The sequence below is a fragment of the Microbacterium stercoris genome (assembly GCF_017592545.1).
GTDB lineage: Bacteria > Actinomycetota > Actinomycetes > Actinomycetales > Microbacteriaceae > Microbacterium > Microbacterium stercoris.
In genome coordinates this window covers 1-55,114 of sequence record NZ_JAGFOA010000006.1, presented here as the reverse complement: position 1 = coordinate 55,114, position 55,114 = coordinate 1, and the positions used below count along the sequence as shown (strand labels likewise).

Here is a 55,114-nt window from a genome sequence, read left to right as displayed (position 1 = left end):
CCTCGTTCCCGCCGCTCCCGCGGAGCATCCGGCGTACATCGACCTCGCCGGGTGACACTCCCGGATCCGGCTCGACGGTCGTGATCTAACCACGCGCGCGATCCGGCCGATAGATCCTCTTGAGCAGGGATCGCTCACCCCCTCAGGCCACGGATCGGCCGAACCGCTCTCTCTCGAAAGCGTCGTCTCGTGTTCGATTCCGTCACCATCAGTGCCCTCACGAGCGCCCTTGACGGCTTGTCGCAGCGTCAGCGCGCCATCGCCGACAACATCGCGAACGTGAACACCCCGGGCTACCGGGCCACACGCGTGCAGTTCGAGGAAGCGCTCGCGCAGTCCGTCGCGGAGGGATCCGGTCGCGTCTCCCCCACGAGCCAGAAGTCGCTCGAGCCGACGCGGCTCGACGGTAGCAACGTGAACCTCGACACCGAAACCCTCTCGAACATCGACACCGTGCTGCGGTATCAGTTCGCCACGCAGTCGATCGGCGGCTCGTTCACCTCGGTGCGCACGGCGATGCGGACGAGCTCGTGACCTTCGACGCGATCGGCATCGCCGGCACGGGGCTCACCGTGCACCGCAAGTGGCTCGATGCACTCAGCGACAACATCGCCAACATCAACACGGCGGCCCCCACCTCGGGCGCCGCGTTCCAGGAGCGCTACGTGGTCGTCGAGAACGACCCCTCCTCCCCCGGTGTCTATGTCGCGGGCATCGAGCTCGGCGACGGCGAAGGCCGGATGGTGTACCAGCCCGACCATCCGCTCGCCGATGACGACGGCTACATCCGGATGCCCGACATCGACCTCGGCGACCAGATGAGCCAGCTCATCCTCGCCCAGCGCGGCTACGAGGCGAGCGCCGCCGTCGTGGACCGCGCGAAGACCACCTACGAAGCCGCCCTCCAGATCGGACGCAGCTGATGCCCGTCTCCCCCATCGACTCCCTGTCCGGCGCCGCCGGCGTGACCGCGCCCGCCGCACCCACCCGCCCGGTCGCGGAGACCGACGGCGCCGCGTTCGGCGACGCGATCACCGGCGCCGTCGACGAGCTGCGCCGCCTGCAGTCGACCTCGAACGAGCTCGCCGTGAAGGCTGTCACCGGCGACCTCACCGACATCCACGCCGCGATGATCGCCTCCACGCGGGCCTCCGTCACCATGGAGCTCGTCGCCGCCGTTCGCAACAAGGGCGTCGAGGCGTTCACCGAGATCATGAGGATGCAGGCCTGATGCCTCAGGCAGTGCAGAACGTCTTCCAGCGGCTCGGCCAGGCGATCTCGAGCTTCACGATCGCGCAGCGCACGATCGCGCTCATCGGCGTCGCGGTGCTCGCCCTGGGCGCGGTCGCGCTCGGCAGCTGGATGACACGCCCCCAGCTGGCGCCGCTGTTCACCGGTCTCACGGCATCCGACGCGAACGCCATCGTCGAGCAGCTGCGTTCATCGGGCGTGCAGTACGAGCTCGCCGACGGCGGCGCGACGGTCATGGTGCCGCAGGGCGACGTCTACGACCAGCGCCTCACCGCCGCGGCCGCGGGCCTGCCGAGCGGCGTCTCCGACGGCTACACGCTGCTCGACGACATGGGTGTCACCACGAGCGAGTTCCAGCAGTCGGTCACCTACAAACGCGCGATCGAGGGCGAGCTCGCCCGCACGATCTCCTCGGTCGAGGGCGTCAGCGCGGCATCCGTGCAGCTGGCGATCCCGGAGGAGAGCGTCTTCGTCTCGGAGACCGTCGACCCGACGGCCTCGGTCTTCGTCGAGACGGGCGGCGGATCGGCCCTCGCCGCCAAGCAGGTCGAGGCGATCGTGCACCTGACCTCCGCGGCGATCAGCGGCATGAAGCCCGAGAACGTGGCGGTCATCGACCAGACCGGCCGCACGCTGTCGGCGGTGGGCGTCGGAACGAGCGGCAGCACGGACCAGCAGGCGAACGACTACGAGGCGCACGTCGCGAGCGGCATCCAGGAGATGCTCGACCGCGTCGTCGGAGCCGGCAACGCGACCGTCACGGTCGCCGCCGAGATGTCGAACCAGACGAGCGAACGCACCTCCGAGACCTACACCCGGCCGGAGGGGGACGAGGAGACGCTCACCTCCGACGAGCAGACGCGCTCGGAGAGCTACACGGGCGGCGCCGGCGGCACGGGAGTGCTCGGCCCCGACAACATCGCGGTGCCCGACGGCGCCAACGGCGGCAACTACACGTCGACGGAGACCACCCGCAACAACCTCGTCGACAAGTCGACCGAGGTCGTCACGACCCCCGCGGGCGCCGTCGAACGTCAGACCGTGTCGGTGGCGGTCGACACGGCCGCGATGAAGGGCATGAGCGCGCAGGCGATCGAGGATCTGGTCGCCACGGCCGCGGGCCTCGACACCGGTCGAGGCGACCGGGTCACCGTGCAGGCGATGCCCTTCAGCACGGTCGACGCCGATGCCGCGAAGCAGGCGCTGCTCGAGGCCAAGGAGGCCGAGGAGGCAGAGCGCGCCCAGGAGCTGCTGCGCACGGGGCTGATCTCGGCCGCGATCGCGCTGCCGCTGATCATCGGCGCGGTGCTGCTGGGCGTGCGTCGTCGCCGTGCTGCCGCCGATCCGATGCCCGCTCCCCTGGAGCTCACCGCCGAGACCATGCTTCTCGATGCGCTCGCCGACGACCCGATCACGCTGCAGCCCTCGGCCCCGGCGATCGAGCCCCTGCCGACCGCGCGGCTCGAGCTCGACCCCGACGACGAGCCCGAGGAGCCGGAGCAGGTGTCGCTCGAGCGCCAGCGCCATGACCTCGAGGCACTGGCGCGCCGCGACCCGCAGAAGACCGCCGAAGTGCTGCGCACGCTGATGCTCGATCGGGTGGAGGGCTGATGAGGACCGTCGACCCCCTGTCCCCTCCGCTCACCGGACCGCAGACGGCCGCGGTGGTGCTGATGAACCTCGACCGCGCACGCGCCGTCGAGGTGATGAAGCACCTCTCCGAGCAGGAGGCCGAGGAGCTCGCCGCCGAGATCATCCGGATGCGCCGCCTCGACGCCGGCACGACCACCCGCGCCCTGCGCGACTTCCACCGCATCGCGCAAGGGCGCGTGTCGCCGGGCCGCGGCGGCCGCGACGTCGCCGCGGGGCTGCTCGAGGCCTCGTTCGGCGCCGAGCGCGCCGCGGGCGTTCTCACCCGCGTGACCTCCTCGATGGCGGGCACCTCGCTCGACTTCCTCAACGTCGCGGATCCGGCGCAGCTCGCCGCCCTTCTCGACGGCGAGCTGCCGCAGACGATCGCCCTCGTGCTCGCGCACCTGCGCACGGGGCACGCCGCCGAGGTGCTGGCGACCATCCCGGATCCGCTGCGCACCGACGTCGCGCAGTCGATCGCGACCATGGGCACCGCCACCCAGGAGGCCATCGCGGTGGTCGCCGAGACCCTGCGCTCGCGCACGGGGGTCTTCGCCACGCGCGAAGCGACCGAGGCGGTGGGCGGCGTGCAGCAGGTCGTCGAGATCATCAACCGCTCCGACGCGGCCGTCGAGAAGGCGCTGCTGTCGAGCCTCGAGGATCGCGATATCGCACTGGCCGAGGACATCCGCTCGCGTATGGTCACCTTCGCCGACATCGTGAAGCTCGAGGACCGCGACGCGCAGCGCGTGCTGCGCGGGGTCGAGATCCGGGTGCTCGCGCTCGCCCTCAAGGGCGCGAACCAGGGCATCGCCGATGTCATCCGCAAGAACGTCTCCGAGCGCAACCGCGAGCTGCTCGAGGACGAGATCCGCGTCCTGGGCCCCGTGCGCATGTCGCAGGTCGAGGAGGCGCGCGCCGAGATCGTGCGCACCATCCGCTCGCTCGCCGGATCGGGCGACATCACGGTCCACCGCACGGATGAGGACGAGATTGTCTTCTGAGACCGCATCCGGATCCACCTCCCCGTCCCGCGGCGCCTCACGGTTCCGCGAGGTGGTGTTCCCGCGCATCTCCGGCCGCTCGGCCGAGCTGGAGCGGGAGTTCGAGGCGGCGCGCGTGCGCGGCTACGCCGCGGGCCATGCGGAGGGCATGCGCATGGCGGCCGAGGCCGCCGCGCTGATCCGCGAGGAGGCGCAGCTCGAGCGCGAGACCCAGCGCCTCTCGGTCGAGCGCCGCCTCAGCAGCACGCTGGTCGCCCTCGAGGAGGCGGCGCTCGCGCTCGCCGAGCGCGAGCGCGCCGTGATCGCCCCGGCACAGCGCACGCTCGAGGCGCTCGCGATCGAACTGGCCGAAGCCGTGCTCGGCGCCGCGCTGGCCGACCCCGAGATCGCCGCGCGCGCGGCGCTCCAGCGCGCGCTGAGCCAGGTCGACCCGGCCGAGGTGCGCGAGGTGCGCCTGCACCCCGATGACCTCGCACTGCTGCAGGAGAACGGCGTTTCGCCCGAGGGCGTGACAGTGGTGCCGGATGCCGCGCTCGCGCCCGGCGATGCGCTCGTCCTCGTCCCGGACGGGTCGATCGATGCGCGCGTGGCGAGCGCCTTCGAACGCGCTCGTGCGGCTCTCGGGGAGCTGACGTGAGCTGGGGCGCGGTGCTCGAGGCCGCACGCCCGGAGCGCGTTGGCTCGGTCTCCGAGGTGCTGGGCCTGGGCGCCGAGGTGCGAGGCCTGCGCGGCGCGGTCGGCGACCTCGTCCACCTGGGCGACGACCCGCGCGTGGCCGCCGAGGTCGTGGCGACGAGCCCCTCCGGCATGCGTGTGATGCCGCTGGGCACCGTGTCCGGCCTCACCGCCGGAGCGCCCGCCCGTTCCGCGGGTGGGCCGCTGCGGGTGCCCGTGGGGCCGGCGCTGCTCGGCCGCGTGCTCGACGGGCTCGGCCGGCCCATCGACGGGCGTGGACCCCTGGATGCCCCTCGCGCAGGGCTCGACAACGAGCCGCCGTCGGCCATGAACCGCGCGCGCATCGAGGTGCCGCTGTCGGTGGGCGTGCGCGCGGTCGATGCACTCAACACGGTCGGCCGCGGCCAGCGCATGGGGCTGTTCGCCGGATCGGGCGTGGGCAAGTCGTCGCTGCTTTCGATGATCGCGCGCGGCACCGATGCCGAGGTCAGCGTCATCGCCCTCATCGGCGAGCGCGGTCGCGAGGTGCGTGAGTTCCTCGAGGACGACCTCGGCCCCGAAGGCCTCGCCCGCTCGGTCGTCGTCGTCTCGACCTCCGACCAGCCCGCGATGGCGCGCCTGCGTGCGGCGTTCACGGCCACGCGGATCGCGGAGTCGTTCCGCGACGAGGGCGCGCACGCCATCCTGATGATGGACTCCCTCACGCGCGTGGCCATGGCCCAGCGCGAGATCGGCCTGTCGGCCGGCGAACCTCCGGCCACCCGCGGCTACCCGCCGTCCACGTTCTCGGTGCTCGCGCGCCTGCTCGAGCGTGCCGGCACCGGCACGCGCGGATCCGTCACGGGCCTGTACACGGTGCTGGTCGACGGCGACGACCACAACGAGCCGATCGCGGACTCGGCCCGCTCGATCCTCGACGGCCACATCGTGCTCGACCGCGCGCTCGCGCTGACGGGCCATCACCCGGCCATCGACGTGCTCGGATCCGTCTCCCGCGTCGCCGGCAAGATCACCACCGCCGAGCAGCGTCGCCTCGCCACCACCCTGCGCACGGTGCTCGCGGCACGCCGGGAGGTGCGCGACCTCATCGACATCGGCGCCTACCAGCCGGGCGCGAATCCGCGCGTCGATGCGGCCGTCACCCACGAGCGAGCCATCTCGGCGTTCCTCACCCAGGGCCTCGACGAGGCCTGCCCCGGCGCCGAGGCGTGGCGCCGACTCGATCAGCTCATCGCGTCGTTCGGAGATCTCTCATGAGCACCTTCACCCTCGCAGGCCTGCTGCGGCTGCGCACCGTGCAGCAACGGCAGGCCCAGGAGCGCCTCTCTCGCGCCCAGATCGCGGCGAACCAGGCCGAGGCCCGCGAGCGCCGCGCCCGCGCCGCCCTGTCGGACCAGGCGGACTCCGCCGCCGACGTGCGCACGCTCGCCGCCATCGCGGCCTCGCGCGCCGCGGCCCGCGCGAGCCTCGCCGATCTCGCGGTGCTGACGGGCACCTCGACCGAGGAGCTCGAGCTCGCCCGCCGCGAGCACGCCGAGGCCAAGCGCGCCGCGCGCGGTCTCGAGAAGCTCGAGGAGTCGTTCCGCGACAGGGAGCGGCACGAGCAGGTGCGCCGCGAGCAGTCCGCGATCGATGAGATCGCCACGAACCGCTGGATGGCGCCGGGTCAGAGGGAGGGGGCCGCGTGAGTCTCGCGACCGCAGCCGACCGGATCGGCGCCATCCAGACGATGATCCAGGAGCTCCGGCAGGTGCCCGCCGCCGCGGAGCCTGCCGCGGCATCCGCCCCCGCCTCGTCCCCCGTCTCGGCGACATCGGCGACGGTCTTCGGATCGGTCCTGGCCGACGTCGCCGGCGGATCCGTCACCGGATCCGACATCGTCGAGCAGGCCAAGACCTACTTGGGCGTGCCGTACGTTTTCGGCGGCGAGGACGCGAGCGGCATGGACTGCTCGGGGCTCGTGCAGCGGGTGATGGCCGACCTCGGCATCGACGTGCCGCGCGTTGTGCAGGATCAGGCCGACGTGGGCACCGAGGTGGCCTCGCTCGCCGAGGCGCAGCCGGGTGATCTGCTCGTCACGAAGGGCGAGGGCCACATCGTGATCTACGCCGGGGACGGCAAGATCATCCACGCCCCGCGCCCGGGCAAGGACGTGCAGCTCGTCGACAACTACCTCGGCCCCGAGGACATCTCGACGATCCGCCGGCTCGCCTCGAGCGCGCCCGCGGTGGCGGCGGCACCGGCCGCGGCGGCGACGCCCGCGGCGCAGGCGACGCCCGCCATCGACCAGACACAGCTGCTGTCGCTGATGCAGAGCATGTTCCTGCAGCAGGCGGGCGGAGGGCTCTTCGGATGACCCTGATCACCTTCTCCGGCGGGCTCGCGCCCGCCCCGGCTCCGGGCTCGGGCTCGGGGGCCTCGAGCGATTCGGGCGCCTCGAGTGAGTTCGACGACCTGCTCGCCGCCCTCGACGCCGACGCGACGCAAGGCGCCGACCCGGCGCAGGGGGCTGGCGCGGCGCAGGGGGCTGGCGCGGCGGTGGTCCCCGCGGCTGCGGCTCCGCTACCCGTCCCGCCGGGGCAGGGCGCGCCCGCCGCGCCCGCGACGACCGCGCCTTCACCCGCGCCCGCACCCGCGGCTGGCGAGACCCTCCCCCCTCGCTCGTCGAGCGAGCAGGCCGAGCCCACACACCCCGCGTCGACGACCGACGCTGCGCCCGCTCCCCCGGCCATCACGCTGCCCGCCATCGCGCCGCCCGCGGCCGTGATCGCCGCCGTCGTGGGTGACAAGCCCACCGGTACCCCCGGCGCGGACGCCGCGAGCGCAGGCGAAGCCGTCGCCGAGTCGGCCACCGCCGCGAGCGCAGGGCGCCTCGTCTCGGATCGCTCAGCCGACGTGCGAGGAGGTGCCGCCGCTCCGGCCGTCGCCCGCGGCGGCGAAGGCGTGCCGCCGGGCCGGGCCGACTCCACCCCGGCGCTGGCCCCGGCCGCGGCTCCGGCTCCGGCCCCGGCTCAGCCCGTGACTCTCCCTGCGCCCGAGAGCCTCCCCTCCCCCGTCCCGAACCCGTCGCCGTCGCCGCAGCGCGACGACCGTGAGGGCGCGCCGGTCGTGAGAGCCGACGCCGCCGCACCGGCTGCCGCGCCCGGTCCGGCGCTCGTGGGAGCGCCGACGACCGCCCCGGTTCTGGCTCCGACTCCCGCTCCGGCTGCCGCCCCCGCCCCGCCGCTTCCGGCCCAGCTCACGCCGCCGCTCGTGGCGCTCGCGAAGGCGCCCGAGGGAACGCACGAGCTCACGCTCACCGTCACGCCCGAGGACCTCGGGCCCGTCACCGTGCGCGCGCACATCTCCGCCGACGGCATCCGCATCGAGCTCGCCGCGCCCTCCGACGCGGGGCGCGACGCGCTCCGGCAGGTGCTCAGCGACCTGCGTCGCGACCTCGCGGCCGCGGCGCCGAACGCCACGCTCAGCCTGGCCACCGGCGACGCCCCGCAGCAGCAGGCCGCGCCGCGCGACCAGCAGACACCCTCGCCCGTGCCGCGCCGCGAGCCGCAGCCGACCCCGCAGCCGGAGCACGAGCATCCGGTGACGCCCCGCTCCCCGTTCACCCCCGCGTCGTTCGACGTGCTCGCCTGATCCGAGGTCATCCATGCCCACTGATCCCGTCGCCGCCACCGGTCTCTACACCGGCAGTGTCGGCAAGCCCACCGAGCGCAAGCAGACGCTCGACTCGGAGGTCTTCCTGCAGCTGCTCGTCACACAGCTGAAGAACCAGGATCCGAGCTCGCCCATGGACACCAACGAGATGATCGCGCAGTCGACCCAGCTCGCCACCATGGAGCAGCTCACCGCCCTGACGGCCACCGCGAACGAGACGTTCGCCCTCACGATGCGCCAGACGGCCGCCGACCTCGTGGGGCGTCAGGCCACCTACCTCGACGCCGACGACAAGACGCACACGGGTCTGGTCACCTCGGTGTCGTTCGCGACAGCCACCCCCCAGGTCATGTTCGGCGACGTCGCCGTTCCCCTCGACAAGGTCTCGGGCGTCGTCGCTCGCGCCTCCTGATCCCCCGAACCTCCTCCAGAAAGAAGCCAGCCATGCTCCGCTCTCTCTACTCCGGCATCTCGGGTCTGCGCTCGCACCAGACGATGCTCGATGTCACCGGAAACAACATCGCCAACGTCAACACGACCGCGTTCAAGGCGTCGTCGGTCGAGTTCCAGGACACGCTCTCGCAGCTCGTGCGCAACTCCACGCTGCCGCAGCAGACGCAGGGCGGCTCCAACCCCGCCCAGGTCGGCCTCGGCGTGCAGGTCGCCGCCATCTCCACGAACTTCGCCCAGGGCGCGGCGCAGTCGACCGGCGTGCCCACGCACCTGATGATCGCGGGCGACGGATTCTTCGTCGTCAAGACCGGCGCCGAGACCGCCTACACCCGCAACGGCGCGTTCTCCTTCGACGCGCAGGGCCGGATGGTCTCGTCCGACGGCGCGTTCGTGCAGGGCTGGACCGCCCAGAACGGCGTCATCGCCGCGGGCGCGGCCACGGGCAACATCACGCTGCCGGTGGGCGCCGTCTCGCCCGCCGCGGCCACGACGGCGGCCAAGGTCACGGGCAACCTGCCCTCGAACGCGGCCACGGGCGAGAAGCTCGTGCGCGATGTCACCGTCTACGACGCCGAGGGCACATCCGACACGCTCTCGCTCACCTTCACCCGCACCGCGGGCGGCTGGGACGTCTCGACGGCAGGCGGCGCCACGACCAGCCTGACCTTCGCCAACGGCGCCCTCACCTCCGGCGGCACACTCACGGCCGGTCCGATCACCGTGGACCTCACCGCGGTCACGGGCTTCGGCGAGCTCTCGACCGTCGCGCTCGGCGGCCAGAACGGGCGCCCGGCCGGCACGCTGCAGTCGTACGCGCTGTCCGAGGACGGCAGCCTCGTCGGCACGTTCAGCAACGGCACCACCGAGGTCCTGGCCCGCGTCTCGCTGGCCACCTTCGTCAACCCGTCGGGTCTCGAGAAGACCGGATCGTCGCAGTACCGTCCGACGGTCAACTCGGGTCAGCCGGCCATCGGCCAGGCGGGCGTCGACGGCATGGGCGAGCTCATCTCGGGAGCGCTCGAGATGTCGAACGTCGACCTCTCGCAGGAGTTCACCAACCTGATCGTCGCCCAGCGCGGCTTCCAGGCCAACGCCCGCATCATCACCACCAGCGATGAGGTGCTGCAGGAGCTCACCAACCTCAAGCGCTGATCCACGACGACAAGGGCGCGGCACCGGATCACCGGCGCCGCGCCCTTTCGTGTGCGGGCTCAGAGGCTGAGCAGCACCTTCGTCGCCCGGCGCCTAACCCGCGGAGCGCTCCAGCCGACAGTCCCAGGGGACGGACCAGGACGGACCGTCTGCACGGCATTCCAGGATGGAGCCCCCATGATCGTCGTCACGCGTCTGAATCGCGCGCGGTTCGCCGTGAATCCCGACCTCATCGAGCGGATTCACGAGTCACCCGACACCACGCTCGTGATGGTCGACGGGGCCACCCTGATCGTGCTCGAGAGCATGGATGAGATCGTCGATCGCATCGTGTCGTTCCGCGCGCGTGTGCTGCAGACGGCGTCCTCGTCGGGGATGAGGCTCTGATGGACATCGCCTTCCTCCTCGGCCTCCTCCTGGCGCTCGGATCGCTGTACGCGGCGATCACGATCGAGCACGCCAGCCTCTCGGCCCTGTTCCTCCCCGGACCGATGGTGCTCGTCTTCGGCGGCACCATCGCCGTGGGGATCGCGAGCGCCACCCTGCGCGACTCGATCGCCGCGGTCAAGGCGCTCCCCCGTGCGATCACGGGCGACAAGCGCACCGCGGCGTCGATGATCGACCAGGTCGTGCTCTTCGCGGAGAAGGCGCGAGCCGAGGGCCTGCTCTCGCTCGAGCAGCTCGTGCCCGACACCGACGACGCGTTCGTCAAGCAGGCCCTGCAGAGCATCGCCGACGGGCAGGACGCGGATGACCTGCGCATCATGCTCGAGGACGAGATCTCGTCGACGGCAGCCCGCAACCGCACGTCCGCGAAGTTCTTCGCCACGCTCGGCGGGTACGCCCCCACGGTCGGCATCATCGGCACCGTGGTCTCCCTCACCCACGTGCTCGAGCAGCTCGATGACCCCTCGTCGCTCGGCCCCATGATCGCGGCCGCGTTCGTTGCGACCCTGTGGGGCCTGCTGTCGGCCAACTTCCTCTGGCTGCCCATCGGCAACCGCCTGCAGCGCCTCGGCGAGCTCGAGCTCGAGCGCATGACGCTCGTGATGGAGGGCATGCTGGCCGTGCAGGCGGGCGCGCCGCCGCAGCTGGTGGAAGAGCGCCTGCAGGCCCTGGTGTCGGATCGCCCGCGTGCGAAGGCGCCGAAGCCGGCGCCGGAGCTGATCGAGGCGCCGTGAGCGTGCATCGCGGCAGGCGTCGCGCGGCGTCTGCGCACGGCGACGGGGGCCACGACGGTCCTGACGAGCGCTGGATGGCCTCGTACCTCGACATGATCACGGTGCTCATGTGCCTGTTCATCGTGCTGTTCGCGATGTCGACCGTCGACCAGAAGAAGTTCGAGCAGCTGCGCGACTCGCTCGCGACCGGCTTCGGCCAGGAGCAGAGCGAGGAGGCCGACACCGCCGGGCTCGTTCTGCCGCCCGAGCTGCGGGCCGAGGACGCCGGCCACGCGGCCAACATGGACGCGGACCTGCTGGCCGCTCAGGCCGAGGTGTCCGATCTCGAGCAGCTTCGCGCGCGGCTCGAGGGGGCCCTCGACGCACGGGGTCTCGCCGGCACCGCCGAGTTCACGATCGACGACCGCGGGCTGACGGTGGGACTGATCGGCGCGGAGACCTTCTTCGCGACGAACAGCACCGAGCTCAGCGGCAAGGCCATCGCCGTGCTCGATGCCCTCTCGCCCGACCTGCGGGGCGTTCCCAACGAGATGTCGATCGAGGGACACGCCGACCAGCGGCAGTCGTCCGCGCCGTTCCCGACCAACTGGGAGCTGTCCTCGGGCCGCGCGACCCAGGTGCTGCGCCACCTCGTCGAGGTCGGCGGCCTCCCGGGTCCTCACATCCAGGCGGTGGGCTTCGGGTCCGAGCGCCCGATCGCGGAGGGCACTGACGACGCGGCTCTGGCCCGCAACCGCCGCGTCGACATCGTGGTGCTCTCGGACGCCGACGAGGAGGTGCGGGCGCTGATTCCGGATCTGGTGGGCACGGCACCCCACACCTGAGACACGCCGATCGCTTACGCGCCCTCGCCTCCGCCCGATAGTCGGGTTCGTGAGGATCGAGGAGCGCGCGCCCGGCCATGCCCCGGCAGAGGCCGAACGGCGCATCGAGGTGTACGACTTCGGTCGTCCCGCCACGCTCGCGCGCGAGCACGCGCGGGCGCTCGAGCTCGGCTTCGAGACGTTCGCGCGCCAGTGGGCGACGCAGCTGACCGACAAGGTGCGTGTGCGCGCGCACGTCGGTCTCGAGCAGGTCTCGCTCACCACGTACGGCGACTACGCCGGATCGCTGCCGTCGACCACAACGATCGTGGCGTGCGGCGTGCCCGACAGCGAGCCCAACACCATCGTGCAGTTGCCGCTGTCGGCCGCGCTGTCGTGGATCATCCAGATGGTCGGCGGACGCGCCGTCGACGTCGTCGACGAGCGCGCCCTCACCCCGATCGAGCAGGCGCTCATCCGCCACCTCGTCACGGACGCCCTCGAGGGCCTCTCCACCGCGCTCGGCGGCCTGCTCCCGCGAGGCCTGGCGGTGGCCGGCATCCAGTACAGCCCCCAGTTCGCCCAGCTCGCATCGGCCGGCGACCCGGTGATCATCGCGCGCTTCTCCCTGCGTCTGGGCGAGCGCACGGTGCCGGCGAGCATCATGCTGCCCGCGGGGCCGGTCATCGACCGCCTCTCGAGCGCGACCCCGGCCGCCCCCGTCGAGAACGCGCCCGCGCTGATCCGGCGCCAGGTCGAGGAGACGGCGGTCGAGCTGGCTGTGCGCCTGACCCCGCATCGGGTGCACCCCGCCGACATCCTGGGCCTCTCCGTCGGCGATGTGCTGCGCCTGCCCCACGCCGCAGACCGCCCCCTCGACCTCGTGGCGGGCGATGTGCCCGTCGCGACCGCCGCCGTCGGCACGAGCGGCGCACGCCTCGCGTGCGTCGTCACCGCCATCACGGCGTCCCACGACCACGCAGCCCATTCTGAGGAGCTCCGGTGACCCCCACCGCCCACGAGTCCGCCGTCGCCGCCGCGTTCGCGTCGCGCATGCCGACCACCGCCGAGATCAGCGCTCGCGCCTCGCACGCGTCGGGTGACACCGGCGACGCGGTCATCGCGTCCTATGTCGGCGATGCGAGTGCCGAGATCGCCGCGCTGATCCTGGATCCGTCGGCGCTCGCCGACGGTGTTCCGGATGCCTCTCTCGCCGATCGCCTGCACGCGTCGGTCGATGCCGCGGCGTCGACGCTCGGCCCGGGCGTGCTCGGCGAGGTGCGCATCGGAGACGCCTCAGCCCTGTTCTCGCACCCCGAGGCCCAGATCTTCGACCTGCAGGACGAGACCAACCGCACCGTCGGCCGCCTCGCGGTGCGCGTGACGCGTCCCACAACCACCGGGTCGCTCTCCTCCTCCCGCCGCCTGCAGCGCATCGCGGGCATCGAGATGGACCTGACCGTCGAGATCGGCCGCACCCGCATGGCCGTGCGCGACGTGCTCGATCTGTCGCCCGGCGCCGTGGTCGAGCTCGACCGCTCGGCCGGCGCTCCCGCGGACATCAAGCTCAACGGGCGACTGATCGCGCACGGCGAGATCGTCGTCGTCGATCAGGACTACGCGGTGCGCATCACGCGCATCCTCGAGAACGCCGAGGTCTGATCGGTGGACGACCTGCTGCTCGGCCTGCGCGTCGCGGTCTCGCTCGCGGCGGTGCTCGGCGTGCTCTGGTTCCTGCAGCGTCGCCTCACCAAGGGCACCGGCGCCTCAGGCCGCACCCGCCGAGGCCTCGGCCGCCGGGGCGACGGCATCCAGGTCGTCTCGCGTCAGGGCATCGGCCCGAAGGCGCAGCTCGTCGTCGTCGACGTCGAAGGCACCCGCTACGTGCTGGGCGTCACCGAGCAGGGTGTCTCGGTCATCGACCGCGCACGCGCACAGGCCCCCGACGAGGTCGCCGGATCGGATCTGGTCGCGTCGTTCGAGAAGCTGCTCGCGGAGGCCGCGACGCAGCCCGCACCCCTCCCGCAGTCCCCGGTCGCCGAGGTGCCCGAGGCCGGCGACGCCGATGCCGGCGAGGCCGAGTCGCCCCTTCCGCTGCGTCGCCGCGACCGCCGCACGACGCAGCCGCTGCCGGCCGCTGATCCGCTCGCCGGATCGATCCTCTCCCCCGCCACCTGGCGTCAGACCGCCCAGGCTCTCGGCCTGCGCCGCTGATCCTGCTCGCCACCGCCATGTCCCTCCTCCGCGCGCGTCCGCTCGCCGCCCGGCGCCTGCAGGTGTCTCGCGCGCAGCTGGGCGAGTGGGTGGTGCGCGCGGCCGTTGTCGCGGCGCTCGCAGCCCTGGTGACCGTGGTCACGATGATCCTGTCGCCCGCGATGGCGCACGCCGCTCCCGTGCCGCCGACGGATCCCGTGCCGCCCACCCAGGCGCCGGCCGAGGGCGTGTCGATCGACATCAACGGCATCGACGGCACCCCGTCGTCATCGATCCTGACGCTGCTGGGCATCACGCTGCTGTCGGTCGCGCCGGCGATCCTGCTGATGATGTCGTCGTTCACGAAGATCTTCGTGGTGCTCGCGATGGCACGCAACGCCCTGTCGCTGCCCTCGATCCCGCCGAACCAGGTGCTCGCGGGGCTGTCGCTGTTCCTGTCGCTGTTCATCATGTGGCCGGTGCTGACCGACATCAACACGGTTGCGGTGCAGCCGTACGTCGACGGCGCGCTCACCTTCCAGCAGGCGTTCGATCTCGGCCAGGGTCCGCTGCGCGAGTGGATGCTGCAGTACACCCGCGAGGAGGATCTCGCGCTCCTCACGCGCGCCGCCGATCAGCCGAACCCGGATGATCCGGCCACTGTGCCGATGTACACGCTGATCCCCGCGTTTATGATCTCGGAGCTGCGCGCCGCCTTCATCATCGGGTTCGTCATCTTCGTGCCGTTCCTGATCATCGACCTCGTGGTCGCGTCGGCGCTGATGGCGATGGGCATGATGATGCTGCCGCCCGTGATGATCTCGCTGCCGTTCAAGATCCTGCTGTTCATCCTGGTCGACGGGTGGGGACTGATCATCACCTCTCTCCTCGAGTCGTACGCGGGCGGTGGCGGATGAGCCCCGAAGCGGTCATCGACATCGGCATGCAGGGCCTCATCGTGGCGGCCAAGCTCGCCGCTCCCCTGCTGATCACGGCGCTCGTCGTCGGCTTCGCGATCTCGCTGCTGCAGTCGATCACGCAGGTGCAGGAGGTCACCCTCTCCTTCGTGCCGAAGGCCATCGCGGTCGCCATCGCGCTGCTCGTGTGCGGCAACTGGATGATCGCCGAGATCGTGAGCTTCACGACGGAGATGTTCGCGCGCATCCCGCAGCTGCTGGCGGGATGACGCCGTGCTCATCCCCGTGGACTTCACGTGGCTCGAGGCCACGATGATGGCTGCCGTCCGCATCACCGCCTTCCTGATGATCGCCCCGCCGTTCTCGCATGGCGCCATTCCCGCGCGCGTGAAGGCCATGCTCGGCATCGGCCTCGCGCTCGCCATCGGCACCGCCGTCTCCCCCGGATACGAGCCGCTCGACACGGCGCCCTTCCTCGGCGCGCTCGTGGCGCAGCTCGTGACCGGAGCGCTGCTCGGCTTCCTGGTGATGGCGGCCTTCGCAGCGGTGCAGGCGGCGGGCAACCTGCTCGACGTGTTCGGCGGCTTCCAGCTGGCGCAGGCCTTCGACCCGCAGTCGATGGTGAACGGCGCACAGTTCACGCGCCTGTTCCAGCTCACCGCGGTCGTGCTGCTGTTCGCCTCCGACGGCTACCAGCTGATCATCGCGGGCCTCGCGCGCAGCTTCACCGCCGTGCCGGTGGACGGGATGCTCGACATCACAGGGCCCGCCGAGCTGATGACGGACGTCGTCGGTCAGCTCCTGCTCGCGGCCGTGCAGATCGCAGGCCCCCTCGCCCTCGTGCTGTTCCTGGCCGATGTGGGGCTCGGCCTCGTGACCCGCGTCGCTCCGGCGCTGAACGCGTTCGCACTCGGGTTCCCCCTGAAGATCCTGCTCACTCTCGGTCTCGCGGGCGCGGTGTTCGCGACCCTCCCCGGCATCGTCGCATCGCTCACGGGCGACGCGCTCGAGTGGATGGGGCAGGTGCGATGAGCGACAGCGGCGAACGCACAGAGAAGGCCACCGAGAAGCGCCTCAAGGAGGCACGGGCCAAGGGCCGCCTCTCGCGCAGCCAGGACCTCACCGCCTGGGTCGGCATCGCCGCCGCGGGCGCGATGGCGACCGGGGCCATCTCGACCGGCACGTCCGCCGCGACCGAGCAATTCCTCGCCGTATCGACCATCGCGAAGGATCCGGATCCCCTCCGCGCGGTCGCGATGCTCGGGTCCGGTCTCGAATCGATGGGATCGACCCTCGCGCCGCTGCTGGCGACGGTGATGGTCGCCACGCTCGTCGGCGCGGCGGCCCAGGGCGGCATCCACCTGCGGCCGCCCGTGCTGAAGGGCGAGCAGTTCAACCTCGTCACGGGGTTCCAGCGGGTGCTGGGCCCTCACGCGCTGTGGGAGGGCGCGAAGGCGCTGCTGAAGACCGTGGCGATCGGCGGCGCACTCTGGGTCGTGATCGCCGGGCTGGTGCCCGCGCTCGCCGCGAGCGGCGGACAGCCGGTCACGCACCTCATCTCGGAGGCGGCCGCGGCGACCGCCGCGGTGCTGCAGGTCGCGGTCGCCGTCGGCGTCGCCCTCGCGATCGTCGACGTGATCGTCGTGATGCGCCGCAACCAGAAGCACACGAAGATGACCAAGCGCGAGGTCAAAGACGAGTCGAAGTCGAGCGAGGGCGATCCGCTGATCCGCTCGCAGCGCCGCGCACGCCAGCTCGCGATGAGCCGCAACCGCATGATCGCCGCCGTCTCCACCTCGGACGTCGTGATGGTCAACCCGACCCACGTCGCCGTGGCGCTCGTCTACGAGCCCGGCCGGTCGGCGCCGCGCGTGGTGGCCAAGGGCGCCGGCATCATCGCCGACCGCATCCGCGAGAAGGCCGCCGAGGCCGGCGTGCCGATGGTCAAGGACATCCCCCTCGCCCGCGCCCTGCACGCCGCGTGCGAGCTCGGTCAGGAGATCCCCGCCGAGCTCTACACCGCGGTCGCGCGGGTGCTGGTGTTCGTCAACGCCCTCAAGCGCCGCGGATCCGCCCGCGGCGTGCACGTCATTCCCGACGTCGGAAGGACAGCATGAAGACCCTGCTGAAGAACCTGGCCGTGCCGATCGGCGTGGTCGGCATCGTGATGCTGCTCGTGGTGCCGGTGCCGCCGTGGCTGCTGGATGTGCTGATCATCCTGAACATCATGTTCGCGCTGGTGATCCTGCTGACGACCATGTTCGCGCGCAAGCCTCTCGACTTCTCGGTGTTCCCGTCGCTGCTGCTGGTGGCGACGCTGTTCCGCCTCGGCCTGAACGTCGCGTCCACCCGCCTCATCCTGGGCGAGGCGCACGCAGGTCAGGTGATCGAGGCCTTCGGCGCGATCGCGGTCGGCGGCTCGGTGATCATCGGCGCGGTGGTGTTCCTCATCCTCGTGGTCATCCAGTTCGTCGTGGTCACCAAGGGCGCCGAGCGCGTCGCCGAGGTCGGGGCGCGCTTCACCCTCGACGCCATGCCGGGCAAGCAGATGGCCATCGACGCCGATCTCAATGCGGGCCTCATCACCGACGCCGAAGCCCGCGCCCGCCGTGCCGAGGTCGCCGCCGAGGCCGACTTCTACGGAGCGATGGACGGCGCCTCGAAGTTCGTCAAGGGCGACGCGATCGCCGGCATCGTCATCATCGTCATCAACATCGTCGGCGGCATCGCGATCGGCATGATCTCGCACGGCATGGCGATCGACGAGGCGCTCAACACCTACGCGATCCTGACGATGGGCGACGGTCTGGTCACGCAGATCCCGGCGCTGCTGATGGCCGTGTCGACCGGCATGATCGTGACGCGCTCGAACGCCGAGAGCGAGATGGGTCAGGATGCGGCGGCGCAGCTCACGCAGTCGCGCACGGCCCTCACGATCACCGGATGCGCCGCCATCGGGCTCTCACTCATCCCCGGTATGCCGATGGTGCCGTTCCTCGTGATCGGCGCGGCGCTGCTGCTCGTCGCGCAGCGCATCAAGGCGGGCAAGGCCGCCGCCGACGCGGCGGCCGAGCTGGCCCCCGCGGCCCCGGCCTCGGAGCGTCCCGAGGACCTCATCGAGCGGATGCGCGTGCACGCCCTCGAGATCATGCTCGCGCCGAACCTCGTCGATCTGGTCACCGGCGGCCCCGACGACCTGCTCGCTCGCGTCAAGGCGCTGCGCCGCAAGATCGCCCTCGACCTGGGCTTCGTCGTGCCGCCTGTGCGCACACGCGACAACATCGAGCTGCCCCCGTCGACCTACGCGATCCGCATCTCGGGCGTGGAGGTCGGCCGCGGCATCGCGCCCGCCGGCTCGGTGCTCGCGCTCGGCGGCGGCCTCGACTCCCTGCCGGGGGCCAGCACGCTCGATCCGGTCTTCGGACTCGAGGGCAAGTGGATCCCTCAGAGCATGCGCCACTCCGCGGAGCTCTCGGGCGCGACAGTGATCGACCGCGCCAGCGTCATCGTCACGCATCTGTCGAACATCGTGCAGGTGGGGGCTGCGCGCCTCCTGAGCCGCGAGGACGTGCGTCAGCTCACCGACGGCCTCAAGCAGGTGAGTCCGGCCGCGGTCGACGAGCTCACGCCGGCGCTGCTGTCGCTCGCCGAGATCCAGCGCGTGCTCACCGGGCTGCTCGCCGAGCGCATCCCGATCAACGACCTCGCCCGCATCTTCGAGGCGCTCTCGCTGCGCGCGAAGACGTCGACCGACCCCGAGGGGCTCATCGAGGCGGCGCGGGCCGCTCTCGGCCCGGCGATTCCCGCGCGCTTCGCGCAGGAGGGCACGCTGCACGTCGTGATGATCAACCCTCTCCTCGAGCAGAGCATGCTCGAGGCGCTGCGCCACGGAGACGACGGCACGCACATCGTGCTCGACCCCGCCCGTCTCGACGCGGTGATCCGCTCACTGCAGCAGACCGTCGCCGACCTCGATCCGTCCTTCGGCGAACCCGTGCTCGTCTGCGCCCCGCAGCTGCGCCCGGCCGTGCGTCGCCTCATCTCAGCGCAGTCCGACGGCATTCCGGTGCTCAGCTACAACGAGGCCACGGCGGGCGGCTTCGCGATCGAGACGGTCGGCGTCGTCCGCGACGACTCCGCCGTGGGCCTCGGCCTCCCGGCCTGACCCACGCCGCGCCCGCCCGCGCTTCTGGTCAGAACACGCCGCCGGTAAGGCTTCGTAGGCGGCGATTTGTGACGGCAAGGCGCGGGGCGCGCCCGTGTCCCGCGCCTAACCTTTCCCGACGGTCAGCCCGATAGTCTGATCCGATGCTGGTGTTGACAAGGCGGATCGGCGAGAGCGTGCTCATCGGCGACGACGTCGAGGTGACGATCCTCGATATCAAGGGCGACGCCATCCGCATCGGCATCCAGGCGCCGCGCGAGACGCGCATCCAGCGCTCCGAGATCGTCGAGGCCGTGGCCGCCTCGAACGCCGAGGCCGCACACGCCGGAGACGACGCGGAGGCCGCCCTCCGCGCCGCCTTCACCGCGCGCGCCGCCGCCGACTGACGCGACGCCGCCCCGGTCAGTCCGCGTCGATCAGCTCGAGCAGCTTCTTCGCGGCCTTCGCGATCTCGTCGTGGTCATACTGCGCCGCGCGCGACTCGAGCGAGATCACGGCACAGCGGTGCACCTTCGCGTAGTCGCCGAAGGGGAACTCGTAATGCGCCTTCGTCTCCTCGTTCTCCGAGGTGTCGATACCGAGGTGCCAGCGCGCGTACTCGCTCCAGCCGTGCTCTTCGCGCCAGGCCGTCTCCTTCTTCGCCGGCAGCGCGTGCTCGCTCCAGTCGTCGCGCTCGTCCCGCACGACCTTGCCGTCGCGGATCAGCTTCCGCGCGTGCCGCAGCGCCGCCTCGTTCAGCTTCACCGTCATGCTCAGCGCCCGAATCCCGCGCGGTCGACGCGGCGATGGTAGCGCATGCCGGCGAGGCCACCGAGGATCGCACCCAGCAGGCTGATGACGAGCGCCGCTACGGCGGTGATGATCCCCGCGGTGGTCAGCTCCCCCTCGTTGAACGGCAGTCGGGGGAAGGTGTTGACGTTGGCGAGGATGTTCCACTGCGCACCGGCGATCGCCGTGATGATCGCGACGACGATCGCCACGATCACGGCCCACAGCCACACGGCCACGCCCTGCTTGGCGCCGCTGAAACGGGCCATGCGACCGGCGACGTAGCCGCCGCAGTAGTACGAGATCAGCAGGATCACCGCGACCGCGATCGCGCCGGCGATGCCGATCGTCTCGGCGTTCTCCTGCATGGCCTCCTCGGGGTCCATCTGTGCGCCGAGACCCAGCGCGGCCCCGGCACCCGCCACCAGCGCGGTCAGCAGCACGGTCATGCCCATGGCGGTGAGCCAGCCGAAGAAGGCCGAGCCGAACTTCATCCCGCCGAACTCCTCCTTCTCGCGTGCCACGACCTCCTCCCGTGCCACGGCGGCCGAGGCCACCGGCGCCGGCTCGACCACGGTCGTGTCATCGGTCACGCCCCGCGCATCCGCGCGCCGGTCATCGGCTCGCGCGTCATCCGCGCGCCGCTGGTCGACATACGTGTCATCCGCTCGTCCGGAGGTGGTGCGGTCGTCCACCGGCGGAGGCGTGTACACCGCGGTCGGCTCGTCGCTGCCGCGGCCGGCGTCGAGATCGGGCGACCGATGTCCGGTCGTCACCGACTCGTCGTGCACGTGATCGGCGGCCTGCTCGTCGGCGCGGCGACGCGCGTCATCTCGATCTCGATCGATGGGAGTGCTCATGGCAGTGCTCCTTCCGGGTTCACCTGCCTCCAGAGAACTCGCAATGCCGCAACCATCCCAGGGCATTGCGCCCAGCGGCCTCACGCGCTAGGAGCCCGACAGGATCACCAGTTCCCGCGTCGAACGGGTCATCGCCACGTACCGGTCGACCGTCCCCTCGATGCCGTCGCCCCAGCGATCCGGATCCACCAGCACGACCAGGTCGAACTCGAGACCCTTCGCCTCGATCGGATCGAGCGAGCGCACGCGCCCCGACCCGTCGAACGTCGGGTCGCCGATCACCGCGGCAACTCCCTCCTCGTGCGTGGCCAGCCACTCGGTGAGCACCGCATCCCGCTCCCCCGTGGCGCCGCGTCGCACGGGAATGCCGCTCGACCGAATGGATCGCGGCACGTTCGCATCGGGGAACACCGCGCGGATCACGGGCGCCGCCTCCGCCATGACCTCCTCCGGCGTGCGGTAGTTGACGGTGAGCGCGGCCAGTTCGACGTGCCGCAGGCCGGCGACCGCGAGGCGCTCGTGCCACGTCTGCGTGAATCCGTGCCGCGCCTGCGCGCGATCGCCGACGACCGTGAACGAGCGTGCGGGGTTGCGTCGCAGCAGCATGCGCCACTCAGCGTCGGTGAGCTCCTGCGCCTCGTCGACGACGATGTGCGCGAACGGCCCCGCCAGCGGATCACCCGGATCGACGGCCACGGCCGGCACGGCGAGCGTCGACCGCAGATCCTGCCCGCGCAGCATCGACATGACCCGCATGTCGGACTGGTCGTTCTGGATCAGGTCGTCGACCACGTCGTTCATCCGCGCCCGCTCGGCCGCAGCCTCCGCCTCGGCCCGCCTCCTGCGGATCGCGAGCTCCGGATCGCCGACGCGCAGGCGGGCGACGTCCAGAAGCGACAGGTCGGCGCGGGTCCACGGCGCGTCTGCGGCGCGTTGCAGCGCGGCAACCTCGTCGGGCGCGAGCCAGGATGCGACCCTGCCGAGCAGAGCCGCGTCGGTCCACAGCGCGTGCACCAGCGCCACAGGGTCCAGCAGGGGCCACGCGGCGTCGAACGCCGCGCGCAGCCGCTCGTTCTCGGCGAGCGCGGCGCGCATCGCGTCGTCCCCCTCCCCCGCCAGGCCGAACGCGTCGAAGTCCTCCTCCGCGTCGAACCCCGCGGAGCGCTCCTCGGCCCGACGCTCGTCATCCCACGCGGTGGTGCCGGCATCGCCCCACCCCTCGTCACCCCAGCGGTCATCGCCCGCATCAAGGTCGTCGTCCGCGGGCAACACGACAGCGGCGGCGCGTTCGATCAGGGTCTCCAGCAGCGCGTCCCATGCCTGCCCGCGGGCCTCGTTGTGGTTCGCGCCCGGATCGATCGCGGCGAACGCCTCCGACCAGTCCGCGGGCGTGACGCGCAGATCGCCCCACCGGGTCTCGAGCGTCACGGTGCGCGTGGGCAGATTCTCGCGCAGCCGCACCGCGATCTCGATCGCCCTCTCCATCCGCGCGTCCGCCTTCAGCCGGGCCACGCGCTGATCCGGATCGTCGACGGCCGCGGATCCCTCCGGTACCAGATCCCCGAGCGTCGCGATGCGCACCCCCTCCTCGCCGAGGCCCGGGAGGATGTCCGCGACGTAGTCGGCGTAGGCCTGCGAGGGCCCGACGAACAGCACGCCGCCCCGCCCGGCCTGCATGCGGGGATCGGCGTACAGCAGGTAGGCGGCGCGGTGCAGCGCGACCACGGTCTTGCCGGTGCCGGGACCGCCGTCGACGACGAGCGCACCATCCGATCCTGCGCGGATGATCGCGTCCTGATCCGCCTGGATCGTGCCGAGCACGTCGCGCATGCGGGGCGAGCGGCTGGCGCCGAGGCTCGCGATGAACGCCGACTGGTCATCGAGCGCGGCGCGCGCGGCGAGCGCGTCGGCGGTGAACGCCTCGTCCCAGTAGTCGGTGATGCGGCCGCCGCTCCAGCGGTAGCGGCGGCGGGTCGACAGCCCCATGGGGTGCGCATGCGTGGCTCCGAAGAAGGGCTCGGCGGCGGGGGCGCGCCAGTCGACGAGCAGCGGATCGCCGGCGTCGTCGGTCAGCGCGAGCCGGCCGATGTAGAGAGTGCCGTCCTCGCCGACGATGCGTCCGAGGCAGAGGTCGAGCCCGAAGCGGCGCAGCATACGCAGACGGGCGGTGAGGCGATGGATCTCGAGGTCTCGATCCAGCGCGGCCTGGCCGTGACCGGCGGGGGCACGGCGCTGCTCGGCGAGACGCGCCTCCAGGTCGTCGATCTGACGGGCGAGGCTGGCGCCGATGCGCGCGAACTGCGCGACGTCGTCGGCGATGAGGGCGGGGTCTGATTTGGCGGGATGGGCGTTCAGATCAAAGGGCAGCACGGACGCCTCCAGACGGTAGGGAACGGGCCATTCTGCCCCGGGACGGGGGCCTTGCGGCAAGGCCCCTCCCCTCCCGTATCCTGGAAGTGCAGGAGGTTCCCGTCCGGTCGAGCGCCTGCCCCCGGAGTGTTCAGCGCTCGCCCTCCCCGCGAGCGTCGCCCCTAGGATGACCCGCATGCCCGTCTTCGATCATCTCGGTCTCTCCGTCGCCGACCTCCCCCGCGGCATCGCCCAGTTCGATCCGATCCTGCAGGCGCTCGGCTTCGAGCGCACCGACGCCGACGACAGCGTCGCGTGGTGGCAGGAGGGCGATGTCGAGCTGATCCTCTATCCCGCCCGCGAGCCCGATTCCGGCCCGCACCAGCACGGACGGGTCGGATGGCAGCACCTCGCCTTCGCCGTCGACTCCCGGGAAGAAGTGGATCGCCTGCACGCGATCGCGATGGAGGCCGGCTGGTCGGCCGTGCGCGATCCGAAGATCTACGAGCGCTTCAGCCCGCGCTACTACGCGTCCTTCGTCGAAGAGGACAACGGCATCCGCCTCGAGTTCATGTACAACCCGCCGCGAGACGCCTGACGCCTGACGTCGTCAGGCGAGCTCGCGCTCGTCGCGCCCCGCGGGCGGCGTGGTGACGATGAGGCGCGAGCCGCCCGCCGTCGGACGCGGCTGCATCCGGCGGCCGACGCGCAGATCGCCGAGCGTGCGCGCGAGAGGCGATCCGACGAACAGCCCGAGCGTGGCGCCCGCGGCGAGCGCGACGCCCACCATTCCCGCCGTCGTGAGCGTCGAGGCCGCGAAGAGCATCTCGTCGGTCTCCCCGGCCGCCTCCACGAGCCCCAGGAGCCCTCGGAACACCACGGAACCGGGAACGAGCGGCACGATGGCGGCGGTGGTCACCGCGACCGACGGCACGTGCAGGCGGCTCGCCACCATCGCGCCGATGATGCTGGCCACAAGCGCTCCCGCGAAACTCGCGGGAGCTTGCGCGAGGCCCGCGGCACTGGCGACCGCGAAACCCGCCCATGCGATGACGCCCAGCAGCGCGCTGACCACAACGACGCCGAGCCCCGCGCCGTTGAACACCGCCACCGCGATCGCCACGATCACCGCGCCGGCGAACTGGCCGGGGAGCGTTCCGAGGGGCAGCGCCTCGCTCGGCGGCTCCATGCCGATGCCGAGCGCACGCGCGAGCTCCAGGCCGACGACGATGCCGAGCACCACGCCGAGTGTCTGCACCGTGAGCTCCAGGATGCGCCCGCCCGCGGTGAGTGAGAAGCCGTCGATGGCATCCTGGGCGGCGCCGACCACCGCGAGCCCGGCGAGCATCAGCACGATGCCCGACGAGACGACGATCGAGGCGCGCACGTCGACGAAGGGCGGCACGCCCGCGGCGGCGAGCATCGCGGTGATCACCGTCAGCACCGTGAGCACGAGCGCGCCAGCGATCTGGCTGAAGAACAGCGGCACCTGCAGCCGCGCCAGCCCCGCCTGCGTGAGGGCGACGGCGAGCGCGGCGACGAACGTGACGGCGAGGATCGCCGGCGAGGCGCCGAACATCAGGCCCACACCGACGGCGAGCATCGTCTGGGCGAGCATGACCACTGTCGGCCGGTAGCGGAAGGGACGGCGCCGGATCTCGCGGAAGCGCGCGCGGGCCTCCCCCAGGTCGAGCCCGGCTTCGATGTCGCGCACCAGGGTCTGCAACGCCTGAAGCTTGGTGTGGTCGGGCACGGCCGATCGCACCACGCGCATCAGCGTGATGGGCCAGTCCTCGCCGTGGCGGTGATCCGAGACCGTCACCGAGTTGAACGTGACGTCCACGTGCACGCTCGCGAGGCCATAGGCCCGCGTGATGCGCAGGGCCGCCAGCACGACCTCCTTCGCCGAGGCCCCGACCGACAGCATGACCTCGGCGACGCGCATCGCGAGGTCGATGACGCGCACGACGGTGGAGTCGTCGATGACGGGAATCGCCTCGGTCAGCGTGCGATCCGAGGCGTCGGAATGGATCGCCCGGCGCACGGTCTCGATCATCCAGCGACCGCGTCTGAGAGCCATGTCTCCATCCTCTCCGACGCCGACCCGACCGCGGCTGAATGCCCGTGTCGCGCCGGACGGCGTGCCGGATCAGCCCTGCTCGTCGGGCTGCAATCGCGACCAGATGCGCTGCAGATCGCGCAGATCCTGCTCGTCGAGACGGTCGAGGAAGATCCGCTTCAGGTCGGCGTAGTGCCGCGCCCACGCGCGGCGCAGCAGCTTGCGTCCCTCGGCCGTGAGCACCGCCACGAACCCGCGCCCGTCCCCCGCGGCACGCCGCCGCTCGATGAGTCCGCGCGCCTCGAGGCGATCGGCGAGGCGGGTGAAGCCGCCCGTGGACATCAGCTGACGCTGCGCCAGCTCGGCCATGCGCATGCCGTCCGCGCCCGCCTGGGCGAGCAGCGCGAGCACGCTGTACTCGGCCATGCTGACGTTCAGCGGCGCGAGGCCGGCTTCGATCTCGCGCCAGAGACGGTCGTGCGTCAGCAGCAGGCCTGTCCAGGCGGCCTCTTCGTTCTCGGTCAGTCGCGGCGACGCCATGCCCGCGACGATACCTGACTGCGCAGACATGTTGTCGCGCCCACTGGGCGACCGGGTCAGCCGAATCGCAAGTCGAAGGCGGCCCAGCCGTGGCGCTCGCCGTTCACCTGCGCCTGCACGCCGTGCTCGCCCGGATGATGCACCCGGGTGGTCATGGGCCGCAGCGCGTGCCGCTTGGCGAACGCCGCACGCTCGCCCGGCTCCAGGGTGCGGGTCGCGAGCTTGAACACCTTGGGGGCGACGCTGCCGTTCGCCTTCACGTAGTGCACCACGTAGTCGACCACCGCCGCGGCCGGCACGGATCCCTCGTTCGTCACCGTGAAGCGCAGGTCGATCGACCCGGGGAAGGCCACTGACGCCTCGGCCAGTTCGATCTCCCCGACAGCGAACGAGGCGGGTGCGAATCCGAGCAGCGCGAGCGCGCCCGGATGCCCCTTCTTGACGAGTGTGCGCAGCCCGCGCTTCACGACGGCGCGCGTGTGCGCATCGGGCTCCGCGAGCCAGCGTTTCGCCGTCTCGATCACCACGTCCGGTGCGTGCCTGCTGAGGTCGTTGAGATGGTTGCCGACCGAGCGCCGCACGTAATCGCTGGGATCACGGTAGAGCGCATCCAGGATCGGCAGCGTCGCCCGCGGATCGGCGACGAGCGCTTTCACCCGGATCGCCCACGGCAGGTACGCGCGCGTGCCCTCGCTCGCGAGGCGCCGCACGTGCTCGTCCGGGCTCGCGGTCCACGTCTGCACGATCGCCAGCGCGCGGCCGAGATCATGCTCGAGCAGCCGCCGGATCGGGAACTCGGCCGACAGCCGCCCCGTGAGCGCGGCCATCAGGGCCATCGCCTCATCGAAGGCCGCATCGGTGCCCGCGGCGAGCGCGCGCGTGGTCACGGCCTCGCCGACGGGCCACACGACCCAGCCCTCGCATCCCGGATCGCGCAGCACAGCCCGCACCCCGGCAGCCAGGTCGCCGGGCACGGCCACCTCCAGTGCCGCGGCCACGAGGTCTGTGCGCTGCCGCAGGCTCAGCGGCTCGAGCTGCTCGGCGCTGATCCGCGTCAGCCCCGCGACATCCGCCTCCGGCGCGACGCGCGCGATCCGCTCCGCCAGGTCGCCGATCACCGACGTGTTGATCAGCTCGTTCATCGCGCCCATGACCCCCACGCTAGGCGGGGCCACCGACACCGGAGGCCGACGGGACTACGCGACGCCCTCGACCGGGCGATTCAGCTCACGCAGTTCGCGACCATCGCCCTCGGGGAGCGCCAGCGAGATGAGGTGGGATGCCGCCGTGATGAACGAGGCGAAGAGCACAACGAGGTCCCCCTGCGCCAAGAGCACAACGGGCACCGCGACGATCAGGGGCGCGATCGGACCGGCGACGATGATCGCCCTGTCGCGAGCGGTCGAACCCGTCGACCGCCACACCAGCCCGGCGGCGAGCGGGGTGATTCGCAGCGTCATCGGCGCCCCCGCACCCGCGAGGATCCGGAAGGCGACGGCATGACCGACCTCGTGGACCACGAAGGATGCCGCGACGATGAGAGCGCAGACGCCGGCCCACGCGATCAGCACGAACCCGCTGAGGAACGCCGCCATCGGCACCAGCGTCACCGAAGCGGTGATGAACGGATGGGCTCTCACCATCAGCACGCAGACCCTCAGCGCCGCCCCCCGCACGCTGCTCGGGAGCGGATGAGCCGACACGAGGTCCACGGCGAACGGTCCCGGGCCGCGGCTCGTCGGCGTGCTGGAGGCCATGCCGATCCGAAGCACCGCCTGGGCCGCCTCCCGATCGTGCCGGGTGGAGTGCGATCCGATGAGCTGCGGAGGAGCGGGCAACCGCACCTGCCAGCCCGGGGACTCCCAGACGTCGTCGGAGACGACCACGCCCGGGGCGGGACGGAGTCGCATCTCACGCATGCGCGGCGACGTGGTTGCGGGTGCCTGCCGACGTCGCGACGACGACGTAGACGATGAGGGCCGTCGCCACCCAGCACAGTGCCGGCACGACGGGGCCCGGCACCTGCGCGCTCGTGAACGCCCATCGCAGCCCGAAGGTCGACAGCGCCCACAGGGCGATGGTGGTCGCGGAGGTGACCGTGGCCGACAGCGGCTGATCGGTCACGAAGGGCACGAGCACACCGGCGACGACGGCGGAAGCCCACATCGACACGCCCAGTGTCGCCGTGTCGAGGAACCGGTCCGCCGGCAGCCCTGCCAGCCCCATGAGCAGGAGATAGGGCGCCGCGAGGGCCGACGAGACCGCGAGCGTGGCGAACGGCTTCGCCCAGATCCAGGTTCCGGCCTGCCGCACGGTTGCGCCGACCCAATGAGATCGACGCGTGGCCCCATAGGAGTACGCGCCGATCGCCGCCGCCGCGACCACGGGCAGCGTCGCCACCTGCGCGGTCGCCGACTGCGCGATCGGCTGGGCGTAGACGAGGGGCATGACCACGCTCGCGAGGGCCAGGATCATCGCGGTCACCACGAACTGAGGAAGGCGGGTGAGCACAACGACCTCGAACATGAAGGCGGCCAGCCGTGCCGAGCCGCGCCCGGGCAGCCGGATCGTCGGAGCCGCGAACGGCCTGTCCTCCACGGGCGTCGAGCGCAGCACGACCCGCGCCATCAGCAGCCCTGCCAGCACGAACCAGAGTGCGATCCCCGACCACGCGACGCCGAGCCGCAGCGGATCGCTCGATGCGGGCTGCAGCACTTCGGCGATGGCGCGCGCCGGCAGAAGCAGCGACCACGCCGATTCGGCGGGGACCGAGCCCGCGGGGATCAGATCCGTACCCACGGCGGCCAGCAGGATGAGAACGGTCGAGGTCGCCGCGATTCCGAGCGAGTACGCCAGGGGCAGCCGCACCGTGCGCATGCACAGATCACGCAGGGTGAAGAAGAGCCCGGGCACAAGAAGCGCGACAAGGGCGACGGTGCCGACGAACGCCGCGACGGACTGCGGAGTGAACCGCTGCACATCGACGAGCTTGACGATCATCGGGAACGCGGGCAGACCGAACACGAAGGCGATGCCCGTGCCGACGACGAACACCGGCAGCAGCGTTCCCGCCTGTGCCTGTCGCCTGTGCACGGGAAGGAGGCTCAGCATCGTGGCCAGCCGGTCCCGCGGCGGCAGCGTCGCGCAGAGCACCAGGAAGTACACCGTCGTGCCGAGGATCAGGCCGGCGAACACGAGGCGAAGCAGTGCGCGCTGATCGGCAGAGTAGGTCGCGGCCGGGATGACGGACGAGAGGAACTCCGCCAGGACCCATGCGAGGAACACGCTGAACGCGATCATGACGACCCCGAAGACCGCCACGGCTGTCGTCAATGCCCGCTCGCGCATCCCGAAGGTGGCCGCGAGCTCCCTGCGCCAGAGCGTGGTGCTCGTTCGCGCGATGAACAGGACCGGGTTGGTCATCGCGCGACGGAGCGTGTCCGGCTGAACGCCGCGACAGCCATGCAGATGGCCATGACGGCGGCCACCGCGACGGCCATGCCGACGAAGTTCGGGATGAACGCGAGGCCCGCCGCCCCGACGGAGTCATCCGCCCACACGCTGTAGATCCCGGGGATGTCGATACGTCGGCCCTGGGCGAACGCCAGGATGGTCGAGACGATGACCACCAGCACCGTCACGAACGTTCCGAGAGCCAGCCCGACGAACGCGCCGAGCACAAGAGCCTTGGTCATGGGGTGAGCCTTTCGAACGAGGCGGAAATGAGCTTCATCTTCCGAGACGCGTCCCGCTCGCGCCCGGTCATCACGAGGAAGGCGGTCTCGAGGGACTCCCCTCGACCGAATTGCTGGACGAGCTCCCGAGGCTGCCCGGTGGCAGCGACCCGTCCCCGATCGAGGATGACGACGTCGTCGCACATCGTCTCGGCGCGGGCGAGATCGTGCGTCGCCATGAGCACCGAGCACCCGCTGCGGGCCATCGAGCCGACCAGGTGGCTCAGCACCGCGGTCGCATCCGGATCGAGTCCGCGAAACGGCTCGTCCAGGATGAGGAGGTCGGGTGTGTGCATCAGTGCGGCGGCGAGCTGGATCTTGCGTTTCATCCCGTGCGAGTACTCCGCGATCTGCCGATCTGCGGCCGAGGCGATGTCGAACGCCTCCACGATCTCCAGCCCGCGTTCCAGATCCGTGCGTCCGCGAAGACGATCGTGGAACACGAGATACTCGCGTCCGGTCAGCGCCTCGGGAAGCGGGAGGTCGTCGGGGGCGAACCCGAAGCCCAGCTTGGCGGCCGGCTCCGACAGGGGGATCCCCCCGATGCTGACCCGACCAGCATCGGGGGGCACTACTCCAGTGAGCATGTGCAGACAGGTCGACTTTCCAGCCCCGTTGGGACCGAGCAGGCCGGCGACAGTGCCCGCGGGAACGGTGAAGCTCACCGCGTCGAGGACGGTGCGCTTCCCGTATCGCTTTGTGAGCCCTTCGGCTTCGAGAAGGTCAGCCATGTTCATGCTCTCTGATCGAGGAACTACTTGAAGCAGGCCAGCTTGTACACCCCGCCGGACGCGCCGGGCACGGCCAGTCCCGGCCAGCCGAGGCCGTTCGCCTGGCAGTACCAGATGTAGGCCGCGATCGCGCCGATGACCAGGGCCAGGGCGAGGAAGGCCGCCACGGCCACGACGACGATGACGATCACCGGAATCGCGGGGGTCACGTGCATCTTCTCGGGCGAGCGGAAGGGAATGCGAGAGCGCACGGCCGAGACCAAGGTTGCTGCCTCGATCGCACCTGGGATACTCGAGAGGGAAGGTGAAATCAGATTCGACACTGGTGTTCCTTTCAGTTGGTGCCGCTCTCGGGCTATGAGAGCGGCACCAACGTATCGAGGACGCACAGCGGTCGACGTGGACGGAAGTCCAGACCTGAGTGGCCAGGAGTAGACGAGCAGCGTTCCCGCATCGCATCTGCGTTCCGCGACAAGTGCCCTCCGTGCCGCGTCCCGGATCCGATCAGGTGCCGGATCAGGTGAAGGACACCAGTCCGGATCGCGCGGCCCGGATCAGCACCTGAACGCGGTCGCGCACACCCCACTTGGCGATGATGTTGCCGAGGTGGGCCTTCACCGTCCCCTCGGAGACGTGCATCTGCACGGCGATCTCGGCGTTGGACAATCCGGCGGCGAGCAGGCGCACGACCTCGGCTTCTCGGTTCGAGAGGGCCTCGAACTCCCCCAGCGGCTCGACGACGGGGATCGTGGCCTCCCGGATCGAGGCGATGAGCCGAGTCGTGACCCTCGGCGACAGCACGCCGCTGCCCGAGATCACGTCATGCACGGCGGCGACGATGTCCTCGGGCGCCGTGTCTTTCAGCAGGTAACCGGACGCTCCTGCCCGGAGCATCGGCATGATCGAGTCGATCGTTCCGAAGGTCGTGATCGCGAGCACCTTGGTGGCGGGCGACTGCTGGATGATGCCGGCGGTGGCCGCCACTCCGTCGACACCCGGCATCTGAACATCGACGAGCGCCACATCCGGTTTGAGGCTGCGAGCGGCCGCGATCGCATGGCCGCCATCCGGAGACTCCTCGACGACGTCGATTCCGGCCGCGGTGAGGAACACCGCGAGTGCGCGTCGCACCAGCGCGTCGTCGTCGGCGATCAATGCCGTGGTCGAAGTCACAGTCCGAGACTACGTGGCCCGGCCTTCGCCGGGAGGGGAAGGCGGGTTGCCCGAACGTCATGGTGAGACTGGCCGAACGTCCAATGCGCGGGCCTTCCTCTTCGGTCGAACATGCACATGCCGATTCCGGCGACACCCGCCGGCTCACGCTGCGAAGGAAGTGCACCATGAACCCTGTACTCATCGACCCTGTACAGAATGTCTCGGGTATCTGGGATTGGATCTGCGAGGTGCTGGGCACGTGCAGCAAGTGATGTGCCTGCCGCGTGACGAGCAACCCGGCGCCTAGCGTCTAGGCCGGTGTGGCCCGGCCGAGCCGCCCGCCATAATGAGGGGCATGTCGCTCCGGATGCCACCGTCGCACGCTGCGGGCGGTGGCCTGCTGAGGATGTGGGCGTCGACGCCGCTGCTGAAGGCCGAGCGGCTGACGCTGCTGACCATCGTCGCCGTAGGCGTCACGGTCAGCCTCGTCCTCGTGCTGGTGGAGAGTCCGGATGACCTCGCCTCCTCGCTGTTCCAACTGGCCCTGACGGCGTCGTTCGCCGCCTTCGTGTGGTCGCCGCTGCTGGCTTCGGTCCTGCTGCTGGCGGCGATGTGCGCGTCGTTCGCGGTCGGCGACGAGATGGCCGCCCTGGTGGCGCTCGCCGTCGCGGTGGGTGCCGTCGTGCGCACGGGAACGCGGCCGCTTCTTGTGCTGTTCGTCGGCGGCTTCCTCCTGTCCGCTGCTGCCGCCGCCACATATGCCGCGCACGGGATCACGGTCTCCAACTTCGCTGCGACGCTCACGGTGGCCGCGGTCTCGGGAGCCGTCGGCTACCTCCTCACGGTGGCCGCCGCCAAGGAGCAGCGCCTCCAGACCCGGCTGCAGGCGCAAGGACGGGCGGAGATCGAGGCGACCCTGGCCGAGCGGCAGAGGATCGCCGACGAGCTGCACGATGTGATCGCACACGACCTCACGGTGATCGCGATGTACTCCCGCGTCCTCGATCAGCCCATCGACCAGGAGCTGCGCGAGCAGTCTCAGCAGACGATCCGCGACGCCGCCCAGAAGGCGCTCGGCGATCTGCGCCGCGTCGTGGAGCAGGCCCAGGGTCCCGCGATCCTTGCGGAGACCTCCCGCGAGAGCCTGCCGGACGCCCTCGAGAACGCCCGCGCAGCGCTGCGTGCTGCGGGCGACACGCTGCACGTCGAAGGCCACCCGGCGGATCCGCGGATCCCGCGCGTGGTCGACGCGGCGCTCGCGCGCATCGTCCGGGAGTCCGTCACGAACGTGCTCAAACACGGCGGCCGGGGAGACGTCGACATCGCCATCGACGTCTCCTCGGACGGCGTGCGGATGACGGTGCGCAGCCCGATGGCGACGGCAACGCGACGCGACGAGATCCCCTCCGGCGGATACGGCATCACGCGGATGACCGCACGAGCCCGGCAGCTGGGCGGCGAGCTCGAGGCGAAGCAGGTCGACGATGCCTGGGTGGTCGACGTGAGCTTTCTGCTCGAGTGAGCGTCCCGCTCCCCTACTGTCCGTTGTCGAGTCCGACCCGGTTCCGCCGACGACGAAGCCCCGGCGATCCGAGGATCACCGTGGCTTTCTGTCGGGCTGACACCGAAGGGACACCTGACGCTCACGTTCGAGCAGGCGCTCGGCATCGCCGAGGCGCGCTACGGCGAGCTGTTCGCCTCTGTGGTCTGGGTCGCAGACGATGAGCGGCGCGGGCTCGTAGATGTCGGTGCCCCTGAATCGCGACTGAGCGTGCGATGGGCGCGGATATGACGTGGCCGCATCCCGAACATTTTGACCGCGTGCAGCGGACGCGGGGTTGTCGCGCCCAGAGCGTCGTCGTCGATACGCTCGGCAGGTGATAACGACGATGTGGGCGGCCGCGGCCACGGTCTCCCCGAGCCCCACCGATTCCGCCGCAGATGGCGGGGCACCCTTCACACTCGGCGACGGGATCGTCACGGCCATCATTTCGGCTGCAGTCGCGATCATCATCGCCGTCCTCACGCCTGCGCTTCAGTCACGTCAGCAACGCCGGGACGCGGTGCATGCGAAGTTTGACGCGGCGACGGCGGCATTACTCATCGTGCAGGCCAAGCGTCACGTGCCGAACGGTCTGCCCGAAAGCGGGTTGTCCTACCCCGGGAATGGGGATCAGCGCTCCGACTACAACCGCACCACCGTAGAGCGAGGCGTTACGGACTTCCTTGAGGCCACGGGAAGCGCCAAAGCCGCGCTCGCTGAGATCGCGCAGTACGTCCCCCAGGCGCGACACTGGGTGACCCTCACGTGGGAGATCACGGAGGACGACGAGCAAGCCATGCGCGACACGATCGAGCAAGCGCGCCCAGCAGCCGTCAAGACCGAACGGTTCCTCCGCACCCGCGGCACCGTGAAGTAACTGTCACCGCCGCATGTAGGGTGCGCCTCATGGAATGGACCGCAACCGTTGTCACCGTCGTCGCAGCGCTGATCGCAGGCTGAAAGGCGCAGGAGGCCTGACACTCGTCTTGACGCCCGCGCGTCAGCGAGTGGAAGCGCAGCCGCAGCGTCCCAGCGCATCGCGACCGCGATCGCAGTGCGTCTGGGATGGAACGAGCTGGATATACTCACGCGCATGGGGACTGACGCGTGATCCCGGACATCGACGACGGGACTTGGTATCTCCCGCACGGGCTTCACACGGCAAGCCTCGACGAGATCGAAGAACGCTTTGTCATCGCCGCCCCGTTCCGCGACCGGCGCCGCATCGTCTTCGACGCGTTCCGCCTCTGGCACGAGATCATCACCGGCATCGTCCCCGACGCCCGGTTCTGGGTCGACGGCGGCTTCGTCACTCACAAGCCCTGGGCGGCACCGTCGGACGTCGATGTTACGGTCATGATCAGGCCGGATGATCTCAACAACCTCACCGACGACGAGCAGCAGCGACTCGCCCCGATGTTCACCGCGGCGGGACCGCCGCGACAGCAACCGATGTCGGGTCTGGTCGACGCGTTCATCTGTCTCCGGGGCAACGTCGACAAGACGCTCTATTGGCGGGAGCATTGGTCCACGGTGCTCGACCAGAACCGCGAGAAAGTATCGGGCACCCAGAAGGGCTTCGTGGAGGTGAGGCCATGACGCTAACGGACAAAGCACTCGACGAGTTCCGCGACGCGTGGCTCGCCGCCGAGGGTGATGACTTCGCGAGCCGCCTTCAGCGGCAGTCGCTCGAAGCGCTCGCTGCCGAGAACGTTGCGCTGCACCGCACACTGTTCGAACTGACGAACCGCGCGCAGTCGGAACTCGACCTGCACTTGACTGGCGACACAGTGCACGGCCACGACGCGAACGCAGAGTGGTTCGCCCAGTTGGTGCGGGGCGTGGCCGACGCGACGAAGGAAGTCGCGAAGCACCTGCTCGATCGTCAGCGTCGTGCATCGACGCTACGCATCCTCGCGCTCAGCCCCGGCTCGGTGCGCGTCGTGCTGCGGGCAGCGACGCCCGAAGAGGCAGCGGGACGCACTGCGCAGATGACGCGCACGCCGTCCGTCGACTCGAAGTCTCTCGACACCGTCGCCGTGCTACTCGCGCGCTCCCAGGCCGAGGGCGCGAATGTCACCGATGACGTGCTCTCAGGGCTGGCTGCGAACCTGCCGCAGAAGGCACACGCAGGCCTGAAGAGAGCAGCGAGAGCGATCGACGCCCAAGACTGGGACGTCGAGGGCGAACTGCGGTCACAGCACGGATTCCAGCGCATACACGTCGGCCCAGCGGGTGCGAAGGCCCTGCTGCGGGTCCTCGACGAGCGGCAGGAAAGCACGACCGAGGTCACGCTCGTCGGCGCGATCGACGGTCAGCGAAGGTCGGTCGGCGCGCTGTGGTTCGCCCCTGACGGTGCGGGCGCGATCGAGGCAGCGGTGCCAACCGCCGAACTCATGGAGCAGGTCGTGCAGCATGACGCCGCGAACCAGCGTGTGCAGGCAGTGTTCGACGTCGTCACCATCATCGGCAAGGGAGCGAACCCACGCCGCCGAGACGTCTACACACTGCGCTCAATCGAACCGCTCCCCGACGCTCCCACGTTGCTCTGACCGCCCCAAACCGAGACTTCGACAGCAAGCGGACCGCATAGTCCGCGCACGCGCCGGGCATGACCACGGCCCAAGTTCGCCGAGCCGAGCCGAGCCGCGTCAAGTTCGGGCAGTGGCTCGACGGACGCGCACCAGTTCGAGCCGGAACGAGAACGGCGCGCCGCTGCGGCCCCAGTACAGGACGGGGCCGTTTGAGACGCTTCGGTACGATGTCCGGCGCCGACAGGACGCCGCAAGGTCTGCGCCACATGTACGTCGCTGCTACTCGCGAGCGGCACCAACATCGCGCTCGTGTCGAAGCATCTCCGTTACGCGCAGATCTGCATCACGAGAGCCATCTACACATACCTGATCGGCGACGTTAGTCGACGTGCGACGGATAGCGCTGCCACACTCCTTCGGCTGCCCTCTGGCCCGTATCGACTCCGACCGGGTGCCGACAACGACGAAGCCCCGGCGATCCGAGGATCACCGGGGCTATTCTGTCGGGCTGACAGGATTTGAACCTGCGACCCCTTGACCCCCAGTCAAGTGCGCTACCAAGCTGCGCCACAGCCCGATGCCCACCGAAGCAGGCAACTCGAACAGTCTAGCCGGTCGCGCGCGGTGCCGCGAACCGCGCCCCCGAAGCGCGTTCGTCGCGCGTGTCGGAGGCCCGGTCTACCCTGATCGGCATGACCGAGATCACGACTCGACCGGCCACGATGGCCGAGTGGGACGACGTGCAGGCGGCGCTCTCGGGCGGGGGCGACGGGCGCTCCTGCCAGTGCGCGTGGCCCATGCTCTCGAACGCGGAATGGAACGCCACCACCGTCGAGCAGCGCGGCGAGCTGCTGCGCCACGAGCTGCAGTCAGGGCCCCCTCCCGGTCTCGTCGCGTACGTCGACGGCGAGCCCGCGGGATGGATCCGGATCGGTCCCCACCCTGCTCAGCAGCGCACCATCCGCACCCGCATCGTGAAGACCGGATCCGCGCTCCCCCTCGACGATGAGGGGGTGTGGGCCGTCACCTGCTTCTCCGTGCGCCGCGAACACCGCCGCCTCGGGCTCAACGCAGCCCTGCTCGCGGCGGCCGTCGACTACGCCCGCGCGAGCGGCGCGCGGGTGGTGGAGGGCTACCCCATCGCCACCGACACGACGAAGCCGTCGACCAACGCGCTGTTCGTCGGCGCGGTCTCGACCTTCCTCCGGGCCGGCTTCCGCGAGGTCGCCCGCCCCACACCCAACCGGGTCGTCGTCGCGCTCGACCTCTGACCGCCGGCACTCCATACGATGGACGGATGAGCTCCGGATCCGTTCGCGTCGACGCCTGGCTGTGGGCCATCCGCGTCTACAAGACCCGCTCCGCGGCCACCACGGCCTGCCGCGCCGGCCACGTGCGCGTGAACGGCTCCCCGGCGAAGGCCGCCCAGGTCGTACGACCGGGCGACGAACTGCGCGTGCGCATCAACGGCTTCGACCGCATGCTCACCGTGCGCGAGCCCATCGCCAAGCGCGTCGGCGCGGCCGTGGCCGCGACGGCCTTCGAAGACAAGACGCCTCCCCCGCCGCCGCGCGAGTTCGCCGGCGTCATCGCCGTGCGCGACCGCGGCGCGGGCCGCCCCACCAAGCGCGAACGTCGCGAGATCGACCACCTCCGCGGCCGCGACTGACGCGCACCGCGCAACCGCGCCGCTCGGCAGACCGGCAACCCCGCCGGCCCGAAAACGCCCCGTCAGCCCAGGAGCTCGAGCAGCCACCCGGAGCCGCGCACGGTGGCGCCGGCGTCCTCCGCCCGGGCGCGCAGCCCGCGATCGCTCGTGACCGCCGTCACCACGAAGCCGTCCTCGACGAGCTCGGCCACCTCGCCGGCGAGCGCATCGTCGCCCGATCCGGAAGCGCGCACGATCCGCACCCCGTCGACCTCGGGCACCACGCCCGCGGCACCCTCGACGACCACGATCTCCGGGAACCAGTGCGTCGCCCCGAGCCCGAGCGCCGCCGCCGGCACCCCGTCGCCCGACAGCCGAGACACGCGCTCCAGCAGCCGCGACGTCGCCCCGGCGCGATCCTTCCACCAGCCGTCCGGCACGGATCCGACCACGTTCGCGGCGTCCACCACGATCACCGGCCGCACGTGCAGCAGCTCCTGCAGGCGAGGCCACGCGGCCCCGAACCCGGGATGCAGGGGCCGGTCATCGACGGCGTGCTCGGCCGTCCACTCGACCGCCACGCTCTCCGGATCGGTCACCGCGCCGGCGAAGTGCGTCACGACATCCGCGATCACGGTCGTGTACTGCCAGATCTCGAGATCCAGCACCGAGGTGAACCGCGGGCGCACCGCGGTGAGCGGAACACCAGCCTCCTCCGAGGCCTCGCGCAGCGCGCCGTCGAGGGCGCGCTCGCCCTCGTGCAGCGCTCCCCCGGGCAGGGCCCAGGTTCCGCCGAAGTGGCTCCAGCCCACGCGATGCTGCAGCAGCACACCGCGCTCGGCGTCGAACGCCAGCAGCCCCGCGGCGCCGAAGCGGCCCCAGTAGCGCTCGCCCGTCTCCGAGACGACCCAGGCATCCCCCGGATCGCGCGGGCCGATGAACCGGGGAGGCTCTCCGGCGCGGGCAGGTTCGATCGTCACCCTCCCAGCCTGACACAGCACCCCCGCATGCGTCCGGCCCCGCGTCATCGAGTGACGCGGGGCTGGATACGGGGCGCTGGAGCTTACGACTTCTGGCGACGCTCGCGCACGCGCATGTTGATGACGATCGGCGTGCCCTCGAAGCCCCACAGCTCGCGCAGGCGGCGCTGCACGAAGCGGCGGTAGCCCGGGTCGAGGAATCCGGTCGTGAACAGCACGAAGGTCGGCGGACGCGTGCCCGCCTGCGTGCCGAACAGGATGCGGGGCTGCTTGCCGCCGCGCAGCGGGTGCGGGTGCTCGGCGACGAGCTCCGACAGGAACGCGTTGAACTTGCCGGTCGGGATGCGCTGATCCCACGACTCGAGCGCGGTCTCGAGAGCCGGCACCAGCTTCTCCAGGTGGCGGCCCGTCTTCGCGGAGATGTTGATGCGCGGTGCCCAGGCGACGTGCGCCAGGTCCTGCTCGATCTCGCGCTCGAGCATCCGACGGCGGTCACCGCCCTTGCGGTCGTCCTCGAGCAGCTCGTCCCACTTGTTGAAGGCGAGCACGAGGGCACGGCCCGATTCGAGCACGAGGTCGATGATCCGGATGTCCTGCTCGCTGATCGGCTGGCTCACATCGAGCACGACGATCGCGACCTCCGCCTTCTCGAGCGCGGCGGAGGTGCGCAGCGACGCGTAGAAGTCGGCGCCCTGCTGCATGTGCACACGACGGCGGATGCCGGCGGTGTCCACGAGGGTCCACATCTTGCCGCCGAGCTCGACGACCTCGTCCACCGGGTCGCGGGTGGTGCCCGCGAGCTCGTTGACGACCACGCGCTCCTCGCCCGCGGCCTTGTTCAGCAGCGACGACTTGCCCACGTTCGGGCGGCCGATGATCGCCACGCGGCGCGGACCGCCGATCTCGTGCTTGGCGACGGCCGACACCTCGGGAAGCTTCGCGAGGATCGCATCCAGCAGGTCGGCCACACCGCGGCCGTGGATGGCCGAGATGGGGTGCGGCTCGCCGAGGCCGAGATTCCACAGGGCGTAGGCCTCGGGCTCGTGGCGGGCATCGTCGATCTTGTTGGCCACGAGGAAGACCGGCTTGTCGGTCTTGCGCAGCAGCTTCACAACGTGCTCGTCGGTCGCGGTCGCACCGACCATCGCATCGACGACGAAGATGATCGCGTCGGCCAGGTCGATGGCGACCTCGCTCTGCAGGGCGACAGACTTGTCGATGCCCTTGGCGTCGGGCTCCCAGCCGCCGGTGTCGACCAGCGAGAAGCGGCGGTCGTTCCACTCGGCCTTGTAGGTGACGCGGTCGCGGGTGACACCCGGGGTGTCCTCGACGACGGCCTCGCGGCGCCCGAGGATGCGGTTCACCAGCGCCGACTTGCCGACGTTCGGGCGACCGACGATCGCCACCACCGGCAGCGCCGGCAGGTACTCGATGCCGTCCTCGCCACGCTGGATGCCGGCGAGCAGCGCCGCATCCTCCGCGTCGAGGTCGTAGTCCTCGAGTCCCTGGCGCAGGGTGGCGGCGCGGCGCTCGGCGAGCTCCTCGTCCACCTCCGCCAGGCGCTCGGCGAGGCGGTCGGGCTTGCCCTCGTACTCGTCTTCAACGGCCATTGTGGGCCTCCAGCTTTCGGTCGATGACCGCGATGACGGCCTCGATGGTCTGTTCGAAATCCAACTCGGTCGAGTCGACGACGTCCACTCCCGGATCCGCCTCCGCGAGATCCAGCACGTGGCTGTCCGAGGCGTCGCGGGCGAGGATCGCCTGCTTCACCTCCTCGGTGTCGGCGCCGAGCTCGATGCCGCGGCGCTGCGCGCGCACCTCCGGCGAGGCCGTCATCAGGATGCGCACGGGCGCGTCCGGTGCGACGACCGACGTGATGTCGCGCCCCTCGATGACGACGCCACCCAGGCCCGACTCCCCCGCAAGGCGGCGGTAGATGGCGTTCAGCCACGCGCGCACCTCGGCGACCTGCACGAAGGCCGCGATCCCCGCGGTCACCTCGGGGGTGCGGATCACCGCGGTCACATCCGTGCCGCCGACGGTGACGGTGCGGTCGTCGGGATCGAGCCCGAGGCTGAGATTGAACGCGGCGAGCGCGTGGATCACCGCATCGGCGTCGGTGCCGTCGACGCCCGACTGCGCAAGGTGCCACGACAGCGCGCGGTAGCCGGCGCCGGTGTCGAGGAAGCCGTAGCCGCGGCGACGCGCGACCTCCTTCGAGACGCTCGACTTGCCGGATCCGGCGGGGCCGTCGATCGCGATGATGGGGGTGAGTTCAGTCATGGCCGATTCCCTTCATGAGACGGCGCTCGCGATCCGCCAGCCGCGCTGCTCGAGCCCGTCGACGGCCGCCCGCAGGGCACCCGGTACGACGCTGATCTCGGCGAGGCCGAACTGCGCCCCCGGCGAGTGCTCGAGGCGCAGGTCCTCGATGTTGATGTCCAGCTCGCCCAGCTCGCCGAACAGGCGACCCAGCTGGCCGGCGGTGTCGTCGATCATCACGACGAAGGTCTCGAAGCGCCGGTTCTGGCCGTGCTTGCCGGGCAGTCGCTCGACGCCCTCGTTGCCGCGCCGGATCGCATCGGCGATCTCGCGGCGCGAGCCCGCGGCATCCGGATCCCTGAGGGCCGCGGCGAGCGCGGACAGGTCGGCGGCGAGCGCATCGAGCACGGCGACGACGGGGCGGGAGTTCGCACCGAGGATCTGCACCCACAGCTCGGGCGCGGAGTGCGCGATGCGCGTGGTGTCGCGCACCCCTTGGCCTGCGAGCCGCAGCGAGTCCTCGGCGGCCTCGGTGAAGCGCGCCGCGAGCAGGCTCGCGACCACCTGGGGCACATGCGAGACGAGTGCGACCGAGCGGTCGTGCTCCTCGGGCGTCATCTCGATCGGCATCGCCCCGACGTCGAGCGCGAGCGCCTCGACGAGCGCGAGGTCGGCCGCGGGTGTCTCCTCGTCGCGGCAGACCACCCAGGGGCGCCCCGTGAAGATGTCGGCCCGCGCGGAGATGGCCCCGCCGCGTTCGCGCCCGGCCATGGGGTGCGAGCCGATGTAGTGAGTGAGGTCGACGCCTCGCTGCCGCAGCACCTGGAGCGGCTCGAGCTTGACCGAGGCCACGTCGGTGACGACGACGCCCGGGAAGCGCTCGAGCTCGCGCTGGACGATGTCGGCCGTGACGTCCGGCGGCACGGCGACGACGATGAGCGCGGGGGCATCGCCGGGGGCCTCGGCACGTCCGGCGCCGTAGTCGATGGCGAGGCGCAGCTGGGTGGGCGACGTGTCGCTGAGGATCACGTCGACGCCCAGGGCGGTGAGGGCGTGGCCGATCGAGGCGCCGAGCAGGCCGGCGCCGACGATCCGGACGGGTCCGGTCGTCCGGGCGGCACGCGCAGCGGTGTCGGTCACGAGTTCTCCTGACCCTCCGTGGATGCGGGAACCTCGCCCGACGGATCGACAGCGCCGTCCGCGCCGGATCCCTGGCGCGAGAGAGTCAGCAGCGCGCCTCTCTCCACCTTAGTCAGTTCGCGTGCCCGACCCACTGGGAGGGTTCCCAGGTGCAGGGGGCCGAACTGCCGGCGCACGAGCTCGATGACGGGGTGACCGACCTCGGCCATCATGCGCCGCACGATGCGGTTGCGTCCCGAGTGCAGCGTGAGCTCGACGAGGCTCGTGCCCTGCGAGCTGTCGAGCAGCCGGGCCTTGTCCGCCTGGATCGGGCCGTCTTCGAGCTCGACGCCGCGGATCAGCCGCTGGATCGTCGCGGGCGTCACGGTCCCCTCGACCTTGGCGATGTACACCTTGGTCACCCCGAACGACGGGTGCGCGAGCACCTGCGCCAGCCCGCCGTCGTTGGTCAGCACGAGCAGCCCGGAGGTGTCGTAGTCGAGGCGCCCGACGTTGAAGAGGCGCTCCTCCCAGTCGCGCGTGAACTCGCGCAGGTCGCGGCGTCCGCGATCGTCCTTCATCGAGCTGATCACGCCCGTGGGCTTGTTGAGCATCACGTAGCGCTTGCCGGCATCGAGCTGGATGGCCGTGCCGTCCACGTCGACCAGGTCGTTCTCCGGATCGATGCGGCGCCCGAGCTCGGTCACCACCTTCCCGTTCACGCGCACGCGTCCGGCGACGATCAGGTCCTCGGACACCCGCCGGGACGCCACGCCCGCATTCGCGAGCACCTTCTGCAGACGCACGCCTTCCGGCGCATCGAAATCACTCATGCCATCACCTCATCGAAACCATCGGATCCATCGTCCAGCAGCGGCGAGATCGGCGGCAGCTCGTCGATCGAGTTGATGCCGAGCTGCTGCAGGAGCAGATCCGTTGTGCCATACAGGATCGCGCCCGTCTCGGGATGGACGGACACCTCCGTCACCAGTCCGCGCGCCAGCAGCGTGCGCACGACCGAGTCCACATTGACGGCGCGGATCGACGCGACCTGCGAGCGCGTCACCGGCTGCTTGTAGGCGATCACGGCGAGCGTCTCGAGCGCCGCCTGCGACAGCCGCGCGGGCGCCTGCCCGCCCACGTATGCCGCCACCATGTCGTCGTAGTCGGCGCGCACGTAGAACCGCCAACCACCGCCCACCTCGCGCAGTTCGAAGCCGCGTTCGGGGGTGCCGTCGACACCGTCGTAGTCGGCCACGAGAGCGGCGAGTGCCGCGCGCACCTCGCGCACCGGCGCGCCCACGGCGGTCGCGAGCGCGACCACTCCGAGCGGCTCGTCGGCGATCATCAGGATCGCCTCGAGCCGCTGGGCGACGCCGCCCGGGAGCGCGGCAGGCTCTGTCTCATCGGTCATAGCGATCCCGCCCCGCTGTGCTCCGCGACCCGCCCGCGAGCGCGGCAGGTTCTGTCTCATCGGTCATAGTCGGCCCCCAGGGTCGCCAGCATGTCGTCGGACCAGTGCTCCGCAGTCCAGGTGAGCGTCAGCTCGCCGAGCGGCTCGAGCTGCTCGAACGAGATCGCCGCGTGCCGGTACAGCTCGAGCACCGAGATGAAGCGCGCCACGATCACCCCGGCCTGATCGACACCGGCGATCAGTTCGCGGAAGGTGAGCTTGGCCGATCCGCGCAGCAGCGTGACGACCACTGCCGCCTGCTCGCGGATCGACACCAGCGGCGCGTGCAGGTGATCCAGGCCCACGACCGGGATCTCGCGCGGCGCGAAGGCGAGCATCGCGGTCGCCGCGAAGTCCGCGAGGCTCAGGGTCCAGACGAGCTCGGGCGTCTGAGCCCGGTGCTTCGCCTCGAGCGGCACGCTGCGCGTGTGGCGGCGTCCCTCCCCCTGCAGGCGGTCGGTGAACCAGCCCGACGCGACCTCCTTGAACGCGCGGTACTGCAGCAGCCGGGCAAACAGCAGGTCGCGTGCCTCGAGCAGCGCGACCGCCTCGGCGTCCACGAGCTCCCCCTGCGGCAGCAGGCCGGCGACCTTCATGTCGAGAAGCGTGGCCGCCACCACGAGGAACTGCGAGGCCTGATCGAGCTCCTCGCCCGTGGTGATGTCGCGCAGGTAGGCGATGAACTCGTCGGTCACCTTCGACAGCGACACCTCGGTGATGTCGAGCTCACGCTGCGAGATCAGGTGCAGCAGAAGGTCGAAGGGGCCATCGAAGTTGGACAGCGAAACCCGGAAGCCCGTGACCGCGGCGGGTGCGGACTCCTCCGGTGTGGCGGCGTGGGGCGCCGCGTCAGGCGACAGCGCCACGCGAGACCAGCTCCCGCGCCAGGCGCAGGTAGGCCTGCGCGGCGGGGTGCTCGGGCGCGAACTCCGTGATGGGCACGCCCGACACCGAGGCGTCGGGGAACTTCACCGTGCGGCCGATGACCGTCTCGAGCACGTCGTCGCCGAAGGCGTCGACGATGCGCTCCAGCACCTCGCGCGAGTGCAGCGTGCGCGGGTCGTACATCGTCGCGAGCAGACCGTCGAGCTCGATGGACGGGTTCAGGCGGTCGCGCACCTTGCCGATCGTCTCGATCAGCAGCGCCACACCGCGCAGGGCGAAGAACTCGCACTCCATCGGGATGAGCACGCCGTGCGCGGCGGTCAGGGCGTTGATCGTCAGGAGGCCGAGCGACGGCTGGCAGTCGATCAGGATCACGTCGTAGTCGGCCGCGACCTTGCGCAGCACCAGCGACAGGATCTGCTCGCGCGCGACCTCGTTGACCAGGTGCACCTCTGCGGCCGACAGGTCGATGTTCGCGGGGATGACGTCGAGACCCGGAGTGGTCGTCGGCACGATCGCCTCGTGGGGGTCGCGCTTCGTGTCGAGCAGCAGGTCGTAGATCGTGGGTGCGCCCTGCGCATTCGCGTACGCCTGCACGCCGAGACCGACGGTCAGCGCGCCCTGGGGGTCGAAGTCGACCGCCAGCACCTTGCGCCCGTAGGACGCGAGCGCCGCGGCGAGGCTGATCGTGGTCGTCGTCTTGCCGACGCCGCCCTTCTGGTTGCACAGCGCGATGATGCGCGCAGGACCGTGCCCGTCCAGCTTCTCCGGGGTCGGGAAGCCGTGATACGGACGTCCGGTCTCGCCGAGGATGACGCCATCCTTGTCCTTGGCCCGGGCCTTCTTGTCCGCCACCGATGCTCCTGCCTTCGTCATGCTCGTCCCATCGTAGCCACGGGGCGCGGATCTGCCGGGAGACCGGCCCGGCGATCCCTCACCTTCCCGCGCTCCCCGCTCGCTCCCCCGCTCGTCGAGCGAGCCTGCCCTCACCCGCTCGTCGAGCGAGCCTGTCCCCACCCGCTCGTCGAGCGAGCCTGCGAGTCGAGACGCCCCAACCCGCGGATCGCACTCACCTCGCCCGCGGATGCGAGGTGACGTACACGTCGCGCAGCGCGTCGACCGTCACGTGGGTGTAGATCTGCGTGGTCGCCACCGACGAGTGGCCGAGCAGCTCCTGCACCACGCGCACGTCGGCGCCGCCCTGCAGCAGATGGGTGGCGAAGGAGTGCCGCAGCGTGTGCGGCGAGACGTGCGCGGTCAGCTGCGCCTTCTCGGCCGCGGCTTGCAGCACGAGCCAGGCGCTCTGACGCGACAGCGGGGCTCCGCGCGCGCCGAGGAAGAGCTTCGGGCTCGCCTTGCCGCGCGTGGCCAGCTCCGGCCGCACGCGCGTGAGGTAGGCGTCCAGCGCCGCCCGCGCGAACGAGCCGACGGGCACGATCCGCTCCTTGCCTCCCTTGCCCCGCAGGCGCAGGATCGAGGCGCCCTCCGACGACAGGGTCGAGAGGTCGTCGACATCGAGTGAGATCGCCTCCGACACCCGCGCGCCCGTGGCGTAGAGCAGCTCCAGCAGCGCGCGATCCCGGATCCCGATCGGGTACTCGGGCGAGGGAGCGGCCAGCAGCCGCTCGACCTGCTCGATCGTGAGCGCCTTGGGCAGGCGCTGAGCCTGCTTCGGCGGGCGCAGCCGCTGAGTCGGATCGGCATCGGCCAGACCCTCTCGCGCGAGGAACCGGTGCAGCCCCCGCACCGACGACTGCAGACGCGCGAGCGACGAGGCGGCCGGCGCCGGCTCCGCCGAGGCGCGCTCGGCAGCGAACTCGGCGACGATCGCCGGCGTCACGTCGCTCGAGTCGGCCACGCCGTGCTCCGAGAGCCACTCGACGTATCCCCCGAGATCGCGCCGATACGCCGCGACGGTGTGGTCCGACAGCCCACGCTCGATCGTGATGTGACGCAGGTACGCGTCGACCGCCCGCTCGAGCAGCATCAGCCTTCGGCGCGCTCCCGGCGCAGTCTCTCCGCGGTCACCATGATGCCGAGCATCATGGCGCCGTTCATGAGCCGCCCGCCGGTCACCGCGGCCACCGCCTCGTCGAGCGGCACCCAGAGGCTGCGGATGTCCGCTTCCTCGCCGAAGCGCGCGAACTCCTCCGGCGCATCCGACAGCCCGCGAGCCAGGTAGATGTGGATGATCTCGTCGCTGCCGCCGGGGGTCGGCGCCATCGAAACCAGCTTGTCCCATCGCTCCGCGACCAGATCGACCTCCTCCGCGAGCTCGCGCTTGGCGGTGTCGAGGGGGTCCTCGCCGTCAATGTCGAGCAGCCCGGCCGGGATCTCCCAGTCGCGCGTGCGGATCGGGTGACGGTACTGCTGGATGAGCAGGATCCGATCCCGCTCATCCAGCGCGACGATCGCGACCGCCCCGGTGTGATCCACGTAGTGGCGAATCAGCTCCGAGCCGTTGTAGACCAGCCGGTCTTCGCGGACATCCCAGACGTGGCCGTGGTAGGCGAGGTGCGATTCGCGCACCTCGACGTCAAACGGCTCATCGTGGAGATCGAGATCGCCGAACTCGCCATGTGTCGCCATGTCAGGCGTTCTCGACCTCGAACAGCTCGCTCGAGCGGTGGCGCGCGACCGCAGCGCCGACGAGACCGCGGAACAGCGGGTGCGGCTCGGTCGGACGCGAACGCAGCTCGGGGTGGGCCTGCGTGGCGATGTAGTACGGGTGCACCTCGCGCGGCAGCTCGACGAACTCGACGAGGTCGAGGTCGGGGTTGATGCCGGAGAACACCAGACCGGCGTCGGCGATCTGCTGGCGGTAGGCGTTGTTCACCTCGTAGCGGTGACGGTGGCGCTCCTCGACCTCGGTCGCTCCGTACGCCTCGGCGGCGATCGAGCCCTCGGCGAGCTTCGCCGGGTACAGGCCCAGGCGCATGGTGCCACCCAGGTCGCCGCCCTCGAGGATGTCGACCTGCTCGGCCATCGTGGCGATGACGTGGGTGCCCGTCGCCTCGTCGAACTCGCTCGAGGAGGCATCCGCGATGCCGGCCTCGTTGCGGGCGTACTCGATGACCATGCACTGCAGGCCGAGGCACAGGCCCAGCGTCGGGATCCCCTGCTCGCGCGCGAACTTCAGCGCGCCGAGCTTGCCCTCGATGCCGCGGATGCCGAAGCCGCCGGGCACGCAGATGCCGTCCAGATCCGACAGCTGCTGCGCGGCGCCCTCAGGCGTCTCGCACGTGTCGGACGGGATCCACCGGATGTTGACCTTCACGTCGTGCGCGAAACCACCCGCCTTGATCGCCTCCGTCACCGACAGGTAGGCGTCCGGAAGGTCGATGTACTTGCCGACGAGGCCGATCGTGACCTCGAGCTTCGGGTTGTGCACCGCCTGGAGCACCGTGTTCCAGCGGGTCCAGTCGACCTCGTTCGCCTTCTCGGCAAGGCCGAGGCGTCGCACGATGTAGGCGTCGAGGCCCTGGTCGTTGAGCGTCGAGGGGATGTCGTAGATCGACGGCAGGTCGACCGTGTTCACCACAGCCTCGGCGTCGACGTCGCACATCAGCGCGATCTTGGCGCGGTTGGACTCGCTGACGGGCCGGTCGGAGCGCAGCACGAGCACATCGGGCTGGATGCCGACCTGGCGCAGCGCGGCGACGGAGTGCTGCGTGGGCTTGGTCTTCTGCTCGCCGGAGGCTCCCATAAACGGCACCAGCGAGACGTGCACGAAGAACACGTTGTCGCGGCCGAGCTCGTGGCGCAGCTGGCGAGCGGACTCCAGGAAGGGCTGCGACTCGATGTCACCCACGGTGCCGCCGACCTCGGTGATGATCACGTCGGGCTTCGGGTCGGCCTCGGCCTGCAGGCGCATACGGCGCTTGATCTCGTCCGTGATGTGCGGGATGACCTGCACGGTGTCGCCGAGGTACTCGCCGCGACGCTCCTTGGCGATGACCTGCGAGTAGATCTGGCCGGTGGTGACGTTCGCCGCCTGGCTCAGGTTCACCCCGAGGAAGCGCTCGTAGTGGCCGATGTCGAGGTCGGTCTCGGCGCCGTCGTCGGTGACGAAGACCTCACCGTGCTGGAAGGGGTTCATCGTGCCCGGGTCCACGTTCAGATACGGGTCGAGCTTCTGCATCACGACGTGCAGTCCGCGGGCCGTCAGGAGATTTCCGAGGCTGGCGGCGGTGAGTCCCTTGCCGAGCGACGAGACGACACCACCCGTCACGAAGATCTGCTTGGTGGTCGTCTCGGATCCCGCGTCAGGCTTCTGCATCACGGGCTTCGATCCTAACAGTCGTAGCTTCGAGCGAGCCGAGTGGCGCGCCGTTCGTTGCGCCTAGCGTGCCACGGATCCGCGCAGCGCGAGCAGCTCCTGCGCGTGCGTGAGGGCGGCATCGGAGTCGCTGAGCCCCGACAGCAGGCGCGCCATCTCCGCCTCGCGCTCCGCTCCCTCAAGGCGCGTCACGCTCGAGGACGTCACGGATCCGTCGTTCGCCTTCACCACCGAGAGGTGGTTGTTCGCGAAGGCGGCGACCTGGGCGAGGTGCGTGACCGCGATGACCTGCGAGCTCTCGGCGAGGCGGGCGAGGCGCCGGCCCACCTCGATCGCGGCGGCGCCGCCGATGCCGGCGTCGACCTCGTCGAAGACGAAGGTGGGCACCGGATCGGTCCGCGAGATCACGACCTCGATGGCCAGCATCACCCGGCTGAGCTCGCCACCCGACGCGCCCTTCGAGACGCTGCGCGGCTCGGCCCCGGGGTGTGGGGCGAGCAGCAGGGAGACCTCGTCGTGGCCATGCGAGGCCTCGGCTCCGGGAGCGACCTGGACGATCAGTCGGGCGTCGGGCATGGCCAGGGCGTGCAGCTCCTCGGTGACCGCCTCCGACAGCTCGACGGCGGCGGCGGTGCGGGCCGCCGTGAGCGCCTCCGCACGGGCGTCGACGGCCTCTCGCGCTTCGCTCAGCTGCGCCCCGAGCCGCTCCACCCGGTCACCGTCGTCGTCCAGCTCCGCGAGCCGCGCGGATCCGGTCTCGAGAAGGGCGATGGCCGCGTCGAGCGAGCCGTGCGTGCGCACGAGTGCGTTGAGCACGGCGCGACGCTCCTCCACGGCCGCGAGCTCCGCCGGTCCCGACTCGTCGAGATCGGCGAGGAAGCCCGACAGCTCCACCGCGATGTCCGCGACGCGGTATCCGAGGTCGGCGAGCTGCTCGGCGAGCGAGGCCAGCGCCGGATCGGCCGCCCGCTCGAGCGAGCGACGTGCGTCCGAGAGCAGGGAGGAGACATCTGCGTCGCCCTCCTCGCTGGACAGCGCCTCGCGTGCCTGGGCGGCGGCCGCCCGCAGCTCCTCCGAGTTGGCGAGACGCTCGGCGCGCTCGGTGAGAGCGACATCCTCACCTGCCTGCGGCTCGGCCTGCTCGATCTCCGTGAGCTTCTCCCGCAGGGCCGCTGCCTCAGCGATGCGGGCCTCGCGATCGGTCACGAGCGAGGTCAGCTCGCGATCGAGGGACTTCCACGCCTCGTACGCCGAGCGATAGGCGGCCAGCGCTTCGCGCACAGGCTCGCCGGCGAAGCGATCGAGCGCCTCGCGCTGCGCCGCGGACGACTTCAGCCGCAGCTGGTCGGACTGGCCGTGCACCACCACGAGCTCGTCGGCGAGGTCAGCCAGCACGCCCGCGGGTGCCGCGCGGCCACCCACGCTCGCGCGGCTGCGCCCCTCGGCGGCCAGCGTGCGCGACAGATAGAGCTCGGCGCGGCCGTCGCCGATCGGCTCGAGATCGCCGCCCGCCTCGCGGACGCGCTCGGCGACGGCGCCCTCCTCGCCCACGAGCCAGACGCCTTCGACCGAAGCCTGGGTGGCCCCGGCGCGCACGGCGCCGGGATCGGCACGACGCCCGAGCAGCAGGCCGAGGCCCGTGACGACCATCGTCTTGCCGGCACCGGTCTCGCCCGTGATGGCGGTGAAGCCCGGTCCCATGGGAAGGGTGGCCTCGCTGATCACTCCGAGGTCGCGCAGACGCATCTCTTCGATCAAGTCATCACTCCATGGCCTCGGGCGGGACGACGTCGATGACGCCCGTCGGGTCGATCGTCGCGGGCCCGCGCCATCCGGCGACGGGCAGCTGGAACTTGCGCACCAGACGGTCGGTGAAGGCCGCCGGATGCAGGCGCGCGAGGCGCACGGGCTGCGGCGAGCGTCGCACGGTCACCCGGGCACCCGGAGGCAGAGGGTGCGAACGCCGGCCGTCGCACCAGAGCACCGCCGAGGCGCCGGCGCCGCCCTCGAGCACCTCGACGGCGACCACGTGCTCGGGACCGACCACCACGGGCCGCGCGAACAGCGCATGCGCCGACAGCGGCACAACCGCGATCGCCTGCACGGTCGGCCAGATCACCGGCCCGCCGGCAGAGAAGTTGTACGCGGTGGATCCGGTCGGCGTCGCGATGACGACACCGTCGGCCCCGAACGTGGAGAGCGGGCGGCGATCGATCTCGATGACCACCTCGATCATCCGCTCACGGCTGTCCTTCTCGACGGTCGCCTCGTTCAGCGCCCAGGTCGTGTACACCACTCGGTCGGCGCGGTCCTTGACGCGCACCTCGAGAGCGAGTCGCTCTTCGACCGCGTAGTCTCCCTCGACCGCACGCTGCACGGCGGAGTCCATCGCATCGCGCTCGATCTCGGCCAGGAAGCCCACGTGGCCCATGTTGATGCCGAGCACCGGCGCGGGGCACTCTCGCACGAGCTCGGCCGCGCGCAGGATCGTACCGTCACCGCCCAGCGAGATCGCGAGGTCGATGTCGGTGAGGGCGACATCCGTGCCGAGCACCGCGACGTCCGACAGCACGGGAGCGATCGCCGACAGCGCCGCCCGATCCTCATGCGAGAGCACCGGAACAGCGCCCGCTGCGCGCAGCAGACTCGCCACGCGCACGGCCGCATCGACGGTGTCCTCGCGATGGGCATGGGCGACGACCAGGATCTTGCGCTCGCTCATGTGCCTCCGTCGCAGGGGGTCGGGAGCTGCGTCATTCGCACGCCCGTTCGATTTCTCGCTTCCATTCTGTCGGATCCGAGCCCCGACCCGGAGCGATGTGGATGAGCGTCTCCACATTCCCGTGTGTGCCATGGATCGGCGACGGCAGCACACCCAGCGTGCCGAGCCCCAGATCCTTCGCGGTGAAGAGCACCTCGAGCACGGCGTCGGCCCGCAGGCCGGCGTCCGTGACGACTCCGCCGCCGATCTTCGAGCGCCCCACCTCGAACTGCGGCTTGACCAGCAGCACGATGTCGGCATCGGGCGCCGCCACCTCGGCGACCGCGGGCAGCACCTGGGTGAGAGAGATAAACGACAGGTCGCCGGTGATGACGGAGGGTGCGGTGTCGACGCCGCTCGCCTCGGCGAGACTCTCGGCGGTCATGTAGCGCACGTTGTAGCCCTCGACCACGCGCACACCGGCATCGAGCGCGATGAGCGGTGCGAGCTGACCGTGTCCGACGTCGACGGCGAGCACCGGATCTGCTCCCCGCTCGCGCAGCACCTGCGTGAATCCACCGGTGGAGGCGCCCATGTCGAGCGCCGTGCGTCCGTCGACCCGGATGCCGAAGCCGTCGAGAGCCCCGATCAGCTTGTGCGCCCCGCGGCTGACGTAGTGGTCGGCGTCGACCACCGCGATCTCGGTGGACGACTCCACCTTGATCGACGGCTTCGAGGCCACACGCCCCGCCACTGTGACGCGCCCCTCCTCGACCAGGGTCGTCGCATGGCTGCGCGAGCGCGCGAGACCGCGCGCCGCCAGCTCGGCGTCGAGACGCTGGGTCATACGCCCGGCACCGGGGAGGGCGCCTGATCGAGGCGTCGTGACAGCTCGTCGTGCAGGGTCGCGTACGCCGCCGCCCGATCGGCGAGCGGCTGCGTCTCGATGATCCGCACGCGGGTCAGCAAGCCCTCGTCGAGGTGCTGCTCGGTCTCATCACTCACGGCCCCAGCCTACGTCGGAGCGTGGTGAGAGGCGGGTCAGCCTCGCGCCGGACGGAACGGATCTGCGTACAGCTGCTCCGGCACGCGGAAGCCGAAGATCGCACGCCCGGAGTCCCAGATCGCCTTCGCCGCGGCACGGAGCAGGTCGATCGGCTCACCCTCGGCGACGATCTCGACGTCAGCTCCCGAGATGCGAACCGCGGCGTCGCGCACCCACACCGTGTCGCCCTTCACCACAGCGACGGGATAGGGCTCGAAGAGCTGACGCAGGTCCTCGACGATATAGGTCGGCCTGCTGTCGGCGGGGGCCGCGAGCACGTGCTTCGGCCGATCGATTCCCGTGAGCACAAGCACCGACGGCACACCCGCGCGGTTCGCGCCCAGGATGTCCGTGTCGAGACGGTCGCCGATCATCAGCGGCGAGGCGGCGTCGAAGCGCGCGACCGCCGCGTGGAAGATCGGCGCCTCCGGCTTGCCCGCCACGGTCGCAAGGCGTCCGACGGCCGTGTGGACGGCGGAGACGAGCGTGCCGTTGCCCGGCGCGATGCCGCGCGCCTGCGGGATCGTCCAGTCGGTGTTGGTGGCGATCCACGGGATGCCACCCTCCTCCTCGGGGATCTGCAGCGCGAAGGCGGCCTCCGCGAGCTGGGTCCAGTTCACATCGGGGGCGAACCCCTGCACGACAGCGGCGGGCTGGTCGCCGGCGCTCCGGGTCGGCACGAAGCCCGCCTTCTGCAGTTCGTCGACGAGGCCGTCGCCGCCGACGACCAGGATCGTGGATCCGGGCGCCACGCGCTGTGCCAGAAGGGTCATCGCGGCCTGCGGGCTCGTGACGACGTCCTCGGGTTTGGTGTGCAGGCCGAGCTCGGCCAGATGCGCGGCCACCGTCGCGTCCGTGCGCGACGCGTTGTTGGTGATGTATCCCAGGCGGCGGCCCTCGGCCTCCGCACGGTTGAGGCTCTCGACCGCGTGCGGCAGGGCGCCGGGACCCGCATACACCACGCCATCGAGGTCGGCGAGGACCACGTCGACGCCGTCGAGGGGCGTGCGCTCGGGCGCGCGCTTGGAGAACAGCCCCATCAGTCGCGGTTCTCGCTCTCGGCGTCGCGCTTGGCGTCGGCGTCGGTCTCGGAGTCCGCCTCGATCTCGGAGTGGGCGTCGATCTCCGCAAGGATCTCGTCCACCTCGTCCTCGACCGTGAAGGACGTGTCCGCGGAGTCTGCGTCCGGGTGACCCGACTCGTCCGCGATCGCCTGCGCGGGGGTCGCCTCGTCCTGGTTCACCTGCTCGGCTTCCTCGCGGATGTCCTCGCTGTCGGCGCGCTCATCTTCCTCGTGGATGTCCTCGGTGTCGGCGTCGTCGATCTCGATGACGTCGAACTCGTCCTCGTCCACGTTGTGGCCCAGAGCGTCCGCGGCGATCTCCGCGCGGCGGCGCCAATCGGCCGCCTCGTCGGTCAGGCCGAGATCCTCGAGCACCGTGGCACGGGCAGCGAACAGGCCGGGGCTCCACTCGAACGCCGTGTCCGGGTCGAGCTCGGGGATGTCGAGCTCGACGAGCGCCAGCTGCGTCTCACCGAGGTCGAGGCGAGCACCCGACATCGCGATCGCGAGCTCCACACGCACCGCGGTCGGCAGGCTCGCGCGGTCGACCGCACGACCTTCCTCGAGCGCGCGCTCGGGCCGGCCGAGTCCGCGCTCGCTGTCGACGATCACGGCGATGAGGTCATCGCGGCCCGTGATGCGGCGGTACGTGCGCAGCTCGCGCAGGGCGAGCGCGTAGTCGCCCACGGTGTACGCCGTGATGCCCAGCGTCTCTCGCGCGACGGCGACCCGGCCGGCGTGACGCACGGCGGCCTGAGCGTGCTCGTGTGCCAGTGCCGGATCCTCGTCGAGCGTCCGCGCCGCCATCGCGAGGTGGCGGGCGACGCGCTCGGCGTTCTCCTTGCTGAGCGTCTTCAGCTCATTGCGTGCCTGCGAGGGCAGGTCGCGCGCCTCGATCTCGTCCGGGATGAACGGATCGCGCACGCGATCCTGCTCCGGCGGACGCGAGTTCGAGCGGTCGCTCCCGTCGAAGCGGCGATCGTCGCGGCTGCCACCGAAACGACGGTCTCCATCACGCTGCGGGCGGTCACCGTACGGACGACGCTCACCATCCCGCTGCGGGCGGTCACCGTAGGAGCGGCGCTCGCCATCACGCTGCGGGCGATCACCGTAGGGACGGCGCTCGCCATCACGCTGGGGGCGGTTGTCGCGGTCGCCGTAAGAGCGACGCTCACCGTCATGCTGGGGGCGGTCGCCATACGGGCGGCGCTCGCCGTCACGCTGGGGGCGGCTGTCGCGGTCGCCGAACGAGCGACGCTCACCATCGCGCTGGGGGCGGTCGCCGTAGGGACGGCGCTCGCCGTCACGCTGCGGGCGGTCACCGTAGGGACGGCGCTCACCATCACGCTGCGAGCGGTCACCGTACGGACGGCGCTCGCCATCACGCTGCGGGCGATCACCGTAGGAGCGACGCTCGCCATCGCGCTGCGGACGGTCACCATACGAGCGGCGCTCGCCATCGCGCTGCGGACGGTCGCCATACGGACGACGCTCGCCATCGCGCTGCGGACGGTCGCCATACGAGCGGCGCTCACCATCACGCTGCGGGCGGTTGTCGCGGTCGCCATACGGACGACGCTCACCATCACGCTGCGGACGATCACCATACGGGCGGCGCTCGCCATCACGCTGGGGGCGGTCGCCATGCGGGCGGCGCTCCCCGTCACGCTGCGGGCGGTCACCGAAGGGACGGCGCTCGCCGTCACGCTGCGGACGGCTGTCGCGGTCGCCGAACGAGCGACGCTCACCATCACGCGGCGGCCGGTCACCGTAGGGACGACGCTCACCATCACGCTGCGGGCGATCACCATACGAGCGGCGCTCACCGTCACGCTGCGGGCGGTCACCATACGGACGACGCTCACCATCGCGTTGCGGGCGGTCACCATACGGACGACGCTCGCCATCGCGCTGCGGGCGATCACCGTAGGGACGACGCTCACCATCGCGCTGCGGGCGGTTGTCGCGGTCGCCGAACGAGCGACGTTCGCCGTCACGCTGCGGGCGGTCACCGTACGGACGGCGCTCACCGTCGCGGCGGCCGTCTCCGCTGCGATCTCCTCGAGGAGCGCCACGGTTCTCGCCGCGGTCGCCCCGTCCCTGGTCAGGTCGGTCGCCGTCGTTCGCAGCCATGTCCACTCCTCTATGATCCCTGCATAAACGCAGAAAGGCCACCCAACCTTGGGTGGCCTTTCTGACTAAAAGAAGTCCGGCGGTGTCCTACTCTCCCACAGGGTCCCCCCTGCAGTACCATCGGCGCTGAGAGGCTTAGCTTCCGGGTTCGGAATGTGACCGGGCGTTTCCCTCTCGCTATGACCGCCGAAAC

62 protein-coding genes, 1 tRNA gene and 1 rRNA gene (1 of these 64 cut by a window edge) are annotated in these 55,114 nt (G+C 70.9%); 33 read left to right on the top strand and 31 right to left on the bottom strand.

Features of this window, described 5'->3' with window-relative positions; genetic code table 11:
- From J5V96_RS14010 to csrA, 25 genes are all read left to right on the top strand, one after another.
- Positions 1-55, top strand: the final stretch of a protein-coding gene (locus J5V96_RS14010; protein ID WP_208504410.1) for a hypothetical protein. Its footprint begins 224 nt before the window's first position; only the last 55 of its 279 coding nucleotides appear in the window; the start codon falls outside the window, past its left edge; the stop codon is at positions 53-55.
- Positions 56-189: 134 nt separating this feature from the next.
- Positions 190-534 (top strand): flagellar basal body rod protein FlgB, encoded by a 345-nt coding sequence (locus J5V96_RS14005; RefSeq protein WP_208504408.1) that lies wholly within the window; start codon positions 190-192, stop codon positions 532-534.
- A complete protein-coding gene (locus J5V96_RS14000; protein ID WP_208504406.1) occupies positions 531-923 on the top strand; it encodes a flagellar basal body rod protein FlgC in 393 nt (130 codons plus the stop codon). Before J5V96_RS14005 ends, J5V96_RS14000 begins: the two co-directional genes overlap by 4 nt.
- Positions 923-1,231 (top strand): flagellar hook-basal body complex protein FliE, encoded by a 309-nt coding sequence (fliE, locus tag J5V96_RS13995; RefSeq protein ID WP_208504404.1) that lies wholly within the window; start codon positions 923-925, stop codon positions 1,229-1,231. The genes J5V96_RS14000 and fliE overlap by 1 nt, the downstream gene beginning before the upstream one ends.
- Positions 1,231-2,862 carry a flagellar basal-body MS-ring/collar protein FliF gene (gene fliF, locus J5V96_RS13990; protein ID WP_208504402.1) on the top strand — a complete coding sequence of 544 codons (1,632 nt, stop codon included), beginning with the start codon at positions 1,231-1,233 and terminating at the stop codon, positions 2,860-2,862. The genes fliE and fliF overlap by 1 nt, the downstream gene beginning before the upstream one ends.
- Positions 2,862-3,887, top strand: a complete 1,026-nt coding sequence (fliG, locus tag J5V96_RS13985; RefSeq protein ID WP_208504401.1) for a flagellar motor switch protein FliG — start codon at positions 2,862-2,864, stop codon at positions 3,885-3,887. Before fliF ends, fliG begins: the two co-directional genes overlap by 1 nt.
- The gene (locus J5V96_RS13980; RefSeq protein ID WP_208504399.1) at positions 3,877-4,524 is read left to right on the top strand and encodes a FliH/SctL family protein; all 648 of its coding nucleotides are present in this window, start codon (positions 3,877-3,879) and stop codon (positions 4,522-4,524) included. Before fliG ends, J5V96_RS13980 begins: the two co-directional genes overlap by 11 nt.
- Entirely contained in the window at positions 4,521-5,819 is a 1,299-nt protein-coding gene (locus J5V96_RS13975) for a FliI/YscN family ATPase (protein ID WP_208504397.1), read from the top strand. Before J5V96_RS13980 ends, J5V96_RS13975 begins: the two co-directional genes overlap by 4 nt.
- Positions 5,816-6,250, top strand: a complete 435-nt coding sequence (locus J5V96_RS13970; RefSeq protein ID WP_208504395.1) for a hypothetical protein — start codon at positions 5,816-5,818, stop codon at positions 6,248-6,250. The genes J5V96_RS13975 and J5V96_RS13970 overlap by 4 nt, the downstream gene beginning before the upstream one ends.
- Positions 6,247-6,918: a C40 family peptidase gene (locus J5V96_RS17110; protein ID WP_208504392.1), complete on the top strand. Its 672-nt coding sequence runs from the start codon at positions 6,247-6,249 to the stop codon at positions 6,916-6,918. Before J5V96_RS13970 ends, J5V96_RS17110 begins: the two co-directional genes overlap by 4 nt.
- Entirely contained in the window at positions 6,915-8,195 is a 1,281-nt protein-coding gene (locus tag J5V96_RS13960) for a flagellar hook-length control protein FliK (protein ID WP_208504390.1), read from the top strand. The genes J5V96_RS17110 and J5V96_RS13960 overlap by 4 nt, the downstream gene beginning before the upstream one ends.
- Positions 8,196-8,208: 13 nt before the next feature.
- Positions 8,209-8,628, top strand: coding sequence for a flagellar hook capping FlgD N-terminal domain-containing protein (locus tag J5V96_RS13955; protein WP_208504388.1), 420 nt, complete (start codon positions 8,209-8,211; stop codon positions 8,626-8,628).
- Positions 8,629-8,660: 32 nt separating this feature from the next.
- A complete protein-coding gene (locus tag J5V96_RS13950; RefSeq protein WP_208504385.1) occupies positions 8,661-9,821 on the top strand; it encodes a flagellar hook protein FlgE in 1,161 nt (386 codons plus the stop codon).
- A 177-nt stretch (positions 9,822-9,998) separates the two neighbouring features.
- Positions 9,999-10,208, top strand: coding sequence for a flagellar FlbD family protein (locus tag J5V96_RS13945; RefSeq protein ID WP_208504382.1), 210 nt, complete (start codon positions 9,999-10,001; stop codon positions 10,206-10,208).
- Positions 10,208-11,002, top strand: coding sequence for a motility protein A (locus J5V96_RS13940; RefSeq protein ID WP_208504380.1), 795 nt, complete (start codon positions 10,208-10,210; stop codon positions 11,000-11,002). The genes J5V96_RS13945 and J5V96_RS13940 overlap by 1 nt, the downstream gene beginning before the upstream one ends.
- Positions 10,999-11,826 (top strand): OmpA/MotB family protein, encoded by an 828-nt coding sequence (locus tag J5V96_RS13935; RefSeq protein WP_307793645.1) that lies wholly within the window; start codon positions 10,999-11,001, stop codon positions 11,824-11,826. Before J5V96_RS13940 ends, J5V96_RS13935 begins: the two co-directional genes overlap by 4 nt.
- A gap of 49 nt (positions 11,827-11,875) precedes the next feature.
- Complete coding sequence (locus J5V96_RS17430) at positions 11,876-12,811, top strand: flagellar motor switch protein FliM (RefSeq protein ID WP_208504376.1); 936 nt, start codon at positions 11,876-11,878, stop codon at positions 12,809-12,811.
- Positions 12,808-13,467 carry a flagellar motor switch protein FliN gene (gene fliN, locus J5V96_RS13925; protein WP_307793644.1) on the top strand — a complete coding sequence of 220 codons (660 nt, stop codon included), beginning with the start codon at positions 12,808-12,810 and terminating at the stop codon, positions 13,465-13,467. Before J5V96_RS17430 ends, fliN begins: the two co-directional genes overlap by 4 nt.
- A 3-nt stretch (positions 13,468-13,470) precedes the next feature.
- The gene (locus J5V96_RS13920) at positions 13,471-14,019 is read left to right on the top strand and encodes a FliO/MopB family protein (RefSeq protein WP_307793643.1); all 549 of its coding nucleotides are present in this window, start codon (positions 13,471-13,473) and stop codon (positions 14,017-14,019) included.
- A gap of 143 nt (positions 14,020-14,162) precedes the next feature.
- Entirely contained in the window at positions 14,163-14,915 is a 753-nt protein-coding gene (gene fliP, locus J5V96_RS13915; protein ID WP_372439948.1) for a flagellar type III secretion system pore protein FliP, read from the top strand.
- Entirely contained in the window at positions 14,912-15,184 is a 273-nt protein-coding gene (gene fliQ / locus J5V96_RS13910) for a flagellar biosynthesis protein FliQ (protein WP_208504374.1), read from the top strand. Before fliP ends, fliQ begins: the two co-directional genes overlap by 4 nt.
- Positions 15,185-15,188: 4 nt before the next feature.
- On the top strand, positions 15,189-15,947 hold the full coding sequence (locus J5V96_RS13905) for a flagellar biosynthetic protein FliR (protein ID WP_208504372.1): 759 nt from the start codon (positions 15,189-15,191) through the stop codon (positions 15,945-15,947).
- Positions 15,944-17,032, top strand: coding sequence for an EscU/YscU/HrcU family type III secretion system export apparatus switch protein (locus tag J5V96_RS13900; RefSeq protein WP_208504370.1), 1,089 nt, complete (start codon positions 15,944-15,946; stop codon positions 17,030-17,032). The genes J5V96_RS13905 and J5V96_RS13900 overlap by 4 nt, the downstream gene beginning before the upstream one ends.
- A complete protein-coding gene (locus J5V96_RS13895; RefSeq protein ID WP_208504368.1) occupies positions 17,029-19,080 on the top strand; it encodes a flagellar biosynthesis protein FlhA in 2,052 nt (683 codons plus the stop codon). Before J5V96_RS13900 ends, J5V96_RS13895 begins: the two co-directional genes overlap by 4 nt.
- A 143-nt stretch (positions 19,081-19,223) precedes the next feature.
- Positions 19,224-19,466, top strand: a complete 243-nt coding sequence (gene csrA / locus J5V96_RS13890; protein ID WP_208504366.1) for a carbon storage regulator CsrA — start codon at positions 19,224-19,226, stop codon at positions 19,464-19,466.
- A 16-nt stretch (positions 19,467-19,482) separates the two neighbouring features.
- On the opposite strand, the gene J5V96_RS13885 is transcribed toward csrA, so the two are convergent.
- The 3 genes from J5V96_RS13885 to J5V96_RS13875 all read right to left on the bottom strand — a co-directional run bounded on the left by J5V96_RS13885 (position 19,483) and on the right by J5V96_RS13875 (position 23,078).
- Positions 19,483-19,830 carry a hypothetical protein gene (locus J5V96_RS13885; protein WP_208504364.1) on the bottom strand — a complete coding sequence of 116 codons (348 nt, stop codon included), beginning with the start codon at positions 19,828-19,830 and terminating at the stop codon, positions 19,483-19,485.
- Positions 19,831-19,832: 2 nt separating this feature from the next.
- On the bottom strand, positions 19,833-20,708 hold the full coding sequence (locus J5V96_RS13880) for a hypothetical protein (RefSeq protein WP_236014820.1): 876 nt from the start codon (positions 20,706-20,708) through the stop codon (positions 19,833-19,835).
- An 87-nt stretch (positions 20,709-20,795) separates the two neighbouring features.
- Complete coding sequence (locus tag J5V96_RS13875; protein WP_307793642.1) at positions 20,796-23,078, bottom strand: HelD family protein; 2,283 nt, start codon at positions 23,076-23,078, stop codon at positions 20,796-20,798.
- 175 nt (positions 23,079-23,253) lie between these two features.
- Between J5V96_RS13875 and J5V96_RS13870 the strand changes: the two genes are divergently transcribed.
- Complete coding sequence (locus J5V96_RS13870) at positions 23,254-23,655, top strand: VOC family protein (protein WP_208504359.1); 402 nt, start codon at positions 23,254-23,256, stop codon at positions 23,653-23,655.
- A gap of 12 nt (positions 23,656-23,667) precedes the next feature.
- Here J5V96_RS13870 and J5V96_RS13865 read toward each other — a convergent pair whose 3' ends face one another.
- The 9 genes from J5V96_RS13865 to J5V96_RS13825 all read right to left on the bottom strand — a co-directional run bounded on the left by J5V96_RS13865 (position 23,668) and on the right by J5V96_RS13825 (position 31,294).
- A complete protein-coding gene (locus tag J5V96_RS13865) occupies positions 23,668-25,137 on the bottom strand; it encodes a threonine/serine exporter family protein (protein WP_208504357.1) in 1,470 nt (489 codons plus the stop codon).
- A gap of 69 nt (positions 25,138-25,206) precedes the next feature.
- Positions 25,207-25,686: a MarR family winged helix-turn-helix transcriptional regulator gene (locus tag J5V96_RS13860; protein WP_208504355.1), complete on the bottom strand. Its 480-nt coding sequence runs from the start codon at positions 25,684-25,686 to the stop codon at positions 25,207-25,209.
- Between the two features lie 26 nt (positions 25,687-25,712).
- The gene (locus J5V96_RS13855; protein ID WP_208504353.1) at positions 25,713-26,807 is read right to left on the bottom strand and encodes a DNA alkylation repair protein; all 1,095 of its coding nucleotides are present in this window, start codon (positions 26,805-26,807) and stop codon (positions 25,713-25,715) included.
- Between the two features lie 45 nt (positions 26,808-26,852).
- Positions 26,853-27,566, bottom strand: coding sequence for a hypothetical protein (locus J5V96_RS13850; RefSeq protein WP_208504350.1), 714 nt, complete (start codon positions 27,564-27,566; stop codon positions 26,853-26,855).
- 1 nt (position 27,567) lies between these two features.
- On the bottom strand, positions 27,568-29,079 hold the full coding sequence (locus J5V96_RS13845) for a hypothetical protein (RefSeq protein ID WP_208504348.1): 1,512 nt from the start codon (positions 29,077-29,079) through the stop codon (positions 27,568-27,570).
- Complete coding sequence (locus J5V96_RS13840; protein ID WP_208504346.1) at positions 29,076-29,351, bottom strand: hypothetical protein; 276 nt, start codon at positions 29,349-29,351, stop codon at positions 29,076-29,078. The genes J5V96_RS13845 and J5V96_RS13840 overlap by 4 nt, the downstream gene beginning before the upstream one ends.
- Complete coding sequence (locus tag J5V96_RS13835; protein WP_208504344.1) at positions 29,348-30,121, bottom strand: ABC transporter ATP-binding protein; 774 nt, start codon at positions 30,119-30,121, stop codon at positions 29,348-29,350. Before J5V96_RS13835 ends, J5V96_RS13840 begins: the two co-directional genes overlap by 4 nt.
- 23 nt (positions 30,122-30,144) lie before the next feature.
- Positions 30,145-30,330, bottom strand: coding sequence for a hypothetical protein (locus J5V96_RS13830; RefSeq protein ID WP_208504342.1), 186 nt, complete (start codon positions 30,328-30,330; stop codon positions 30,145-30,147).
- A 307-nt stretch (positions 30,331-30,637) separates the two neighbouring features.
- Positions 30,638-31,294 carry a response regulator gene (locus J5V96_RS13825; RefSeq protein ID WP_307793640.1) on the bottom strand — a complete coding sequence of 219 codons (657 nt, stop codon included), beginning with the start codon at positions 31,292-31,294 and terminating at the stop codon, positions 30,638-30,640.
- Between the two features lie 337 nt (positions 31,295-31,631).
- On the opposite strand from J5V96_RS13825, the gene J5V96_RS13820 reads away from it, so the two are divergent.
- From J5V96_RS13820 to J5V96_RS13805, 4 genes are all read left to right on the top strand, one after another.
- On the top strand, positions 31,632-32,798 hold the full coding sequence (locus tag J5V96_RS13820; RefSeq protein WP_208504340.1) for a sensor histidine kinase: 1,167 nt from the start codon (positions 31,632-31,634) through the stop codon (positions 32,796-32,798).
- Positions 32,799-33,153: 355 nt separating this feature from the next.
- Complete coding sequence (locus tag J5V96_RS13815) at positions 33,154-33,696, top strand: hypothetical protein (protein ID WP_208504338.1); 543 nt, start codon at positions 33,154-33,156, stop codon at positions 33,694-33,696.
- A gap of 230 nt (positions 33,697-33,926) precedes the next feature.
- On the top strand, positions 33,927-34,418 hold the full coding sequence (locus tag J5V96_RS13810; protein ID WP_208504336.1) for a DUF6932 family protein: 492 nt from the start codon (positions 33,927-33,929) through the stop codon (positions 34,416-34,418).
- Positions 34,415-35,371: a hypothetical protein gene (locus J5V96_RS13805; protein ID WP_208504334.1), complete on the top strand. Its 957-nt coding sequence runs from the start codon at positions 34,415-34,417 to the stop codon at positions 35,369-35,371. The genes J5V96_RS13810 and J5V96_RS13805 overlap by 4 nt, the downstream gene beginning before the upstream one ends.
- Before the next feature lie 485 nt (positions 35,372-35,856).
- On the opposite strand, the gene J5V96_RS13800 is transcribed toward J5V96_RS13805, so the two are convergent.
- A tRNA-Pro gene (locus tag J5V96_RS13800) sits at positions 35,857-35,930 on the bottom strand.
- Between the two features lie 115 nt (positions 35,931-36,045).
- Here J5V96_RS13800 and J5V96_RS13795 point away from each other — a divergent pair.
- Entirely contained in the window at positions 36,046-36,624 is a 579-nt protein-coding gene (locus J5V96_RS13795; protein WP_208504331.1) for a GNAT family N-acetyltransferase, read from the top strand.
- 26 nt (positions 36,625-36,650) lie between these two features.
- Positions 36,651-37,022: an RNA-binding S4 domain-containing protein gene (locus J5V96_RS13790; RefSeq protein WP_208504329.1), complete on the top strand. Its 372-nt coding sequence runs from the start codon at positions 36,651-36,653 to the stop codon at positions 37,020-37,022.
- Between the two features lie 62 nt (positions 37,023-37,084).
- Here J5V96_RS13790 and J5V96_RS13785 read toward each other — a convergent pair whose 3' ends face one another.
- The 17 genes from J5V96_RS13785 to J5V96_RS13705 form a co-directional block, all read right to left on the bottom strand.
- Positions 37,085-37,981: an NUDIX domain-containing protein gene (locus J5V96_RS13785; RefSeq protein ID WP_307793639.1), complete on the bottom strand. Its 897-nt coding sequence runs from the start codon at positions 37,979-37,981 to the stop codon at positions 37,085-37,087.
- 83 nt (positions 37,982-38,064) lie between these two features.
- Positions 38,065-39,591, bottom strand: coding sequence for a ribosome biogenesis GTPase Der (gene der / locus J5V96_RS13780; RefSeq protein WP_208504325.1), 1,527 nt, complete (start codon positions 39,589-39,591; stop codon positions 38,065-38,067).
- Positions 39,581-40,264, bottom strand: coding sequence for a (d)CMP kinase (gene cmk, locus J5V96_RS13775; RefSeq protein ID WP_208504323.1), 684 nt, complete (start codon positions 40,262-40,264; stop codon positions 39,581-39,583). Before cmk ends, der begins: the two co-directional genes overlap by 11 nt.
- A gap of 12 nt (positions 40,265-40,276) precedes the next feature.
- Positions 40,277-41,383, bottom strand: coding sequence for a prephenate dehydrogenase (locus J5V96_RS13770; protein WP_208504321.1), 1,107 nt, complete (start codon positions 41,381-41,383; stop codon positions 40,277-40,279).
- Complete coding sequence (locus J5V96_RS13765; protein ID WP_208504319.1) at positions 41,380-42,195, bottom strand: pseudouridine synthase; 816 nt, start codon at positions 42,193-42,195, stop codon at positions 41,380-41,382. The genes J5V96_RS13770 and J5V96_RS13765 overlap by 4 nt, the downstream gene beginning before the upstream one ends.
- Entirely contained in the window at positions 42,192-42,776 is a 585-nt protein-coding gene (scpB, locus tag J5V96_RS13760) for an SMC-Scp complex subunit ScpB (protein WP_208504317.1), read from the bottom strand. Before scpB ends, J5V96_RS13765 begins: the two co-directional genes overlap by 4 nt.
- Positions 42,777-42,832: 56 nt before the next feature.
- Positions 42,833-43,681 (bottom strand): segregation and condensation protein A, encoded by an 849-nt coding sequence (locus J5V96_RS13755; protein WP_208504315.1) that lies wholly within the window; start codon positions 43,679-43,681, stop codon positions 42,833-42,835.
- Positions 43,665-44,576: a ParA family protein gene (locus J5V96_RS13750; protein ID WP_208504313.1), complete on the bottom strand. Its 912-nt coding sequence runs from the start codon at positions 44,574-44,576 to the stop codon at positions 43,665-43,667. The genes J5V96_RS13755 and J5V96_RS13750 overlap by 17 nt, the downstream gene beginning before the upstream one ends.
- Positions 44,577-44,769: 193 nt before the next feature.
- The gene (xerD, locus tag J5V96_RS13745; RefSeq protein WP_208504311.1) at positions 44,770-45,687 is read right to left on the bottom strand and encodes a site-specific tyrosine recombinase XerD; all 918 of its coding nucleotides are present in this window, start codon (positions 45,685-45,687) and stop codon (positions 44,770-44,772) included.
- Positions 45,687-46,289: an NUDIX domain-containing protein gene (locus tag J5V96_RS13740; RefSeq protein ID WP_208504309.1), complete on the bottom strand. Its 603-nt coding sequence runs from the start codon at positions 46,287-46,289 to the stop codon at positions 45,687-45,689. The genes xerD and J5V96_RS13740 overlap by 1 nt, the downstream gene beginning before the upstream one ends.
- Position 46,290: 1 nt before the next feature.
- On the bottom strand, positions 46,291-47,979 hold the full coding sequence (pyrG, locus tag J5V96_RS13735) for a CTP synthase (RefSeq protein WP_208504828.1): 1,689 nt from the start codon (positions 47,977-47,979) through the stop codon (positions 46,291-46,293).
- 63 nt (positions 47,980-48,042) lie between these two features.
- Positions 48,043-49,737 (bottom strand): DNA repair protein RecN, encoded by a 1,695-nt coding sequence (recN, locus tag J5V96_RS13730; RefSeq protein WP_208504307.1) that lies wholly within the window; start codon positions 49,735-49,737, stop codon positions 48,043-48,045.
- 4 nt (positions 49,738-49,741) lie between these two features.
- Positions 49,742-50,701, bottom strand: a complete 960-nt coding sequence (locus tag J5V96_RS13725) for an NAD kinase (protein WP_208504305.1) — start codon at positions 50,699-50,701, stop codon at positions 49,742-49,744.
- 31 nt (positions 50,702-50,732) lie between these two features.
- A complete protein-coding gene (locus J5V96_RS13720; protein WP_208504303.1) occupies positions 50,733-51,527 on the bottom strand; it encodes a TlyA family RNA methyltransferase in 795 nt (264 codons plus the stop codon).
- Positions 51,524-51,685 carry a hypothetical protein gene (locus J5V96_RS13715; RefSeq protein ID WP_208504301.1) on the bottom strand — a complete coding sequence of 54 codons (162 nt, stop codon included), beginning with the start codon at positions 51,683-51,685 and terminating at the stop codon, positions 51,524-51,526. Before J5V96_RS13715 ends, J5V96_RS13720 begins: the two co-directional genes overlap by 4 nt.
- A gap of 36 nt (positions 51,686-51,721) precedes the next feature.
- The gene (locus J5V96_RS13710; protein ID WP_208504300.1) at positions 51,722-52,765 is read right to left on the bottom strand and encodes an HAD-IIA family hydrolase; all 1,044 of its coding nucleotides are present in this window, start codon (positions 52,763-52,765) and stop codon (positions 51,722-51,724) included.
- Complete coding sequence (locus tag J5V96_RS13705; protein ID WP_307793636.1) at positions 52,765-53,712, bottom strand: hypothetical protein; 948 nt, start codon at positions 53,710-53,712, stop codon at positions 52,765-52,767. Before J5V96_RS13705 ends, J5V96_RS13710 begins: the two co-directional genes overlap by 1 nt.
- Before the next feature lie 255 nt (positions 53,713-53,967).
- On the opposite strand from J5V96_RS13705, the gene J5V96_RS13700 reads away from it, so the two are divergent.
- Positions 53,968-54,948, top strand: a complete 981-nt coding sequence (locus tag J5V96_RS13700) for a hypothetical protein (RefSeq protein WP_208504290.1) — start codon at positions 53,968-53,970, stop codon at positions 54,946-54,948.
- A gap of 47 nt (positions 54,949-54,995) precedes the next feature.
- Here the strand turns inward: J5V96_RS13700 and rrf are convergent.
- A 5S ribosomal RNA gene (rrf, locus tag J5V96_RS13695) occupies positions 54,996-55,112 on the bottom strand.
- Positions 55,113-55,114: the final 2 nt, after the last annotated feature.

Bases quoted from the DNA above. Each gene is read 5' to 3' on its own strand.
- fliE (WP_208504404.1), top strand. From the start codon at position 923: ATGCCCGTCTCCCCCATCGACTCCCTGTCCGGCGCCGCCGGCGTGACC.
- fliF (WP_208504402.1), top strand. From the start codon at position 1,231: ATGCCTCAGGCAGTGCAGAACGTCTTCCAGCGGCTCGGCCAGGCGATC.
- fliG (WP_208504401.1), top strand. From the start codon at position 2,862: ATGAGGACCGTCGACCCCCTGTCCCCTCCGCTCACCGGACCGCAGACG.
- J5V96_RS13970 (WP_208504395.1), top strand. From the start codon at position 5,816: ATGAGCACCTTCACCCTCGCAGGCCTGCTGCGGCTGCGCACCGTGCAG.
- J5V96_RS13960 (WP_208504390.1), top strand. From the start codon at position 6,915: ATGACCCTGATCACCTTCTCCGGCGGGCTCGCGCCCGCCCCGGCTCCG.
- J5V96_RS13955 (WP_208504388.1), top strand. From the start codon at position 8,209: ATGCCCACTGATCCCGTCGCCGCCACCGGTCTCTACACCGGCAGTGTC.
- J5V96_RS13950 (WP_208504385.1), top strand. From the start codon at position 8,661: ATGCTCCGCTCTCTCTACTCCGGCATCTCGGGTCTGCGCTCGCACCAG.
- J5V96_RS13945 (WP_208504382.1), top strand. From the start codon at position 9,999: ATGATCGTCGTCACGCGTCTGAATCGCGCGCGGTTCGCCGTGAATCCC.
- J5V96_RS13940 (WP_208504380.1), top strand. From the start codon at position 10,208: ATGGACATCGCCTTCCTCCTCGGCCTCCTCCTGGCGCTCGGATCGCTG.
- fliP (WP_372439948.1), top strand. From the start codon at position 14,163: ATGATCCTGTCGCCCGCGATGGCGCACGCCGCTCCCGTGCCGCCGACG.
- fliQ (WP_208504374.1), top strand. From the start codon at position 14,912: ATGAGCCCCGAAGCGGTCATCGACATCGGCATGCAGGGCCTCATCGTG.
- J5V96_RS13900 (WP_208504370.1), top strand. From the start codon at position 15,944: ATGAGCGACAGCGGCGAACGCACAGAGAAGGCCACCGAGAAGCGCCTC.
- J5V96_RS13895 (WP_208504368.1), top strand. From the start codon at position 17,029: ATGAAGACCCTGCTGAAGAACCTGGCCGTGCCGATCGGCGTGGTCGGC.
- csrA (WP_208504366.1), top strand. From the start codon at position 19,224: ATGCTGGTGTTGACAAGGCGGATCGGCGAGAGCGTGCTCATCGGCGAC.
- J5V96_RS13885 (WP_208504364.1), bottom strand. From the start codon at position 19,830: ATGACGGTGAAGCTGAACGAGGCGGCGCTGCGGCACGCGCGGAAGCTG.
- J5V96_RS13880 (WP_236014820.1), bottom strand. From the start codon at position 20,708: ATGAGCACTCCCATCGATCGAGATCGAGATGACGCGCGTCGCCGCGCC.
- J5V96_RS13870 (WP_208504359.1), top strand. From the start codon at position 23,254: ATGCCCGTCTTCGATCATCTCGGTCTCTCCGTCGCCGACCTCCCCCGC.
- J5V96_RS13865 (WP_208504357.1), bottom strand. From the start codon at position 25,137: ATGGCTCTCAGACGCGGTCGCTGGATGATCGAGACCGTGCGCCGGGCG.
- J5V96_RS13860 (WP_208504355.1), bottom strand. From the start codon at position 25,686: ATGTCTGCGCAGTCAGGTATCGTCGCGGGCATGGCGTCGCCGCGACTG.
- J5V96_RS13855 (WP_208504353.1), bottom strand. From the start codon at position 26,807: ATGGGCGCGATGAACGAGCTGATCAACACGTCGGTGATCGGCGACCTG.
- J5V96_RS13850 (WP_208504350.1), bottom strand. From the start codon at position 27,566: ATGCGACTCCGTCCCGCCCCGGGCGTGGTCGTCTCCGACGACGTCTGG.
- J5V96_RS13845 (WP_208504348.1), bottom strand. From the start codon at position 29,079: ATGACCAACCCGGTCCTGTTCATCGCGCGAACGAGCACCACGCTCTGG.
- J5V96_RS13840 (WP_208504346.1), bottom strand. From the start codon at position 29,351: ATGACCAAGGCTCTTGTGCTCGGCGCGTTCGTCGGGCTGGCTCTCGGA.
- J5V96_RS13835 (WP_208504344.1), bottom strand. From the start codon at position 30,121: ATGGCTGACCTTCTCGAAGCCGAAGGGCTCACAAAGCGATACGGGAAG.
- J5V96_RS13820 (WP_208504340.1), top strand. From the start codon at position 31,632: ATGTCGCTCCGGATGCCACCGTCGCACGCTGCGGGCGGTGGCCTGCTG.
- J5V96_RS13805 (WP_208504334.1), top strand. From the start codon at position 34,415: ATGACGCTAACGGACAAAGCACTCGACGAGTTCCGCGACGCGTGGCTC.
- J5V96_RS13795 (WP_208504331.1), top strand. From the start codon at position 36,046: ATGACCGAGATCACGACTCGACCGGCCACGATGGCCGAGTGGGACGAC.
- J5V96_RS13790 (WP_208504329.1), top strand. From the start codon at position 36,651: ATGAGCTCCGGATCCGTTCGCGTCGACGCCTGGCTGTGGGCCATCCGC.
- der (WP_208504325.1), bottom strand. From the start codon at position 39,591: ATGGCCGTTGAAGACGAGTACGAGGGCAAGCCCGACCGCCTCGCCGAG.
- cmk (WP_208504323.1), bottom strand. From the start codon at position 40,264: ATGACTGAACTCACCCCCATCATCGCGATCGACGGCCCCGCCGGATCC.
- J5V96_RS13765 (WP_208504319.1), bottom strand. From the start codon at position 42,195: ATGAGTGATTTCGATGCGCCGGAAGGCGTGCGTCTGCAGAAGGTGCTC.
- scpB (WP_208504317.1), bottom strand. From the start codon at position 42,776: ATGACCGATGAGACAGAGCCTGCCGCGCTCCCGGGCGGCGTCGCCCAG.
- J5V96_RS13750 (WP_208504313.1), bottom strand. From the start codon at position 44,576: ATGACGAAGGCAGGAGCATCGGTGGCGGACAAGAAGGCCCGGGCCAAG.
- xerD (WP_208504311.1), bottom strand. From the start codon at position 45,687: ATGCTGCTCGAGCGGGCGGTCGACGCGTACCTGCGTCACATCACGATC.
- J5V96_RS13740 (WP_208504309.1), bottom strand. From the start codon at position 46,289: ATGGCGACACATGGCGAGTTCGGCGATCTCGATCTCCACGATGAGCCG.
- pyrG (WP_208504828.1), bottom strand. From the start codon at position 47,979: ATGCAGAAGCCTGACGCGGGATCCGAGACGACCACCAAGCAGATCTTC.
- J5V96_RS13725 (WP_208504305.1), bottom strand. From the start codon at position 50,701: ATGAGCGAGCGCAAGATCCTGGTCGTCGCCCATGCCCATCGCGAGGAC.
- J5V96_RS13720 (WP_208504303.1), bottom strand. From the start codon at position 51,527: ATGACCCAGCGTCTCGACGCCGAGCTGGCGGCGCGCGGTCTCGCGCGC.
- J5V96_RS13710 (WP_208504300.1), bottom strand. From the start codon at position 52,765: ATGGGGCTGTTCTCCAAGCGCGCGCCCGAGCGCACGCCCCTCGACGGC.
- J5V96_RS13700 (WP_208504290.1), top strand. From the start codon at position 53,968: ATGCTGGGGGCGGTCGCCATACGGGCGGCGCTCGCCGTCACGCTGGGG.